This is a genomic window from Stutzerimonas stutzeri, from assembly GCF_024448715.1.
Classification (GTDB): domain Bacteria; phylum Pseudomonadota; class Gammaproteobacteria; order Pseudomonadales; family Pseudomonadaceae; genus Stutzerimonas; species Stutzerimonas stutzeri_AR.
The window spans coordinates 230,687-287,170 of the sequence record NZ_JAMOHZ010000007.1; the positions used below are offsets into that span (position 1 = coordinate 230,687).

The 56,484-nt window shown below is 59.5% G+C and carries 50 protein-coding genes, 1 tRNA gene and 2 pseudogenes (1 of these 53 running past the window's edge); 24 read left to right on the forward strand and 29 right to left on the reverse strand.

Going from position 1 to position 56,484, the window contains the following annotated elements:
• The 12 genes and pseudogenes from NAV33_RS16620 to NAV33_RS16675 form a co-directional block, all read left to right on the forward strand.
• Positions 1 to 455 carry the final stretch of a LysR family transcriptional regulator gene (locus tag NAV33_RS16620; RefSeq protein ID WP_255982038.1) on the forward strand. It extends 484 nt beyond the left edge of the window, so the window shows 455 of its 939 coding nt (coding positions 485–939); its start codon lies off the left edge, out of view; it ends in the stop codon at positions 453 to 455.
• Between the two features lie 410 nt (positions 456 to 865).
• Positions 866 to 1,846: an isopenicillin N synthase family dioxygenase gene (locus NAV33_RS16625; RefSeq protein ID WP_255982041.1), complete on the forward strand. Its 981-nt coding sequence runs from the start codon at positions 866 to 868 to the stop codon at positions 1,844 to 1,846.
• Positions 1,839 to 2,615: an alpha/beta fold hydrolase gene (locus NAV33_RS16630; protein ID WP_255982044.1), complete on the forward strand. Its 777-nt coding sequence runs from the start codon at positions 1,839 to 1,841 to the stop codon at positions 2,613 to 2,615. Before NAV33_RS16625 ends, NAV33_RS16630 begins: the two co-directional genes overlap by 8 nt.
• A gap of 23 nt (positions 2,616 to 2,638) precedes the next feature.
• Complete coding sequence (locus tag NAV33_RS16635) at positions 2,639 to 3,619, forward strand: ABC transporter substrate-binding protein (RefSeq protein WP_255982046.1); 981 nt, start codon at positions 2,639 to 2,641, stop codon at positions 3,617 to 3,619.
• A 4-nt stretch (positions 3,620 to 3,623) separates the two neighbouring features.
• Positions 3,624 to 4,424 (forward strand): ABC transporter ATP-binding protein, encoded by an 801-nt coding sequence (locus tag NAV33_RS16640; RefSeq protein ID WP_255982048.1) that lies wholly within the window; start codon positions 3,624 to 3,626, stop codon positions 4,422 to 4,424.
• Positions 4,414 to 5,187 carry an ABC transporter permease gene (locus tag NAV33_RS16645; protein ID WP_255982050.1) on the forward strand — a complete coding sequence of 258 codons (774 nt, stop codon included), beginning with the start codon at positions 4,414 to 4,416 and terminating at the stop codon, positions 5,185 to 5,187. The genes NAV33_RS16640 and NAV33_RS16645 overlap by 11 nt, the downstream gene beginning before the upstream one ends.
• Positions 5,188 to 5,254: 67 nt before the next feature.
• Positions 5,255 to 5,725, forward strand: coding sequence for a nucleoside deaminase (locus NAV33_RS16650; RefSeq protein WP_255982052.1), 471 nt, complete (start codon positions 5,255 to 5,257; stop codon positions 5,723 to 5,725).
• Between the two features lie 230 nt (positions 5,726 to 5,955).
• Positions 5,956 to 7,500, forward strand: coding sequence for an ABC transporter ATP-binding protein (locus NAV33_RS16655; RefSeq protein ID WP_272887392.1), 1,545 nt, complete (start codon positions 5,956 to 5,958; stop codon positions 7,498 to 7,500).
• Between the two features lie 10 nt (positions 7,501 to 7,510).
• On the forward strand, positions 7,511 to 8,617 hold the full coding sequence (locus tag NAV33_RS16660; protein WP_255982056.1) for an ABC transporter permease: 1,107 nt from the start codon (positions 7,511 to 7,513) through the stop codon (positions 8,615 to 8,617).
• Between the two features lie 53 nt (positions 8,618 to 8,670).
• Entirely contained in the window at positions 8,671 to 9,597 is a 927-nt protein-coding gene (locus NAV33_RS16665) for an ABC transporter permease (RefSeq protein WP_255982058.1), read from the forward strand.
• A 469-nt stretch (positions 9,598 to 10,066) separates the two neighbouring features.
• The gene (locus NAV33_RS16670) at positions 10,067 to 11,152 is read left to right on the forward strand and encodes a BMP family ABC transporter substrate-binding protein (protein ID WP_255982060.1); all 1,086 of its coding nucleotides are present in this window, start codon (positions 10,067 to 10,069) and stop codon (positions 11,150 to 11,152) included.
• A 107-nt stretch (positions 11,153 to 11,259) separates the two neighbouring features.
• A pseudogene (locus NAV33_RS16675) lies at positions 11,260 to 12,224 on the forward strand (2-oxoglutarate and iron-dependent oxygenase domain-containing protein).
• Between the two features lie 110 nt (positions 12,225 to 12,334).
• On the opposite strand, the pseudogene NAV33_RS16680 reads toward NAV33_RS16675, so the two are convergent.
• Positions 12,335 to 12,497: pseudogene (locus NAV33_RS16680) on the reverse strand (hypothetical protein); the annotation flags it as partial.
• 141 nt (positions 12,498 to 12,638) lie between these two features.
• Between NAV33_RS16680 and tsaA the strand changes: the two are divergent.
• The gene (tsaA, locus tag NAV33_RS16685) at positions 12,639 to 13,337 is read left to right on the forward strand and encodes a tRNA (N6-threonylcarbamoyladenosine(37)-N6)-methyltransferase TrmO (RefSeq protein ID WP_255982062.1); all 699 of its coding nucleotides are present in this window, start codon (positions 12,639 to 12,641) and stop codon (positions 13,335 to 13,337) included.
• A gap of 387 nt (positions 13,338 to 13,724) precedes the next feature.
• Here the strand turns inward: tsaA and NAV33_RS16690 are convergent, their stop codons facing one another.
• From NAV33_RS16690 to NAV33_RS16725, 8 genes are all read right to left on the reverse strand, one after another.
• Positions 13,725 to 16,262 carry a penicillin acylase family protein gene (locus NAV33_RS16690; RefSeq protein ID WP_255982064.1) on the reverse strand — a complete coding sequence of 846 codons (2,538 nt, stop codon included), beginning with the start codon at positions 16,260 to 16,262 and terminating at the stop codon, positions 13,725 to 13,727.
• Positions 16,263 to 16,334: 72 nt separating this feature from the next.
• Positions 16,335 to 16,799 (reverse strand): DUF2489 domain-containing protein, encoded by a 465-nt coding sequence (locus NAV33_RS16695; RefSeq protein ID WP_255982066.1) that lies wholly within the window; start codon positions 16,797 to 16,799, stop codon positions 16,335 to 16,337.
• Positions 16,800 to 16,806: 7 nt separating this feature from the next.
• Positions 16,807 to 16,992: an SEC-C metal-binding domain-containing protein gene (locus tag NAV33_RS16700; protein ID WP_255982068.1), complete on the reverse strand. Its 186-nt coding sequence runs from the start codon at positions 16,990 to 16,992 to the stop codon at positions 16,807 to 16,809.
• Positions 16,993 to 17,000: 8 nt separating this feature from the next.
• Entirely contained in the window at positions 17,001 to 17,498 is a 498-nt protein-coding gene (locus NAV33_RS16705; protein WP_255982070.1) for an LEA type 2 family protein, read from the reverse strand.
• 175 nt (positions 17,499 to 17,673) lie between these two features.
• Positions 17,674 to 18,411 (reverse strand): S-methyl-5'-thioinosine phosphorylase, encoded by a 738-nt coding sequence (locus tag NAV33_RS16710; RefSeq protein ID WP_255982072.1) that lies wholly within the window; start codon positions 18,409 to 18,411, stop codon positions 17,674 to 17,676.
• 13 nt (positions 18,412 to 18,424) lie between these two features.
• Positions 18,425 to 19,423 (reverse strand): beta-N-acetylhexosaminidase, encoded by a 999-nt coding sequence (gene nagZ, locus NAV33_RS16715; protein WP_255982074.1) that lies wholly within the window; start codon positions 19,421 to 19,423, stop codon positions 18,425 to 18,427.
• Positions 19,424 to 19,436: 13 nt separating this feature from the next.
• Positions 19,437 to 19,961 (reverse strand): L,D-transpeptidase, encoded by a 525-nt coding sequence (locus tag NAV33_RS16720; RefSeq protein WP_255982076.1) that lies wholly within the window; start codon positions 19,959 to 19,961, stop codon positions 19,437 to 19,439.
• 39 nt (positions 19,962 to 20,000) lie between these two features.
• Entirely contained in the window at positions 20,001 to 20,708 is a 708-nt protein-coding gene (locus NAV33_RS16725) for a TetR/AcrR family transcriptional regulator (RefSeq protein ID WP_255982078.1), read from the reverse strand.
• Positions 20,709 to 20,906: 198 nt separating this feature from the next.
• On the opposite strand from NAV33_RS16725, the gene lexA reads away from it, so the two are divergent.
• Together lexA and sulA are read left to right on the forward strand one after the other, a co-directional pair.
• Positions 20,907 to 21,515 (forward strand): transcriptional repressor LexA, encoded by a 609-nt coding sequence (lexA, locus tag NAV33_RS16730; protein WP_255982080.1) that lies wholly within the window; start codon positions 20,907 to 20,909, stop codon positions 21,513 to 21,515.
• Positions 21,516 to 21,525: 10 nt separating this feature from the next.
• Positions 21,526 to 22,008 (forward strand): SOS-induced cell division inhibitor SulA, encoded by a 483-nt coding sequence (gene sulA, locus NAV33_RS16735; protein WP_255982082.1) that lies wholly within the window; start codon positions 21,526 to 21,528, stop codon positions 22,006 to 22,008.
• Positions 22,009 to 22,082: 74 nt separating this feature from the next.
• Here the strand turns inward: sulA and NAV33_RS16740 are convergent, their stop codons facing one another.
• On the reverse strand, positions 22,083 to 22,316 hold the full coding sequence (locus NAV33_RS16740; protein ID WP_255982084.1) for a hypothetical protein: 234 nt from the start codon (positions 22,314 to 22,316) through the stop codon (positions 22,083 to 22,085).
• Between the two features lie 179 nt (positions 22,317 to 22,495).
• On the opposite strand from NAV33_RS16740, the gene NAV33_RS16745 reads away from it, so the two are divergent.
• Entirely contained in the window at positions 22,496 to 23,350 is an 855-nt protein-coding gene (locus NAV33_RS16745) for a DMT family transporter (RefSeq protein WP_255982086.1), read from the forward strand.
• A 24-nt stretch (positions 23,351 to 23,374) separates the two neighbouring features.
• Here NAV33_RS16745 and NAV33_RS16750 read toward each other — a convergent pair whose 3' ends face one another.
• The 5 genes from NAV33_RS16750 to fadB form a co-directional block, all read right to left on the reverse strand.
• A complete protein-coding gene (locus NAV33_RS16750) occupies positions 23,375 to 23,890 on the reverse strand; it encodes a DUF6586 family protein (protein ID WP_255982088.1) in 516 nt (171 codons plus the stop codon).
• Positions 23,891 to 24,028: 138 nt separating this feature from the next.
• A complete protein-coding gene (gene topA / locus NAV33_RS16755; protein WP_255982090.1) occupies positions 24,029 to 26,638 on the reverse strand; it encodes a type I DNA topoisomerase in 2,610 nt (869 codons plus the stop codon).
• Between the two features lie 311 nt (positions 26,639 to 26,949).
• A complete protein-coding gene (locus tag NAV33_RS16760; RefSeq protein ID WP_045162552.1) occupies positions 26,950 to 27,177 on the reverse strand; it encodes a DUF1653 domain-containing protein in 228 nt (75 codons plus the stop codon).
• Between the two features lie 80 nt (positions 27,178 to 27,257).
• Positions 27,258 to 28,433 (reverse strand): acetyl-CoA C-acyltransferase FadA, encoded by a 1,176-nt coding sequence (fadA, locus tag NAV33_RS16765; RefSeq protein WP_255982092.1) that lies wholly within the window; start codon positions 28,431 to 28,433, stop codon positions 27,258 to 27,260.
• Between the two features lie 17 nt (positions 28,434 to 28,450).
• Positions 28,451 to 30,598 (reverse strand): fatty acid oxidation complex subunit alpha FadB, encoded by a 2,148-nt coding sequence (gene fadB / locus NAV33_RS16770; RefSeq protein ID WP_255982095.1) that lies wholly within the window; start codon positions 30,596 to 30,598, stop codon positions 28,451 to 28,453.
• Positions 30,599 to 31,054: 456 nt separating this feature from the next.
• Here fadB and NAV33_RS16775 point away from each other — a divergent pair, with 456 nt between their 5' ends.
• Both NAV33_RS16775 and NAV33_RS16780 read left to right on the forward strand, forming a co-directional pair.
• Positions 31,055 to 33,088 (forward strand): S9 family peptidase, encoded by a 2,034-nt coding sequence (locus tag NAV33_RS16775; RefSeq protein WP_255982097.1) that lies wholly within the window; start codon positions 31,055 to 31,057, stop codon positions 33,086 to 33,088.
• A gap of 128 nt (positions 33,089 to 33,216) precedes the next feature.
• On the forward strand, positions 33,217 to 33,579 hold the full coding sequence (locus tag NAV33_RS16780; RefSeq protein WP_255982099.1) for a YgaP-like transmembrane domain: 363 nt from the start codon (positions 33,217 to 33,219) through the stop codon (positions 33,577 to 33,579).
• A 155-nt stretch (positions 33,580 to 33,734) separates the two neighbouring features.
• On the opposite strand, the gene NAV33_RS16785 is transcribed toward NAV33_RS16780, so the two are convergent.
• The 5 genes from NAV33_RS16785 to NAV33_RS16805 form a co-directional block, all read right to left on the reverse strand.
• Entirely contained in the window at positions 33,735 to 34,721 is a 987-nt protein-coding gene (locus tag NAV33_RS16785) for a succinylglutamate desuccinylase (RefSeq protein WP_255982153.1), read from the reverse strand.
• Between the two features lie 10 nt (positions 34,722 to 34,731).
• Positions 34,732 to 35,019 carry a topoisomerase II gene (locus tag NAV33_RS16790; RefSeq protein ID WP_019340650.1) on the reverse strand — a complete coding sequence of 96 codons (288 nt, stop codon included), beginning with the start codon at positions 35,017 to 35,019 and terminating at the stop codon, positions 34,732 to 34,734.
• A gap of 70 nt (positions 35,020 to 35,089) precedes the next feature.
• On the reverse strand, positions 35,090 to 36,310 hold the full coding sequence (locus tag NAV33_RS16795) for an aspartate aminotransferase family protein (protein ID WP_255982101.1): 1,221 nt from the start codon (positions 36,308 to 36,310) through the stop codon (positions 35,090 to 35,092).
• A gap of 117 nt (positions 36,311 to 36,427) precedes the next feature.
• Positions 36,428 to 37,123 carry a crotonase/enoyl-CoA hydratase family protein gene (locus tag NAV33_RS16800; protein WP_255982103.1) on the reverse strand — a complete coding sequence of 232 codons (696 nt, stop codon included), beginning with the start codon at positions 37,121 to 37,123 and terminating at the stop codon, positions 36,428 to 36,430.
• Between the two features lie 129 nt (positions 37,124 to 37,252).
• Positions 37,253 to 38,557, reverse strand: a complete 1,305-nt coding sequence (locus tag NAV33_RS16805; RefSeq protein ID WP_255982105.1) for an HD-GYP domain-containing protein — start codon at positions 38,555 to 38,557, stop codon at positions 37,253 to 37,255.
• A 238-nt stretch (positions 38,558 to 38,795) separates the two neighbouring features.
• Here NAV33_RS16805 and NAV33_RS16810 point away from each other — a divergent pair.
• Positions 38,796 to 38,885: transfer RNA gene (locus tag NAV33_RS16810), tRNA-Ser, on the forward strand.
• A 171-nt stretch (positions 38,886 to 39,056) separates the two neighbouring features.
• Here NAV33_RS16810 and NAV33_RS16815 read toward each other — a convergent pair.
• Complete coding sequence (locus NAV33_RS16815; RefSeq protein WP_255982107.1) at positions 39,057 to 39,605, reverse strand: hypothetical protein; 549 nt, start codon at positions 39,603 to 39,605, stop codon at positions 39,057 to 39,059.
• Between the two features lie 474 nt (positions 39,606 to 40,079).
• Between NAV33_RS16815 and NAV33_RS16820 the strand changes: the two genes are divergently transcribed.
• A complete protein-coding gene (locus NAV33_RS16820; RefSeq protein WP_255982109.1) occupies positions 40,080 to 40,433 on the forward strand; it encodes a rhodanese-like domain-containing protein in 354 nt (117 codons plus the stop codon).
• A 142-nt stretch (positions 40,434 to 40,575) separates the two neighbouring features.
• Complete coding sequence (locus NAV33_RS16825; protein WP_255982111.1) at positions 40,576 to 41,697, forward strand: mechanosensitive ion channel family protein; 1,122 nt, start codon at positions 40,576 to 40,578, stop codon at positions 41,695 to 41,697.
• A gap of 49 nt (positions 41,698 to 41,746) precedes the next feature.
• Here NAV33_RS16825 and acs read toward each other — a convergent pair whose 3' ends face one another.
• Positions 41,747 to 43,702, reverse strand: coding sequence for an acetate--CoA ligase (acs, locus tag NAV33_RS16830; RefSeq protein WP_255982113.1), 1,956 nt, complete (start codon positions 43,700 to 43,702; stop codon positions 41,747 to 41,749).
• A gap of 250 nt (positions 43,703 to 43,952) precedes the next feature.
• Here acs and NAV33_RS16835 point away from each other — a divergent pair, with 250 nt between their 5' ends.
• Complete coding sequence (locus tag NAV33_RS16835) at positions 43,953 to 45,296, forward strand: DUF2254 domain-containing protein (protein ID WP_255982115.1); 1,344 nt, start codon at positions 43,953 to 43,955, stop codon at positions 45,294 to 45,296.
• A gap of 198 nt (positions 45,297 to 45,494) precedes the next feature.
• Here NAV33_RS16835 and NAV33_RS16840 read toward each other — a convergent pair whose 3' ends face one another.
• Together NAV33_RS16840 and NAV33_RS16845 are read right to left on the reverse strand one after the other, a co-directional pair.
• Complete coding sequence (locus NAV33_RS16840) at positions 45,495 to 46,508, reverse strand: DctP family TRAP transporter solute-binding subunit (RefSeq protein WP_255982117.1); 1,014 nt, start codon at positions 46,506 to 46,508, stop codon at positions 45,495 to 45,497.
• A gap of 146 nt (positions 46,509 to 46,654) precedes the next feature.
• The gene (locus NAV33_RS16845) at positions 46,655 to 47,554 is read right to left on the reverse strand and encodes a LysR family transcriptional regulator (RefSeq protein WP_255982119.1); all 900 of its coding nucleotides are present in this window, start codon (positions 47,552 to 47,554) and stop codon (positions 46,655 to 46,657) included.
• 174 nt (positions 47,555 to 47,728) lie between these two features.
• Between NAV33_RS16845 and NAV33_RS16850 the strand changes: the two genes are divergently transcribed.
• Complete coding sequence (locus NAV33_RS16850; RefSeq protein WP_255982121.1) at positions 47,729 to 48,931, forward strand: CaiB/BaiF CoA transferase family protein; 1,203 nt, start codon at positions 47,729 to 47,731, stop codon at positions 48,929 to 48,931.
• A gap of 321 nt (positions 48,932 to 49,252) precedes the next feature.
• Positions 49,253 to 50,188, forward strand: a complete 936-nt coding sequence (locus tag NAV33_RS16855) for a hydroxymethylglutaryl-CoA lyase (RefSeq protein ID WP_255982123.1) — start codon at positions 49,253 to 49,255, stop codon at positions 50,186 to 50,188.
• A gap of 173 nt (positions 50,189 to 50,361) precedes the next feature.
• Here NAV33_RS16855 and NAV33_RS16860 read toward each other — a convergent pair whose 3' ends face one another.
• From NAV33_RS16860 to NAV33_RS16880, 5 genes are all read right to left on the reverse strand, one after another.
• Positions 50,362 to 52,383, reverse strand: coding sequence for a polysaccharide biosynthesis protein (locus tag NAV33_RS16860; protein ID WP_423836671.1), 2,022 nt, complete (start codon positions 52,381 to 52,383; stop codon positions 50,362 to 50,364).
• A 108-nt stretch (positions 52,384 to 52,491) separates the two neighbouring features.
• Positions 52,492 to 53,049, reverse strand: coding sequence for a sugar transferase (locus NAV33_RS16865; protein WP_255982125.1), 558 nt, complete (start codon positions 53,047 to 53,049; stop codon positions 52,492 to 52,494).
• 19 nt (positions 53,050 to 53,068) lie between these two features.
• Positions 53,069 to 54,004 (reverse strand): UDP-glucose 4-epimerase family protein, encoded by a 936-nt coding sequence (locus tag NAV33_RS16870; protein WP_255982127.1) that lies wholly within the window; start codon positions 54,002 to 54,004, stop codon positions 53,069 to 53,071.
• The gene (locus tag NAV33_RS16875) at positions 54,001 to 54,753 is read right to left on the reverse strand and encodes a glycosyltransferase family 2 protein (RefSeq protein ID WP_255982129.1); all 753 of its coding nucleotides are present in this window, start codon (positions 54,751 to 54,753) and stop codon (positions 54,001 to 54,003) included. Before NAV33_RS16875 ends, NAV33_RS16870 begins: the two co-directional genes overlap by 4 nt.
• Before the next feature lie 8 nt (positions 54,754 to 54,761).
• The gene (locus tag NAV33_RS16880; RefSeq protein ID WP_255982131.1) at positions 54,762 to 56,171 is read right to left on the reverse strand and encodes a mannose-1-phosphate guanylyltransferase/mannose-6-phosphate isomerase; all 1,410 of its coding nucleotides are present in this window, start codon (positions 56,169 to 56,171) and stop codon (positions 54,762 to 54,764) included.
• Positions 56,172 to 56,484: the final 313 nt, after the last annotated feature.

Sequence of the window (56,484 nt, forward strand, 5' to 3'; positions counted from 1 at the left end):
AGCAACTCGGCGTCGGGCATTTCCGTCTCGGTGCCATCGTCGCTGCCGATCATCCGCTGGCCGAACGCCGTGAAGTGAGCTTTTCGACCTGCGCCGAACACCGCTTGATCCTGGCCAAGAGCGACCTGTCGATTCACCATCTGTTGGCGCCGGTGGTGGCGCGGACTCGTTCGCCGCACAAGGCGACACTGGAGACCAGCTCGGTGGAGCTCGCGGCGCAAATGGCCAAACGTGGCGCCGGTATCGCCTTTCAGACACGCATCGGCATCGAGGCGGAACTGCAAGCCGGCACCCTGATTCACCTGCCGCTGAACGACAACGGCCAGGTGCTTAGCGACCTCGGCGTGTATGTGCGCAGCTCACGCTACCTGCCGGTGGCCGTGGATGCGTTCGTCCGAGCGCTCTGCGAAGAAATCGCCAGCCGTGAAAGCCGGGAGCGCGCCGAGCTCGGTTGACGTGTCACCCGCCTGCCTCCGCCAGTCGACATCGTCTTTACCACTGCCAATTCGAACGTTCACCGCCGTAACAGGCCGCAGTGACGGCCTGCGAGGGTGCGAACCTCGGCCAGGGCAGGCGTCCCGCCGCTGATCTCGCATTTTTTTCGTCACGACCAAATCCGCATTTCGTGCGCCATAGCGGTGCGCCGAAGCCGTTGCCCAAGTCGTCCAACCCGCTTGCCAGGCCACCGGCCGGGCCCTTTGAAAGCGCCATTCCAGAGCACTCGACGCCCCACATGAGCGCATCGCTCGCTGATGCCGAAAAGGCATCGTGGTGCTCGATATTCTCTGCTTTTGCGTACACCAGGTGCGACCCGATACTGCGCCGTAACGGGCCATGCGCCCTCGGCAATGCACAGGTTTTCGCCATGTCTCATGCTTCTCACGTCAGCCCGATTCACGAGGCCAACCTGCCGCTGATCGACCTCGCCGGACTGCTCGGTGACGACCCGCAGGCACGCAGCATGGTCGCCCAAGCGATCGGTCGGGCCTGCCGCGACACCGGATTCTTCTACATCCATAACCATGGCATCGACGTCTCGCTGCAAGCCGCGGTATTCGAACAGGCGCGGCAACTGTTCGATCTACCTGACGAGGCCAAACAGGCGCTCGACAAAGCCACCTCGCCGGCCAACCGCGGCTATGAAGCGCTACGCGGCCAGCGCCTGGAGCCCGGCGCGCCGGCCGACCTGAAGGAAGGTTTCTACCTCGGGCGCGACATTTCGCCTGATGATCCGCGGGTACAGGCTGGGCGCTTCAACCACGGCCCGAATCAATGGCCGACGACGCTGCCGGCGTTTCGCCCGGCGATGGAGCACTACCATGCCGCCCTGACCGGGCTTGCCGAACGTCTGATGGCTGGCCTGGCGCTGTCATTGGAATTACCCGGAGACTATTTCGCGGCCTTCTGTCACGAAGCCATGGCGACGCTGCGCCTGTTGCACTATCCACCACAGCCAGCGAACGCCGAGCCGGGGGAAAAGGGTTGCGGTGCGCACACCGATTTCGGCGGCCTGACGCTGTTGCTGCAGGACGACAACCCTGGCCTGCAGGTCTGGAATCACCGCGCTGAGAGCTGGATCGATGCCCCGCCTCTGCCGGGAACCTATGTGGTCAATCTCGGCGACATGATCGCCCGCTGGACCAACGACCGCTACCGCTCGACCCTGCACCGGGTCGTCAACCTGTCCGGTCGTGAGCGTTACAGCGTGCCGTTCTTCTACGGCGGCAACCCCGACCATCAAGTGAGCTGCATCCCTACCTGCCTGGAGCCCGGCGAAGCGCCGCGCTACCCGAGCGTGACTGTCGAAGAGCACTACCGAGAGATGTACCGGAGGACCTATGCCTGACCGTCATGTAGTGCTGATTCATGGCGCCTGGGCCGGCAGCTGGGTCTGGGACGGGTTGCTCGATGGATTGCGGGACGCCGGTTTCAAGCCTCACGCCATCGACTTGCCCGGCAATGGCAGCGACGACACGCCGGCCTCGGCAGTGAGTCTCGACCTGTACGCGGCCCACGTCGCGGCGCTGATCGACAGGCTCGAAGGCCCCGTGCATCTGGTCGCCCATTCCGGCGGCGGGCTGACCGCCACGGCCGTGGGTGAACGCTGTGCCGAGCGCATCGCCGGAGTTACCTATGTCGCCGGCATGATGTTGCCGAGCAGTGTGTCCTTCGCCGATGCCTGCGCAGAGTTGGTGTCCACCGCGCCCGAGGTTTCCGGAGTCGGCCCGTTTCTGCAACGCAGCGTCGACGGCCTCGGCACCCGCGTGCCGGCGGAGATCGCCTGTGCACTGTTCTTCCATGACGTGCCGCTGCCGCAGGCGCTCGCCGCGGCGCAGCGTTTGTGCGTGCAGCCCGATGGCGGGCGCGCCGTGGTGACGCGCTGGACTAACGAGCGCTTTGGCCGCCTGCCGCGCCTGTATATCGAATGCAGCACCGACCGCTCGGTCGTCCCAGCGGTACAGCGCTGGATGCAGGAGCAAGTACCCGGCGCCGAACGGGTCGTGCTCGATTGTGGTCATGCGCCGCAACTGGCCACCCCCGAAGCCCTACTCGCCGCCCTGCTGCCGTTCTTTTCGCGCCACCCCGACTCTTCTTCCAGCCGACAACATTCGTAATGCCCACCAAGGAGCAACTCCCCATGTTCAAGAAAACCCTGCTCGCCAGCTCGCTGCTGGCCCTGCTTTTCCAAAACGCACTGGCGGCCGACACGGTGCGCTGGCTGAATGACTGGCTGCCTGCCGGCGACAAGGCGGTGATCTATCTGGGCGTCGACAAGGGCCTGTTCGCCGAACAGGACATCGAGGTGGAGATCGCCAGTGCACGCGGCGGCAGCGACGTGGTGACCAAGCTGGCCACCGCCAGCGCCGACTTCGGCAGCGCCGGTCTGGCGTCGGTCCTTCAGGCCAGGGCTCAGGGACCGGTGCCGGTGGTGGCCGTGGCGCCCATCTACAACAAGCAACCGGACGCCTTCTTCACGGCTGAAGGCTCAGGTATCGAGCAATTCAGGGACATCGTCGGCAAGACCGTTGCCACCCCGACCTTCTCCGCCTCCAACGTGGTTTTCCCGCTGGTGCTCGAAGCCAACGGCATCGACCGTGACGGCGTGCAGCTGCTCAAGCTCGATCCCGGCGCGCTGGCACCGATGCTGGCGACCGGCAAGGTTGACGCGACCATCAACTGGGTCACCGTGGCTCCCGGCTTTGCCCGTTCGATGCAGGAAGCCGGCAAGCAGCTCAAGGTCATTCCCTGGTCGGACTACGGCTTCGATGGTTATGGCCTCTCGCTGATCGCCTCCGAGCGCTTCCTGAAGGACAACCCCGACGTGGCGAAGAAATTCATCAAGGCATACCGCCAGGCCCAGGAAATGGCCATTGCCGATCCCGCCGCTGCGGCCGCTGCATTGAAGAAAATCGTTCCTGAGGTTGACGAGCAGCAGGCGATCGAGCAGTTCACCGCGTCGGTACCGCTGATGCAGAACGAAATCAGTGAAGCCGAGGGCACTGCCCGTTTCGATCAAAAGCGCCTGGAAACCACGTGGCAATGGGTCGCCCGCGCCCAGAATCTACCGGCCGACAGTCTCGACCCAGCCCAGGTCGTCGCCAACGACTTCGTCGAGTGAATGCATGAATCAGACTGAAACCCGCTCGGCCGTACGGCCGAGCATCGTCTTCGAGCAGGTCCGGCAGGTCTTCACCTCGTCGGACGGCAGCGAGGTGGTGGCGCTCGACGACACCAGCTTCGACATTGCGCGCCATGAGTTCATCGCGGTAATCGGCCCGTCGGGCTGTGGCAAGTCGACCTTGCTGCGCATCCTGGCGGGCTTGATCCATCCCACCAGTGGTCAGGTAAGCATCTATGGCAAGCCGCTGGACGGCCCGCGGGATGAGATTGGCATTGTGTTTCAGAAGCCGACGCTGCTGCCCTGGCTGACGATTCGCGACAACCTGACCTTTCCCATGAAGCACAAGTATGGCCGGGTCACCCAGCAGGAACGCGAGCGTGGCGAAGAGCTGCTCGACCTGGTCGGCCTCAAGGAATTCGGCAACAAGCGGCCGGATGAGCTCTCCGGCGGCATGCAGCAACGCGCTGGGATCGCACGGGCGCTGCTGCACGATCCGGAAATTCTGCTGATGGACGAGCCCTTCTCGGCGCTCGACGCGTTGACCCGCGACGAGCTCAGCCTGGAGTTGCTGAACATCTGGACCCAGCGCCCGAAAACCGTGTTGTTCATCACCCACTCGATCCCCGAAGCCCTGCTGCTGGCCGACCGAATTCTGGTGATGTCGGCGCGCCCGGGGCGGGTGACCGAGATCATCGATGTCGACCTACCTCGCCCACGGTCGCTGGATACCCTGACGGAGCCCCGTTTCAATGAGCTCGCCAACCACATCCGCAGAAAGGTTTTCAGCCGCCATGGCCTTTAATCGCGCACTGGGCGAGCGCTTCGCCCCCGGGCTGGCGTTGCTCGGCCTGTTATTGCTGTGGGAGGCCGCCTGCCGGCTATTCAGCCTCCCGGCCTTCGTCCTGCCCTCGCCCAGCGCCATTCTCACCGCCGCATGGAAGCTCGACCCGGCGATCTGGCTCGAGCACACCTTCGCGACATTACGGGTAACCCTGCTCGGTTACGGGCTGTCGATCCTCATCGGCATCCCGCTGGCCATCGCGCTGGCCTCGTCCAGGCTGTTGTCGCGCACGCTCTATCCGCTGCTGGTGATCGTGCAATCGACGCCGATCGTTGCGGTGGCGCCGATCATCGTCGTGGTAATGGGCGCCGGCGACCTGCCGCGAGTGTTCATTACCTTTCTGATCGCCTTTTTCCCGATCGTGGTGTCGACCGTGACCGGGCTGCTGGCGACGCCGCCGGAGCTGATCGAGCTGTCGCGTTCGCTCGGCGCCTCGCGGGCACGGGAATTTCGCAACATCCGCCTGCCCTATGCCATCCCTCACCTGTTTTCGGCATTGCGCATCTCCATCACCCTGGCGGTGATCGGGGCAGTGGTCGCCGAATTCGTCGCAGCGGACAAGGGCCTGGGGTACTTCATCAACTTCTCGACCTCCATGTTCCAGGTTCCCCAGGCGTTCGCCGCGCTGATGATGCTGGTGATCATCAGCCTGGCGCTGTTTCAGCTGGTCGGGCTGATGCAGCGGCTGTTGTTCAGCTGGAGTTTGCCGAAGGGCGAACACTGATTTCCGCCCATTTCCATCGATGCGGCGAGACGCCTCGCCGCAATTTCATCTCACTCGGACCCTTACCATGCCTCTAGACGATTCAGCCCTGCTGCGCAAAAGCTTCGACGTCGCCCGCCGCGCGCTGGCCGACGGCACTCACCCATTCGGTGCCATTCTGGTCGGACCCGATGGCGAGACCCTTCTGGAGCAGGGCAACGCCTACATGCCCGATCACGACATGACCGGCCATGCCGAGCGTGTATTGATGACCCGGGCATCGACCCGCTACACCCCGGAATTCCTGTCTCGCTGCACCATGTACACCTCTGCCGAGCCCTGCGCCATGTGCGCGGGCGCCGCGTATTGGGCAGGCCTCGGGCGGGTCGTTTATGGTCTGTCCGAACGCAGCCTGAAAGAAATTACCGGCAACCATCCGGAGAATCCGACGCTCGATTTACCCTGCCGTGTCGTCTTCGAAGCGGGCCAGCGCAAGGTCGAAGTAATCGGCCCGCTGCTCGAAGCAGAAGCGGCCGCGCTGCATGAGGGGATCTGGTAAATCGTGCCGCTAAAATCAGGCAAACCGATGGGCCAGCAGCCGTCGCGCTCAGAACGGTGCACACGCAGCCCCCGCCTTACCTTACAAGCACCAAAGCGAAGCACTGGTTAGCCTCGTCCCAACGACCTCCGATAGCGCATCCTGAGGTACGCATGCGCTCCGGCTTTTCCTGACTACTTGGCCAGCTTTTTGCTAATGCCATTAGCATGAACAACCCAGCGAACGCCGATATGCCCGACTCACAGACCGCACGCCTGCAACTGACCGGTATTACCAAACAGTACCCCGGCTGCTTGGCCAACGACCACATCGACTTGTCGATCCGCGCCGGCGAGATTCACGCCTTGCTCGGCGAAAACGGTGCCGGCAAGAGCACGTTGATGAAGATCATCTACGGCGTGACCCAACCGGACGCCGGCCAGATCCTCTGGGAAGGCCAACCGATGGTGATGCGCGACCCGGCGCAGGCACGTGACCATGGTATCGGTATGGTGTTTCAGCACTTCTCGCTGTTCGAGACCCTGAGCGTCGCCGAGAACATCGCCCTGGCCCTCGGCGCTGTCGCCGGCACGCCAAAGCAGTTGGAGCCGAAGATCCGCGACGTGTCGCAACGTTATGGCATGCCGCTGGAGCCGCAGCGGCTGGTACACAGCCTGTCGATCGGCGAGCGCCAACGGGTGGAGATCGTTCGTTGCCTGATGCAGGACATCAAGCTCCTGATCCTCGACGAGCCGACATCGGTGCTCACCCCCCAGGAAGCGGATGATCTGTTTGTCGTCCTGCGCCGGCTCGCCAGCGAGGGATGCAGCATCCTGTTTATCAGCCACAAGCTCAACGAGGTGCGTGCCCTCTGCGAGAGCGCCACGGTGTTGCGCGGCGGCCGTGTATCAGGAAAGTGCGTCCCGGCCGAGTGTACCGATATGGATCTGGCGCGCCTGATGGTCGGCGACGCCGAAGGCCTCGAAGCCGAGTACCCGAAAGCACAGGGCGGTGCGCCCTTCCTGCGTGTCGAGGGACTGTCCTGGCACAACGTCGATCCGTTCGGTGTATCGCTGGAGGCGCTGATGCTGGAGGTACGTGCGGGCGAGATCGTCGGCATCGCCGGGGTGGCCGGCAATGGCCAGGACGAGTTGCTCGCGCTGCTCAGCGGCGAAGAGCGCCTATCACGAGAACACGGATCGCGCATTCGCTTTCTAGACGCCCCGGTAGCCCATCTGCGTCCCGATGCGCGCCGCCGCCACGGCATGACCTTCATTCCCGCCGAGCGGCTGGGTCACGGCGCCGTTCCGGACATGAGCCTCGCTGACAACGGCCTGCTCACCGGTTTCCAGCAGGACGGGCTGGTCGGTAACGGCCTGATCCGTCATGTCCGGGTCGAGGCCTTCGCCCAACGCATCATCGAGCGCTTCGCAGTGAAAACGCCAGGCAGCCACACGCCAGCGCGGAGCCTGTCCGGCGGCAATCTGCAGAAATTCATCCTTGGGCGGGAGATTCTTCAGCAACCGAAGCTGTTGATTGCGGCGCACCCGACCTGGGGCGTGGACGTCGGCGCAGCGGCGGCAATCCACCGCGAGCTGATCGGACTACGCGACGCCGGCGCTGCGATCCTGGTGATTTCCGAGGACCTGGAAGAGTTGTTCCAGATCAGCGACCGCATCGCTGCCCTGAGCCATGGGCGTCTGTCACCACTGCGTGCCACCGCCGAGACCACTCCCATCGACGTTGGCCGCTGGATGGTCGGCCAGTTCGATCGACCCACGCCCACCGCCGCCTGAGAGCCTTCGTATGCTGTTATCCCTCGAACCACGCGGCCAGCAGTCGCGCCCGATGCTCTGGCTTTCGCCGCTGCTCGCCGCGCTGCTGACATTGATCAGCGGCGCCTTGCTGTTCGCCGCGCTTGGCCATCCGCCGCTGGAAACCCTTCGTGTGCTGCTGATCGATCCGGTCAGCGACCTCTACGGCGTCTCCGAATTGCTGGTCAAAGCCTTGCCGATCCTGCTTTGCGCCTTAGGGCTGGCGGTGGTCTACAACGCGCGTATTTGGAACATCGGCGCCGAGGGCCAGCTGCTTATCGGCGCCCTGGCCGGTAGCACGCTGGCTGTGAACATCATTGACTGGGACTCGCGCTGGGCATTGGTGCTCACGCTGGCTGTCGGCACCCTGGGCGGTGCCGCCTGGGCCGGCCTCTGCGCCTGGTTGCGCACGCAGTTCAACGCCAACGAGATCCTTACCAGCATCATGCTCAACTACATCGCGCTGAACCTGTTGCTGTTCGGCGTGCACGGCCCGCTAAAGGATCCGGAGGGCTTCAACTTTCCGGAATCGGCGATGTTTGGCGACGCCACGCGCCTGCCGCAGTTGTTCGAAGACCTGCGCGTGCACGCCGGCTTCTACTTCGCGCTGCTGGCGCTGGTGGTGGTCTGGGTGCTGCTGCAAAAGAGCTTTCTGGGCTTTCAGATCAAGGTACTCGGGCTCGACAAGCGTGCCGCCGGCTTTGTCGGCTTTCGCGAGAAACGCCTGGTCTGGGTCGCCCTGCTGATCAGTGGTGCGCTCGCCGGACTGGCCGGCGTCGCCGAGGTCACCGGGCCGATCGGCCAGCTGGTGCCGCAGGTTTCGCCCGGCTACGGCTACGCGGCCATCACCGTGGCCTTCCTCGGCCGGCTCAACCCGCTCGGTATCGTCTTTGCCAGTTTGCTGATGGCGCTGCTTTATCTTGGCGGTGAGAACGCACAAATGGCGGCCAACCTCCCACAATCGATCACCCAGCTGTTTCAGGGCATGGTGCTGTTCTTCCTGCTTGCGTGCGATGTGCTGATTCTTTATCGACCGCGCCTGAAGGTGTGGAGCCGCAAGCCGCGAGCCGCTGCGCTCAAGCCGGAGCCCGCCGCATGACTCCTTTGCTTTTTCTCTCACGGTTTGCCGCTTGCAGTTCGAGGCTTGATTAGATGGATATCGATCTACTGACCAATATTTTCTACGCCATGATCCGCACCGGCACGCCGCTGCTGCTGGTGGCGCTTGGCGAACTGGTCTGCGAGAAGACCGGCGTACTCAATCTCGGCCAGGAAGGCATGATGCTGTTTGGCGCGGTGGCTGGTTTCATCGCGGCGTTCACCACCGGCAACCTCTGGTTGGGCGTGGTGTTTGCCTGCCTCGGCGGCATGCTGTTGTCGCAGCTGTTCGCGCTGGTAGCGCTGGGCTTCAATGCCAATCAGGTGGCGACCGGTCTGGCGCTGACCATCTTCGGCGTTGGCCTGTCGTCTTTCATTGGTGCCGGCTGGGTCGGCAAGCCACTGGCGGGCTTCGAGCCGATCGCGATTCCGCTGCTGAGCGAGATACCGCTTGTCGGCCGCATGCTGTTCGCTCAGGACTTACTTGTCTACCTGTCCTTCGCCCTCTTTGCCCTGGTCGCCTGGATACTGCTAAAAAGCCGCGTCGGGCTGATCATCCAGGCGGTCGGCGAGAATCCCAACGCCGCAAGCGCCATGGGACTGCCGGTACTGCGCGTGCGAGCCTTGGCGGTGCTGTTCGGCGGCGCCATGGCCGGGCTGGCCGGTGGTTACCTGTCGCTCGCCTATACGCCGATGTGGGCGGAAAACATGACCGCCGGCCGTGGCTGGATCGCCCTGGCACTGGTGGTATTCGCCAGCTGGCGAGTGGGTCGCGTACTGCTAGGCGCCTACTTGTTCGGCCTGGCCAGCATTCTTCACTTGGTGGCCCAGGGTATCGGCCTGTCGATTCCTGGCAACCTGCTGGCGATGCTGCCCTATGTCGCAACCATCATCGTACTGGTGCTGCTGTCACGCGACGCTATCCGCACGCGGTTGTATGCACCGGTGTCGCTGGGGCAGCCTTGGAAGGCTGGCCATTGATCGGAGGCAGCCTGTCGCCATCATTGGTGGGCTGAAGCCCACCCTACCTAACTTCACCGCTGGCTTGCCGCGAGCATCCGCGTAGCCAGCTTCGAGACTGGTGCCCACTGTCTGGCTTACCCCAGCTGCCCGTTCGAGCAGTCGAGATTAGCGCGATTGATCCACGCGGCCTGTTCGCGGGCCTCTGGCCGCTAACCGCCACACAGCGCAGTATCCCAATCGCTCCGGCAGTGCATTCGCGCCTTGTTCACGTCGATGATCGATCACGCGACGGGTCAGCGTCGGCGTGAATGCACCGTGCTGAGGCAGATATCCCCGAGCATCGCACCTTACCGGATCAGCCGGAACTCACGCCTATGGGTACGGCAGCACGCTAGCCGGTATCTGTCCAGTTGGTCAGTTTTTTGCAAACAAAGCTGCAGCCTCATGGCGGATACGCAAAAAAGATTTGCTACCAGGAGCATCACCCATGCAGAAGAAGAACACTCGGACCACCCTCCTTCGCGGTCTCGCCGCGGCGATTGGTTTCAGCACCGCGCTTACCGCCGCGGCAGCCGATCCCCTGAAGGTCGGCTTCGTTTATGTAGGTCCGATTGGCGACCACGGCTGGACCTACCAGCACGAGATGGGCCGTCAGTTCGTAGTGAAGGAACTCGGCGATCAGGTCGAAACCACCTTTGTCGAGAACGTTGCCGAGGGGGCCGACGCCGAGCGGGTGATCCGCAACATGGCCAAGGGCGGCTACGACCTGATCTTCACAACGTCATTCGGTTACATGAACCCGACGCTCAAGGTGGCGAAGCAATTCCCCAAGGTCACCTTCGAACACGCAACGGGCTACAAGCAGGACACAAACCTCGGCACCTACCTGTCTCGCTCCTATGAGGGCCGCTACGTGGGTGGCTTCCTCGCGGCGAAGATGACCAAGAGCAAGAAGGTCGGCTACATCGCCTCCTTCCCGATTCCCGAGGTGATCCGCGACATCAACTCCATCCAGCTGGCACTGGATAAATACAACCCCGGCACCGAGATCAAGGTGGTTTGGGTGAACTCCTGGTTTGATCCAGGCAAGGAAGCCGATGCCGCCAATGCGCTGATCGACCAGGGTGTCGACGTGGTGTTCCAGCACACCGATAGCCCGGCGCCAATCCAGGCGGCCGAACGTCGTGGCGTCTATTCCGTCGGCTACGCATCGGACATGGCTCACTTCGGACCGAAAGCCGTGCTGACCTCCATCGTCAACGATTGGGGCCCGCACTATGCGAAGTCGGCAAAAGCCGTAATCGACGGTAGCTGGAAGCCGCAAGACTTCTGGGGTGGCTTGGCCGAGGACACAATCAGCCTACCGATTAGCGACCTGGTGCCCGCGGACGTGAAGAGCGAGGCAGAAGAGATCATCGCCAGCATCCGCAGCGGTGAATTCCATCCCTTCACCGGCCCGATCAAGGATCAGGCCGGTACCGTGCGGATCGCCGAAGGCACAACCGCCAGCAACGGTGAACTGGCATCGATGAATTACTACGTGCAAGGCATTACCGCCGAGCTGCCGAAGTAATAGACAAGCAAGCTTGAAGCCGAAAGCTCGAAGCGAAAGCCGGAGTCGTACCGGCTTCAAGCTTCAAGCTTCAAGCTTCAAGCTTCAGCTACGACCGAGACAATCAGATGACACAATTACCCATCATCGACATCGCCCCTCTCTATGCTTCAGGGGAAGACGGCTGGCACGCCGTCGCCCAAGAGATCGACGCGGCCTGCCGCGACTGGGGCTTCTTCTATATCCGCAACCATCCGATCAGCGCGGTGCGCATCGCCCAGTTGAAGGATCGCGCGGAAACGTTCTTTGGTTTGCCGACCGAGGAAAAACTCGCCATCGACATTACCCGTAGCCAGCACCACCGCGGCTACGGGGCGATCGCCACCGAGCAGCTCGACCCGAGCAAGCCGAGCGATCTGAAGGAAACTTTCGACATGGGTTTCCACATGCCTGCCGATCACCCGGACGTGCTGGCCGGCAAACCGCTGCGCGGCCCGAACCGGCATCCGGCCATCGAGGGCTGGGAAGTCTTGTTCGAACAGCATTACCAGGATATGCATGCCCTTTCCTGCACGCTGCTACGGGCCATCACCGTGGCGCTCGGGATCGAGCGGGACTTTTTCGACACGCGCTTCATCGAACCCATCAGCGTGTTCCGCATGATCCATTACCCGCCACGGCAGACCGCCACCGCGGCGAGCAGCAGGGCGCGGGCGCGCATACCGACTATGGCTGCATCACGCTGCTGTACCAGGATCAGGCCGGCGGGCTGCAAGTGCAGGACGTGCGCGGCGAATGGATAGACGCACCGCCGATCGAGGGGACCTATGTGGTCAACATCGGCGACATGATGGCCCGCTGGAGTAACGACCGGTACAAGTCCACGCCACACCGGGTTATCAGCCCGCTGGAGGTAGACCGCTATTCAATGCCTTTCTTCGCCGAGCCGAACCCCGACACCGTCATCAGTTGTCTGCCCGGCTGTCAGGGACCAGACAATCCGGTGCGATATCCAGAAACCACCTGTAGCGCCTACATGCTTTCGCGTTTCGCCGAAACCTATGCTTATCGGCGGGAATCCGATCCTGCCTGATCTGGCACGGCGTCAATGGTGGACGGACACAGTCGCTGTGGCTTGTTCGTCGCAGTGGATGGGCTGACTGGCGGGCGAAACCCTCCATCCGCCAGAATTTCTCCACGGCAACCTGGGCTCAGCTCCTTGCCTCGGTACGGACCGAGCGCCAGGTGAGCAATATCTCCCGCGTCCGGTGAATGCCGTCTCGAAACTCCTGCCAGTCCTGTTCGTGAGCCATTAATTGAAGTGAATGCTTGAATCGACCTTGGGATCCGGCGACTTTGCAGGAACGCTTTAGCGGCGGGATAGAATCTCTGTCTCCGGCCTGACCGGCCCGCTTATATTTCAGTTAAGTGCCGCCTGGCTAGAAGCGTACCTCGACGCAGCAGCAGGTAAGATGGCGACTCACCCTACAGACAAAAACGGCAAAGCATGTCTTATTCCGTTTCGCCCATTGGCTTTGTCCACTCCTGTTTCAAGGAAAAATTCGCGATTCCGCGACAACCCCAACTAGCGCCCGCAGCACGTGGTGTGCTCGAACTGGTTTCCCCGTTCGATCAGCCCCATGCGTTGGAGGGCCTTGAGCAGGTCAGCCATGTCTGGCTGCTGTTTCTCTTTCATCAGGCGCTGGAAGCCGAGCCACGTTTGCGGGTACGCCCGCCGCGCCTGGGTGGCAACCGCATGGTTGGCGTGTTCGCAACGCGCGCGACCCACCGACCCAACGGCATCGGGCAGTCAGTGGTCAGACTTGAGCGGATCGAGCCCGGCCGGCTGCATCTGTCGGGGATCGATCTGCTGGACGGCACGCCTGTGCTGGATATCAAGCCTTACGTTCCCTATGCCGACGCCATTGCAGGAGCGCGTAATGATCTGGCCGACGCCGCACCGGCACCGATAGATGTGCACTGGACCAAGGCAAGCCTGGAGCAGGCCTCTAGCGAAGCACTGCGACTTGGCGAGCCACTGGTTGAGCTGATCGAACAGTGTCTGGCGCAGGATCCACGTCCGGCCTATCAATTACCGGCCCCGGAACGCCGTTACGGCACGCGACTATGGGATGTCGAAGTTCGCTGGCATTACCCCGACCCACAGTCCATCACTGTACTGGAAGTGCTGCGAGCGGCAAGCTAGCCTACCTGGGCTGGTTATCGAGCGATCTCCCAGCCCAGCGGCGCGAGCCCGCTGGCTCGCTAAACATGCCGGCCCCTACGAGATATCTACCACCGCTACGCGGGTTGCGCCGCGTGAGATATGCCGCTGCCCTTTTCCGCATAAAGCCACCCTCGCTGGGAAGACATCGTCGAGCTGAAGTCGATGTTTCCGCTGCTGAAGGTGGTCGAGAATTACCGCTGGGCAGAACAGGCCGCTACGTGACCTCTGCAAGCATCGACCTGAGCCCGCATCTGGTCGAACGAATCGGCCGCGAACTGGCCGAGGCCACTGCCCGACAACTGGATTTCGATTGGCGCGAGAATGATTGATAGCAAGCCTGGCGTTGGCCGGCTTGCTGTACAGAACCTACTGGCGCGACGGAGTAAGCAGTAACCGCTGGGTGCCGTAGACCTTGTCCAAGTTTTCTGACTTGAACGGGAAGCTTATGTACTGCCCGTTCAGCCAGGCGTCGATGCCATCGGCGTAGTGTGGGCTTGCCGGGTTGCCCGACTGGCCGGAGCTGTTGAGCCCCATCATCGGCTCGTCGCGACCGAAGTCGACAATGATCCGCATCGCCGGTATCAGCCACGTATCGAAATTGTCACCCCAACGGTAGGCAGAGACGTTCAGCGTGCTGTGATCACCACCCGCCGCATATGGACCGCGGTCGAGATAGCCGCTGATGGCATTGATTCCGCTACGCTGGCTGGCAGGCATGTACGGAGCCAATTGGGTGGTAGCCGTCCGCCAGGTATAGGTGTGCAGATTGCCCCAGCGCCAGGCGTTGCGATCCGCGCCCTGCGACGTCTCCAAGCGGCTGACCGCCGCCGCGAGGGAGCGCGCCAGGATGACTGGTTTGTCTTCCTGCTGGGGCGTAGACAAGTCATCCCAATAAGGACTGTCCTCGCGCCCGAGCAAGTGATCCGCCTGCGCCGAGTAGGACGCGTTCGCTGCTTCTACCAGCGCTCTCCACGCGGAGCTGGTTTCCGGTCCCAACTCGTCGAGGAAGGTTTGCCGTGCCGATTCCATCAGGAAGGCTTCGTACAATGCGGCATCGGCGGAGTCTGCGGCGAGCCTGCCATCGAAGCGGAGCAGACGAGACAACGCCTCGCGCGCCTTGCCTCGCGCAGGCTCGGCGAGCGCATCGATGGCGGTCTTGAGCGGCGCCGCCATTCCAGGTGCCTGGAACATGTGTTGCAGCTTGGCCGCGAAGGTGGTCGTCTGATCGTATTGCATAGCGATCACGCTGCGGCTGTCCTGTTTGCCCTGCCCGAGCAGCTCGGCAATACGCTCGGCGCGCTCAGGGTAATACCAGGAGTTGGACAGTTGCATGCCGTAGCCTTTGGGCACGGTGCGATGATTGGCAGTGGCGAGCCAGCCTTGCTGCGGATCCTGGTCATAGGGATGCAGCATGGGATCGGCGAAACCATCCCAGTCGTAACGACCATCCCAGCCAGGCGATGGCATCAGGCCGAGCCCTTCGCGACGATTGGGATAGCGCCCGGTCACCTGCCAGCCGGTACCCTGGGCGTCGGCGAAAACAATGTTGAGTGCTGCAGCGCGGATCTCTCGAGCCGCCTCGAAGGCCTGATCCAGCGACTGCGCGCGGGTCAGGTCGAAAAACGCGTCCAACGACCGGTCGCCCTCGAACTGTGTCGTCTTCAGCGCGAGCCCATAACCGCTGCTCATCTGCAGCGGCTGCAAAGGATGCTTGCGCTCGCCCAGCACGCTGTTCAGCAGCGGGCCGTTGCGGGTCTCGTAGACCGTCTCGCGAATTGGGCGCTCGCCCTTGATGAAGAACGTCTCGTGACGCTCACGCGCCGGCACCCACTTGCCATCGGCGAGGTACATCAAGCGTCCGCCTTCACGCCGCACCTGTTCCAGAAACAGGTCTTGGGTATCACCCATGACCATTGTCATACCCCAGCCCAGTTTGCCGTTGAAGCCAGCGACCACAGCGGGTACCCCTGCGATCGTCACGCCGGCGGCCTGAAATTTCGGCGAGCGGATCTGCACGAAGTTCCAATACGAGGGCATCGACAGCGGCAGGTGCGTGTCGTTGGCCATCAGCGGTTTGCCGCTACGGGTGTTGCTGCCCGATATAGCCCAGTTGTTCGAAGCCGCGACGCCCAGCATGTTCAGCGAAGCGATCTCGGACGCGGCGCGGTCGAGCGCGGCAAGTCCTGATATCTCGCCGCTCAGCTTCAGGCCCTTGAGCTTGTCGGCTTCATCGAAGGGCAGCGGCTCGTCGGGATAGGTAGGCAGCAGCCAGGCGAGGTTATCGCTGCCGACCTTTTGCGTCAGGACCAGCGATGCGATCTCCTCCTGCAGATTGACCGCCAGACCGAAGTTCAACAGGCAGAACACCAGCACCGAATCTTCTGCTTTCCAGTATTCGGGGATGTAACCCGCGGCGGCCAGATCCATCGGCAGCTTGTCACGATGCCTGAACAGATAGGCGTTGACACCCCGTGCGTAGACTTCGAAGAACTTCTTCATCCGCGGCGAGCTGTCCTGGTACAGCACCGCCGCGCTCTGCCGAAGATTTACAGCGCGCATGAAGCGATCAATCTCTAGTACACCCGGTCCGACCATCTCCGCCAGACGGCCTTCGGCCATGAGACGCAAGCCGACCATCTGGCTCAGACGGTCGGTAGCATGCACGTAACCCAAGCCGAACAACGCGTCGTGAAAAGTGGCCGTCTCGATCAATGGCATTCCCAACGGATTGCGCCGGATGCTCACGCTCTTGTCCAAACCGGTGATCGCCTGGACACCTTGCGCAGGTGGCAGGCTGTCGCTATAGCGACTGTCCAGATAGGCCTGACAGCCGCTGAGTCCCCCGGCCGCCAATGTAGCGCCCAAGGTCAGACGAACCAGAACAAACGGCAGACGCAGAAACATCAACGGCTCCTTCGCGGGCGGGCAATGCGGAAATAGACAGGATAGATGGTGTGCTGCAGTACGGCGCCGCGCTCAGGCGGCTTCGCGGTTTTTTGGCAAGGCCTCGTCGAGCAGCCAGCGAGCAGACCGCCGCGCCTCCGCTTTGTGTTGCAACTCGAGCGCACTGAAGTTGGCTTCGTGGCGGCGACGCTCGGTCTTGTCCAAAGCCTTCCAGGCGGCATGCGTCGGCACTTGCTCGGTCGCCTCGAAAAGCACTTGGAACACTTGGCAGCGAGGATCTTGCCCAAGGTTGGCGTCGTAGTTGTCCAGCAGCACCTTGATCCGGATCGCACCTTCGATCAGCGGCACCTGCTCGTCGAGCAGGCTACCGGCGAGCACCCGCAAGTCCGCCGCAAGCGCCACGTGCTGCTGCGCTTGCATTTCTGCAAGTTGTTGCTCCCTGCGCCAAACCTTGCGCCATAGGTGCACGGCGTATGCGGCCAACGCTGCAATCAGCAGCAAGCCAATGATAAGCAGCGCCATGGCAAGCGGCGTCATGGACGGGTCAGGCTCCGTGGCACTTCTTGTATTTTTTTTGACTGCCGCACGGACAAGGGTCGTTGCGGCCGACATCTTTCAGCGGATTGCGAACCGGATCATGGCTATGGTTGCAATGCGGGCCATGGACGTGATGGTCATGGTCATGGTCGTGATTGCAATCGGGACCGTGTACATGGGTTTCATGGTTCATCGAGGTTACTACTCTGGGATAAAGTTGCCGGGGATTATCTCGCCATTGGTGGAGATGTGCACGCCCCGACCGAGCAACAAGCCTGTTTTCAGCTCGCCATCCAGACGATAGGCAATAGGCCGGTCAGGCTTCTCCAGTAATCGCACAATGTATTTCATGTGCCGCCAGAGGTTGGTATGTACCGGCACTTCATAGTATTCGAAGCCATGACCGGGAATAGTCGCCCAGCCGCTGGATTCGCCGCTGGCCAGTTCGATGTCGTTGAGGTGGACGGTGTAAATAAGCCCGCGAACCGGCAGGCTTTGCTCATTGGGATTGTCGATGCGAAAGCGCAGCATAAATTGCTGCTCGAGCAACCTGGCCTTGATGATTTCGACCTTGGTGAGCTGGACGCTAGGATCTTGGAAATCGCTGCTGAACCAGGTCGAGCAACCGACAAGACTGGATAGCAGACCCAGCAAAACCACTGCTCTCGATATTCTTCTTATAGGTGCGTGGCAAAGCATTCCGGTACTCCATAGGACGGCCAAGTGTAGCAAGCGGCGGATTGGCTGCAATGGGTTGTTTTGGCGAAGCTAGCACGCCGCCGCTACGTCTTTGCTACCACCGTTGCGACGTACGGAGCCATTACGGCACTACCGTCGCAGCTGCCCTCCCCTAGGCCAGCTGCGGACCACCCGGCTAACCAGCGAGGGCGCGAGCCAACACTGCCCGCGTCTTGAAAATCCCCTCCGCCAGTGCCGCCTCGATTTCAGCCATGGTAATGATACCGGTGGTTTTTCCGGCGGCGGGATTGACGACTAGGGCCAGGCAGGCATAAGGCAGCTCCAGCTCCCGAGCGAGGACCGCTTCGGGCATACCCGTCATACCCACGATATCGCAGCCATCGCGCTCCATCCTGGCGATTTCGGCAACCGATTCCAACCTCGGCCCTTGAGTACAGCCATAGACGCCATGGCTGCTGAACAGATAGCCCTCGGCAGACAAACCAGCGATAAGGCGCTGGCGCAGCGTTTCGTCGTAGGGGTAGCTGAAATCGACATGGGTGACATGCTCGATGTCGCCCTCGAAGAAGGTGTGCTCTCGCCCATAGGTATAGTCGATGAGCTGATGCGGTACGCACAGGTGGCCAGAGCCCATCGCCGAATGAATGCCGCCGACCGCGTTCACCGCGATCACCGCCTGCGCCCCAGCTTTTTTTAGCGCCCATAGATTAGCGCGGTAGTTCACTTGATGCGGAGGGATGCGGTGCGGATGTCCGTGACGGGCCAAAAACAACACATCTTTGCCGGCATACTCGCCGCGCAGAATATCGGCCGACGGCGGACCGTAGGGGGTTTCCATATATATAGCTTCACGTAGGGTGAAGCCGGGCAACTCGGTCAGGCCGGTGCCGCCAATAATGGCGTGGACAGTCATCATGTTTCCTTGGTCAAGCGATCAGTTCGGCTGCTTTGAGGGTGGAGATCGATGCGCGCCAACGAGGATCCTGTTTGTACTCCAGCGAACCCGCCGCACGGCTGCGCATCTTCGCCAGTGCGAGCGATGGCTGCACACCGAGACGCTGCAGCGCCGACAGGGCCAGCTCGGCAGCGCCACGGTCGTTGCACACTAAGCCCATGTCGCAGCCAGCCGTTAGTGCCGCTTCGATGCGGCTCGCGGCATCACCTACCACATGCGCACCAGCCATCGACAGGTCGTCACTGAAGATCACCCCACGGAAGCCCAGCTCCTTGCGCAAGATGTCCTGCAGCCAATGCCGTGAAAAGCCGGCCGGCTTGTCGTCGACCTGCGGATAGATCACATGTGCAGGCATCACCGCATCGAGCTCGCCAGCCAACTGCTGAAACGGAATCAGGTCATGCACACGAAGCGCGTCCAGACTACGCTCGTCGACCGGAATCGCCACGTGGGAATCAGCCTCGGCCCAGCCGTGACCAGGGAAGTGCTTGCCGGTGGCTGCCATCCCGGCGCTACGCATGCCTTTGATGAACGCTCCGGCAAGTTCGGTGGCACGCTGCGGGTCAGCCTCGAACGCACGGGTCCCGACCACTGCACTGCGTTGGTGATCCAGGTCGAGCACCGGCGCGAAGCTGAAATCCAGCCCAACCGCCAGCACTTCGGTCGCCATCACCCAGGCGCAGGTTTCTGCCAACTCCAACGCATCGGCGCGCGAGGCGAAGTCGCGCATCGCCGGCAAGCGAACAAAATCGCGACGCAGCCGTTGGACGCGCCCGCCTTCCTGATCGACAGCCAACAGAACATCGGGCCGCACGGCGCGAATAGCGCAACACAGTTCCTGTACCTGGCGAGGATTTTCGATATTGCGAGCGAACAGAATCAGCCCGCCAACCTCCGGTTGGCGCAGCAACTGGCGATCCTCGGCGGTCAGCCAAGTACCGGCGATGTCCAGCATCAATGAGCCTTGCATGATGAGCAGATCCTTAATTCAGCGCTGCGCTCGACCAATCCGGACACGCCGTTTCGCCTATATGGACGGCACAACCAGCCGGCACCAGAGGAAAAAGATCGAGCAGATCGGCATTGCGCAGCCTGATGCAGCCGTGAGAAAGCGGTACGCCCATGGGTTCTGAGTCAGGCGTGCCATGCAAATAGATATAACGACGAAAGGTATCGACCTTACCCATCCGGTTGTGTCCGGGCTCGCATCCGCTGAGCCAGAGGATTCGGGTGAGAATCCAGTCACGCCCGGGAAACCGCTCGCCCAGGTCCGAATTCCAAACTTCACCGGTCCAGCGCCGGCCACGCAAAACGGCCCCGGACGGTAGCCCTTCACCGATACGCGCACGTACCTGGTGGCGACCACGTGGCGTGCAACCGGAACCATTGAGTTCGCCGACACCGTTACGAGCGGTAGACACGGGCAGCCGGACGCGCAGCCTGCCATCGGAAAACCCGTAGAGCATCTGGTCGGCAATCGAGATATGAAGGAAATCGAGATCAGACATGGGCGGCTAGCTTAGCTGATCGATCCCTGACCGTGTACCTCAACCCTTGGCGGGCATCGCCAGGGCGTTGCGTCGACCGATGGGATGGGCTTGAGCCAAGCTCGAGTCCACCACGCCGGAATCGGCACGCATGCCGGCAGCTAGAAACGGAACCATCATGCGCATGACCTGCTCGATGGATGTCCTGGCGCCAAAATCGTTCTCAGCGATTGCTCGCAACGCCTTGATGCCCGACATGCTGAACGCCGCGGCACCGAGCATGAAATGCACGCGCCAGAACAGCTCGATGGGCGGAATCGAAGGCGCCGCCTCGTGCACTCGGTGCATGTAGCGACGAAACACCTTGCCGTACATGTCCTCAAGATAGCGGCGCAGGTGACCTTGACTCTGACTGAATGACAGGCCCAGCAGGCGCATGAAAATCGACAGATCGTCGCCACTGCGCGGCTTCACTGCAAGCGCCTGCTCGACCAGAATCTCCAGCAACTCTTCGAGACTGTCTTTCCTGTCGGGTTTAGCTTCACGTTTGTCCAGTTCTCGTTCAAGGCTCACGCAGAATGGCCCAAGGAAACGAGAGAAAACTGCTTGGATAAGCGCCTTTTTCGAACCGAAGTGGTAATTCACTGCCGCCAGATTGACCCCAGCCTTGCTGGTGATCAGGCGAAGCGATGTCTCGGCGAAGCCTTTTTCAGCAAACAGCTGTTCCGCTGCATCAAGAATACGCTCCACTGTTTCCGACTGCGCCATGCCCCCTCCCACTGACAAACACTTGTTTGAAACTTACGTTTCACTCACCACCAAGTCAACCACGAAAGTGTCCGAGCGCCTATCGCAGGCAAACCAGAGCTTGCACCAAGCCAGCGCAGCTCTCAACCAAACAAAGATTGCCAAGCACCAGGCACTGTATATAATCCCAGTCACTGTATAAAAGAACAGAGACCGCTCATGATCAAGCTGACCCCTCGCCAGTCGGAAATCCTCGCCCTCATCAAGCGTTGCCTTGAAGAAAACGGCTATCCACCTACGCGTGCGGAGATCGCTCAGGAGCTGGGTTTCAAATCGCCCAATGCAGCTGAGGAGCACCTTAGGGCATTGGCCAACAAAGGCGCTATCGAGATGACGCCCGGCGCCTCGCGCGGGATACGTATTCCAGGCTTCGAACCTGCCGCCGAAGAGAGCGGTTTACCCGTCATTGGACGAGTAGCAGCCGGCGCGCCAATTCTTGCCCAGCAAAACGTCGAAGACTCCTGCCAGATCAACCCGGCATTCTTCCACCCCAAAGCCGACTATCTGTTACGTGTGCGTGGTATGAGCATGAAGGATATCGGCATCTTCGATGGTGATTTGCTCGCCGTTCATACCACGCGTGAAGCACGCAATGGCCAAGTCGTCGTGGCTCGGATCGATGATGAGGTGACGGTGAAGCGCTTCAAGCGCGAAGGCGACAAGGTCTGGCTGCTGGCTGAGAACCCCGAGTTTGCCCCCATCGAAGTGGATCTCAAACAACAAGAACTGGTTATCGAAGGCTTGAGTGTCGGCGTGATTCGCCGCTAAGGAGAGGTTCATGCAGTATCAACCCCAACCCACCGCAGGCAAACCACCGCAGCTTTCTTTATTCGAAGGGCTGATCGCCCATCGATTGACACCGTTCGGAGAAATGGCCTGCGCCACCCCGCAGCCCGCCGACGATTGGCTGAGCGAAATGACCTTGAGCGGCAGCGGTGGTCATTGCCGTCTGTTGCTCGCCCCGATCCTGCGCGAGCTCAGTGAGGCGGCTGACACACGCTGGCTGACTCTGATCGCGCCGCCTGCATCGTTGTCGCAAAGCTGGCTACGGGAAACCGGGCTCAACCGCGACCGTATCCTGTTATTGCAGGCCCGCGAGACCCAAGGTGCACTGGAATTGGCGTGCAAGGCACTGATGTCAGGCTGCAGCCATACGGTGATTACCTGGTTGGGACGTCTCGACAGGACCAGCCGGCTGAAACTGCGCGCTGCGGCCGATCAGGGCAACGCGCAAAGCCTGAATGTACGTATGGGTAACTGAACCGTCTGATCTATCCGGCACATGGAAGTGCCGAAAAAACCCGCCCAGCCGCAATGGCAACCAGGCGATTCGCATCAGTGCAGCACGTGCGGCTCCTCTTCCCGCTCGAATTCCCCTTCCGATACTCGCCCTGCCATCTGCACACCGACGCTGAACATTGCTTTGGCAATTTCGACATGCTGCCCCTGCAGGAACTCCTTGGCATCGTCAGAGAAATCCAATGTGGCCAGCACACCTTCGTCCTCAGCGCGACGCAGCACAATGCTGCCATCGGGTAGCTCGACGATTTCCAGAAAAGACGTTGGCATGAGTCTGCTCCCCGTGAAAGGCGCGCATTGTACCAGCCGGTCAGAATGCAGACAGCCCTTGGCTTGATACGAGCGGCGGTATGCAAATGCACCACAGCGCCACTACACAGTAGGATGGCGTCTCATCGCGGTCTGGACAGCAATCGGGGCCGCGCCATTCGCTTCAAGGAAGCTGCCGAATGACCGCCAGAACGTTGCTGCTGACAGCATTGGCCATGCTTGCTTTCGCAGGCAACTCACTGCTTTGCCGTGCTGCATTGCGTGACAGCCAGATCGACCCTGCCAGCTTTACCGCGTTGCGCCTGCTGGCAGGAGCCCTGATGCTGTGGCTGCTGTTGTTCCTGCGTAAAGGATCTTCAGCGAAGTCCGGCAGCTGGTACGGCGCCGTGGCGCTCTTCGTCTATGCGGCAGCCTTCTCGTACGCCTACCTGCATCTCGATGCCGGTGCCGGCGCGCTACTGCTGTTCGGTGCAGTGCAGTTGAGCATGATTGCCTGGGGGCTAATCAGAGGGGAGCGGCTGCATCGCCTGCAAGTGGTTGGGCTGCTTTTGGCAGGAGGGGGGCTGGTCGCGCTTCTTCTGCCCGGTACGAGCACACCGCCTGTATCGGCTTCGTTGCTGATGGTGCTGTCGGGCATCGCCTGGGGCGCGTACTCGCTTTTGGGAAGAGGAACACCAGATCCGTTGGCCGCGACAGCTGGAAACTTCATCCGCACGCTACCGATTGCGGCTGTGCTTTGCCTGCTGGCGTTGGCCTGGCTGGAGTGGGATACGGCCGGTGTGATCTATGCGCTCCTATCCGGTGGGCTGATGTCCGGTATCGGCTATGCCATTTGGTACGCCGCGTTGCCCGGCCTCGCAGCCATACAGGCTGCGAGCGTGCAACTGAGCGTGCCCCTTATCACTGCGCTGGCTGGTAGTTTGCTCTTGGGGGAAACCCTGACCGGCCGCCTGTTGCTCGTCGGCCTCGCGATCCTGGGCGGTATCGCCTTGGTCCTGCGGGTCAAGCACAAGGTTCCAGCCAGAACCGAATAGCCAAACGCTTTCTCGCTTAGGCGCTTACCATTCGGTAAGCGATTCCCGAAAACGCAGCGCCAGGGCCTTCATGTTCTGCCGCCAAGATTCCACTTCGGCATGTGTCGGTACGGGCGCTTCCTCGCCCACGCTGACCGCCTCGATCAACGGCATGGCTGGGTCGGTCTTCGCCTTGACGGGCGCCCGAGGAGGCTCGAAGAGTGCCATATGGGCCTGCAGCAATCGCGCAAGCCAGGTCTCGGAATGTTCGGCCAACTCGATCAACTCAGCCAGCTCCGGACTCGGCGATGAGTTCTGCGAACGCGAAAGCAGTAATTCTGCGCGCGGCGCGTTCGCACCCGGTAGGCGATAGTAGCCGGCAATCTCGTGGCATAGCCCCAGCAGCGCGCCGTACAGATGGAACAGACTGGCTTCGCGCTCCGCCTGGATCAATCCTGGGGCATTCAGCGCGCCTTTTTCCTCGGCCCGTCGCCAGTTCTCAAGCGCCAGTCCGGCAAAATAGATTTTCTGATTGGTTCGGGTGTACAGCTCGTGAGCCATGGCGGTCGTTCTCATAGATCAGCGGGTAGCCGGAAAGCAAAAGTATGGCGGCAGGTGCAGGAATCGCCAGCTGAACATCGAGACTGCGGCTGCTTTCCTTCCAGCCCACAGCCTCAAGCGCCCTTATCGGCTTTTAACCTACTTGGTGCTTTTGTCTTCCACCTTCCACTTGCCGCCATCGAAGAACGCCTTCCAGCCCGTCGGTTTACCGTTGACCTCCGTCTGCACGTACTGCTCCTTGGTCTTGCGGCTGAAGCGGATAACGGCTGGGCGGCCTTCCGGATCTTTCTTTGGCGCATCGAGCAGGAAGTAGTACTTCGGATCGATCTCATCCTTGTGCGGAATGAGCTCCTGCACCAGCGGCGCACGTGTCTCGCGGTTTTTTGGGAACTGACTGGCTGCCAGGAACAGGCCCGATGCACCGTCGCGCAGCACGTAAGTATCGTCGACCTTCTCGCACTTGAGTTCCGGCATCTTCACCGCATCCATTTTCGGCGGTGCCGCCTCGCCGCTTCTGAGCAACTTACGTGTGTTCTTGCACTCGGCGTTGGTGCAACCAAAAAACTTGCCGAAGCGGCCCGTCTTGAGCTGCATCTCGCTGCCGCACTTGTCGCACTCGAGACTCGGGCCTTCGTAGCCCTTGATGCGGTACTGGCCTTGCTCGATCTCGTAACCGGTGCAGTCGGGGTTGTTGCCGCAAATGTGCAGTTTGCGGGTTTCGTCCAGCAGATAGGCATCCATCGCCGTGCTGCAGATCGGGCAGCGATGCTTGCCAAGCAACACACGCGACTCGGACTCGCCCTCATCGTCGGCAGCAATCTCGTCGCCCGGTATCAGGTTGACCGTCGACTTGCAGCGTTCTTTCGGCGGTAGGCTGTAACCGGAGCAGCCAAGGAACACGCCGGTGGAAGCGGTACGGATCATCATCGGCCGGCCACACACCTTGCATGGAATATCGGTCAGGGTTGGCTGGTTGGCACGCATGCCGGTATCGCTGGATTCGGCGACTTCCAGTTTCTTGCGGAAATCACCATAGAACTCGTCGAGCACGTGCTTCCACTCGCGCTCGCCCTGAGCGACATCGTCGAGATTCTCTTCCATCCCGGCGGTGAAGCCATAGTCCATCAGGTTGTTGAAGCTTTCCGAGAGGCGCTCGGTAACGATGTCGCCCATCTTTTCCGAATAGAACCGGCGGTTATGCAGGGAAACATAGCCGCGGTCCTGGATCGTCGAGATGATCGCTGCATAGGTCGACGGACGACCGATACCGCGCTTTTCCATCTCCTTGACCAGGCTTGCTTCGGAGTAACGTGCCGGCGGCTTGGTGAAATGCTGGCTTGGGTCGAGCTTGATCAGCTTCAGCCCGTCACCCTTGTTCATATCCGGCAATACGTCGTCTTCACCGCTCTTGCTCTGCTGCGGCATGACCTTGGTGTAACCGTCGAACTTGAGAATGCGACCCTTGGCACGCAGCTCGTAATTACCCGCCGTCACGGTCACGCTGGTGGACAGGTACTGCGCCGGCGGCATCTGGCAGGCCACGAACTGGCGCCAGATCAGATCGTAAAGGCGCTCTGCGTCGCGCTCCATGCCGGAAAGCTGCGTCGGGCGCAGGTTGACGTCCGAAGGGCGAATCGCCTCGTGCGCTTCCTGCGCGCCTTCCTTGCTGGAGTAGAAGTTAGGCTTCTCCGGCAGGTACTTATTGCCGAACTCATCTTCGATGAAGCCGCGAACCATGGCCAGCGCATCGGCCGATAGGTTGGTCGAGTCGGTACGCATGTAAGTGATGTAGCCCGCTTCGTAAAGCCGCTGCGCCATCATCATGGTCTTCTTCACGCCGAAACCGAGCCGGTTGCTCGCCGCCTGCTGCAGGGTCGAGGTGATGAACGGTGCAGAAGGCTTGCTGCTGGTTGGCTTGTCTTCACGCTTGGTGACGCTGTAGCTCGAATCCTTGAGCTGCTCGAGCGCAGCCATGGCATGGGCTTCGTTGAGTGGCTTGAAGGCTTCGCCGTTCTCGCGGGAAACCTCGAATCGCACCTTGGCATCGCCAGCCGTGGCGAGATCGGCGTGCACTTCCCAATACTCTTCCGGGACGAACGCACGAATTTCACGCTCGCGCTCAACCACCAGTTTCACGGCAACCGACTGTACCCGACCGGCCGAAAGCCCACGTGCGATCTTGGACCACAGCAATGGCGAGACCATATAGCCCACCACGCGATCGAGAAAGCGCCGCGCCTGTTGGGCGTTGACCCGATTGATATCGAGATCGCCCGGCTTGGAGAACGCTTCCTGAATCGCTTTCTTGGTGATCTCGTTGAACACAACGCGCTTGTAGCGGCTGTCTTCGCCGCCGATCGATTCGCGCAGGTGCCAGGCGATCGCCTCCCCCTCTCTATCCAAGTCGGTCGCGAGATAGATGGTGTCGGCTTCCTTGGCCAGTCGACGCAGCTCGTCGATCACTTTTTCCTTGCCCGGCAGGATTTCATACTTGGCTTTCCAGCCATGTTCCGGATCGACGCCCATACGGGTGAACAACTGGCGCTTGGCCTTTTCCTTGGGCGAGAGCGCAGGTGCCTCGGCAGCCGCAGCCTTGCCACGCTTGGCCGGCTCGCGAGTACCAGAACCGCTGGTAGGAAGGTCGCGGATGTGGCCGATACTCGACTTCACCACGTACTGGTTGCCCAAATACTTGTTGATTGTCTTGGCCTTGGCCGGTGATTCCACGATGACCAGCGATTTACCCATGGAGAGGAGAGTTCCTGAATCGAGAGGTGAACTGAGAAATTTGATCGGCAGTGCGTAACGTCGTATGCGATGCGCAGGCTGCCAGAAAGAAGCGAAGCAGCACGTTCCAGAGCTGCACAGAGCACTCGTATGCTCCGGAAAATCCTTCGTATCCACGGTCAAAATCCGTTGGCAGCATCACTGCCTAATGTTTTTGTACCGTCCGAAACAGAGTGGAGTCGCTTTCACTCTGTCCGAAAAGCACCGCTATATATAGTGGCGGTAGAGCTGAGGTCAAGCGCAAGGGTTAAGCCAGCTTGCCCAAACAGCGCTTAAAAACGGCTGGGTTCGGCTTCAATCAGAGCGAAACGGGGAAGCGTTTCGCCATCGACTTCTACCGTTTCGGTGAACATTGAAAGCGGGCGTACCCAAAGGCCGAAATCCCCGTATAGCGCCTGATAGAACACCACGGATTCTTCTGTCTCGGAATGTCTGGCGACCGCATATACCCGATACTCGGGTCCCTTATAGTGACGATAACGACCGGGCGTAACCTGCATGACTACTGCCTCTGGAAAAACAACTACCTATAAAAATGAAAACCGGGGCACGAGGCCCCGGCTTCCTTGTCCCGAACAGCTTAGACGCGTTCGAACACCGTGGTGATACCTTGACCCAGGCCAATGCACATCGTGGATACGCCAAAAGTACCGCCGTTCTGCTTCATCACGTTCAGCAGCGTGCCGGAGATACGTGCGCCTGAGCAACCGAACGGATGGCCCAGCGCGATGGCACCGCCGTGCAGATTGACCTTCTGCTCCATCTTGTCGAGCAATTTGAGATCCTTCAACACAGGCAGCGCCTGAGCCGCGAACGCCTCGTTGAGCTCGACGAAATCGATGTCGTCCATCGTCAGACCGGCACGCTTGAGCGCCTTCTGGGTGGCCGGCACCGGGCCGTAACCCATGATCGCCGGATCGACACCGGCCAGCGCCATGGAGCGGATCACGGCCATCGGCTGGATCCCCAGATCCTGTGCCCGCTGTGCCGACATCACGATCATGCAGGACGCACCATCGGTGATCTGCGAGGACGTACCCGCCGTTACAGTGCCGCCCTTGGGGTTGAAGGCAGGCTTCAGAGCCGCGAGGCTTTCCAGCGTAGTTTCCGGACGAATGGTCTCGTCATAGTCGAAAATCTTGAGGAAACCGTTCTCGTCATAGCCCTGCATCGGGATGATTTCATCCTTAAACAGGCCTTCGACGGTCGCCTTGTGCGCCAGGCGGTGCGAGCGCTCCCCGAACGCGTCCTGCTGCTCGCGGGTGATGCCGTGCATTTTGCCCAGCATTTCGGCGGTCAGGCCCATCATGCCAGACGCTTTGGCAGCGTACAGCGACAGCTGCGGGTTCGGGTCGACGCCGTGCATCATGCCGACGTGGCCCATGTGCTCAACACCACCGACGACGAACACATCACCGTTACCGGTCATGATCGCCTGAGCGGCGGTATGCAGCGCGCTCATCGACGAACCGCACAGACGGCTGACGGTCTGCGCGGCGCTGGTGTGCGGAATGCGGGTCATCAGCGACGCCATGCGTGCAATGTTCCAGCCCTGTTCCAGGGTCTGGTTGACGCAGCCCCAGATCACATCTTCCACCTCAGCCGGATCGATTTTCGGATTGCGCGCCAGCACACCATCGATCAGGTGCGCGGACATGCTCTCGGCGCGGGTGTTGCGGTGCATGCCGCCCTTGGAACGACCCATCGGGGTACGGCCGAAGTCGACAATGACGACGTCTCTCGGATTAAGGCTCATATCTCTCTATTCCTCGATTAACCGTAGAAGCGCTGGCCGTTGGCAGCCATCTCACGCAGCTTCGCAGTCGGTTGATACAGCGGGCCCAGGTCGGCGTATTTGTCGGCCAATGCTACGAACTCGGCAACACCGATCGAATCGATGTAGCGCAGTGCACCGCCGCGGAAGGGTGGGAAGCCGATGCCGTAGATCAAGCCCATGTCGGCTTCGGCAGCGGTTTCGACGATCTTGTCTTCCAGGCAGCGAACGGTTTCCAGGCACAGCGGGATCATCATGAAATTGATGATGTCCTCGTCGGTGACTTCACGCTGCTCGTAAACAATCGGTGCCAGCACTTCCTGGACGCTCGCGTCCACAACCTTCGCCGGCTTGCCGCGCTTGTCCATTTCGTAGCTGTAGAAGCCCTTGCCGTTCTTCTGGCCCAGGCGGTTGGCGTCGTACAGGGCATCAACCGCAGTGCGGCGATCGTCCTTCATGCGATCCGGGAAGCCTTCGGCCATGACGTCACGACCGTGGTGGCCGGTGTCCATGCCGACGACATCCATCAGGTAAGCCGGGCCCATCGGCCAGCCGAACTTTTCCATGACCTTGTCGATGCGGACGAAATCCACGCCTGCACTGACCAAACGGGCAAAACCACCGAAATAGGGGAACAACACGCGGTTGACCAGGAAGCCCGGGCAATCGTTAACCACAACAGGGCTCTTGCCCATCTTCTTGGCGTAAGCAACGGTGGTAGCGATAGCGGTTTCGCTGGTCTTCTCACCACGAATGACTTCCACCAGCGGCATCATGTGTACCGGGTTGAAGAAGTGCATGCCGCAGAAGTTTTCCGGACGCTTGAGCGCCTGAGCCAGCAGGCTGATGGAGATGGTCGAGGTGTTCGAGGCGATGATCGCGTCTTCACGCACCAGGCCTTCCACTTCAGCCAGCACCGACTGCTTGATCTTCGGGTTCTCGACCACGGCCTCGACGACGATGTCGACGTTGCCGAAATCACCATAGGAGGTGGTCGGGCGAATTGCATTGAGGGCTTCGGCCATCTTCGCCGGGGTCAGACGTCCTTTCTCGACGCGCTTGCCGAGCAGCTTGGAGGCCTCGTTCAAGCCCATCTGGATGCCTTCTTCGCGGATGTCCTTCATCAGGATCGGCGTGCCTTTGACAGCCGACTGATAGGCGATACCGCCACCCATGATGCCAGCACCAAGCACAGCAGCCAGCTTCACTTCGCGCGCCTGCTTGTCGTAGTTCTTGGCCTTCTTCTTCAGCTCCTGATCGCTGAGGAACAGGCCGACCAGGCTCTGTGCGACCGAGGTCTTGGCCAGTTTGACGAAGCCGGCGGCCTCGACTTCGATGGCCTTGTCACGGCCGAAGTTGGCGGCTTTCTGAATGGTCTTGATCGCTTCGACCGGGGCCGGATAGTTCGGGCCAGCCTGACCGGCGACGAAACCCTTGGAGGTCTCGAAGGCCATCATCTGCTCGATGGCATTGAGCTTGAGCTTGTCCAGCTTGGGCTGACGCTTGGCCTTGTAGTCCAGCTCACCGGAGATGGCGCGCTTGACCAGATCCAGAGCAGCGGCTTGCAGCTGATCAGGGGCAACGACCGCATCGACGGCGCGAACTTTCAACGCATCTTCAGCGCGATTTTCTTTACCGGAAGCAATCCACTCGACCGCGTTGTCGACACCGATCAGACGCGGCAGGCGCACGGTACCGCCGAAACCTGGGTAGATGCCCAGCTTGACTTCAGGCAAACCAACCTTGGCTGCGGTGGACATGACACGATAGTCAGCAGCCATGCACATTTCGAAACCGCCACCTAGGGCGATACCGTTAATGGCAGCGACAGTCGGAACGCCAAGGTCTTCGAAATCGCTGAAAATCTTGTTCGCTTCGAGGTTGCCGGCTACCAGTTCTTCGTCCGGCATCTTGAAGTTGTCAACGAATTCGGTGATGTCGGCGCCAACGATGAAAACATCCTTGCCGCTGGTAACGATCACGCCTTTTACCGAAGCGTCGGCCTTGATGGCATCAACGGCTTGGCGCAGGTCATTGAGAGTGAGGCGATTGAACTTGTTGACGGACTCACCCTTGAGGTCGAAATTCAATTCGACGATGCCACTCTCAAGAGCCTTAACCGTGATGGCTTTACCTTCGTAAATCATCAACTGATCTCCAGGTATGGAAGCTGAACGTTACGTGTCGCACGTCTTCGGTCCGAAGACCGTCACCGATACTGGTGTAGCGACACCCGGTGAAACGACACCCACCGACACGATAAGCCGGGCTGACGGCGTTTGCGTGGCAAACGCTCGATTCATACGCCCGTTTGATTTGGGTGAGCACACCTTCATGGAAAAGCGATCCGTTGTCAATCGGCCAACATACCGTTCGAGTGCGCCCGCCCAGGAATCAGACCAGTAAGACTAGCCAAGACCCCGGCTCGTGCGGCGCGTGATGTATCGTTTTGGCCCATCGATGCCCATTCACGCAGATGATCTGAGCGGTGACGCCAGTGAACCCGTGACGGTCAGCACCGTCACAAACTGACGATGCGCCTTGTACACTGGCCGCCCGCAATCCTCACGCAGCTGTAAGCCGCCGCGCTCCAGGAGTTCTGAATGTCCGCCCCCATTGCCCGAGTCGATAACGGCCAAGACCCATACAAGTGGCTGGAAAATCGCGACGCGCCCGACGTGCTCGATTACCTGAAGGCTGAAAACGCCTATCTGGAAAGTCAGCTCGTTGATCAGGCCGAGTTACGCGAGGCGCTGTTTCAGGAGATCAAAGGGCGCATCCGCGAGACCGACCTTTCACTGCCCTCGCCGTGGGGGCCTTGGCTCTATTACCAGCGCACTACCGCAGGTGATGAATATCCACGCCATTACCGCTGCCCACGACCGATGGACGGCTCGTTCAGCGTGGACGAGAACGCCGAACAATTGTTGCTCGACCCCAACGAACTGGCGGCAGGCGGCTTTCTCTCGCTCGGCGCATTCAGCGTCAGCCAGGACCACAGCAAGCTGGCTTACAGCCTCGACACCCAGGGCGACGAGATCTACCGGTTATTCGTAAAGGATCTCGCTACGGGTGAAGTCACCGCCCTGCCTTTCGATGATTGCGACGGCAGCATGACCTGGGCCAACGACCATCAAACCTTGTTTTTTGGCGAACTCGACGACACCCACCGCCCGCACAAAATCTACCGTCATCGCCTTGGCGAAACGGACTGCACAGAGGTGTATCACGATCCCGACGGCCGCTACTTCGTCCACTGCTATCGGGCCAGCTCCGAGCGTCAGCTAATAATTCTGTCCAACAGCAAAACCACCAGCGAAGCCTGGGTGCTTTCGGCCGATGAGCCCGACGGCCGCTGGGTTTGCCTGGCACCGCGCCAGGAAGATCACGAGTATTACCCCGATCACGGGCTGCTCGACGGCCAGTGGAGCTGGATCGTTCGCAGCAACCAGACCGGAATCAACTTCGCGCTATATCAAGCGCCTGAGAGCACACCGCAGCGCGAGCATTGGAAAGAACTGATCGCTCACCGGGAAATGGTGATGCTCGAAGACGTCAGCCTGAATGCCAGCGCCATCACGCTCAGCCTGCGCGAGTCCGGCCTGCCGATTGTCGAGGTCCGGCCGCAGGGCACCGCACCTTATCGTGTGCAGCTACCGGATGCGGCTTACAGCCTGCACGTGCACAACACCCTTGAGTTCGACAGCGCCGTCATCCGCCTGCGCTATGAGGCGCTCAATCGCCCCGCGCAGATTCGGCAGTTGAATCTGGCCGATGGCGAACAGAAGGTACTCAAGGAAACCCCTGTCGAAGGCCCCTTCGATGCCGACGCCTACGAAAGCCGTCGAATCTGGGTAACCGCAGCAGACGGAACCCAGGTGCCGATCAGCCTGGTCGGCCGTCGCGAAACCTTCGGCAAGCCCGCCCCGCTTTATCTCTATGGCTACGGCGCCTATGGCCACAGCCTGGATCCCTGGTTTTCCCACGCACGGCTATCGTTGCTCGACCGTGGCTTCGTCTTCGCCATCGCCCATGTACGCGGCGGCGGCGATCTAGGCGAGGCCTGGTATCGCGCCGGCAAGCTGGAGCACAAACCGAATACCTTCAGCGACTTCATTGCCTGCGCGGAAAAGCTGATCGCCGATGGCTACACATCACCGCAACAGCTGGCTATCAGCGGCGGCAGTGCTGGCGGCCTGCTGATCGGTGCCGTGCTCAATCTGCGCCCGGACCTGTTCGGCGCGGCAATCGCCGAAGTGCCTTTTGTTGACGTATTGAACACCATGCTCAACGCCGACCTACCATTGACTGTTACCGAGTACGACGAATGGGGTGATCCGAACCTCCCGGATGTGCGTGCGCGCATCAAGGCTTACGCGCCGTACGAAAATATCCGCACCCAGGATTATCCAGCGCTGCTCGCCGTCGCCGGTTACAACGATAGCCGGGTGCAGTACTGGGAAGCGGCGAAATGGGTGGCCAAGCTGCGCGCTAGCAAGACTGACGACAACCTTCTTCTGCTCAAGACGGAATTCGGCGCCGGTCACGGGGGCATGAGTGGGCGCTATCAGGCACTCAAGGATGTCGCGCTGGAATATGCGTTCGTGCTTAAGGTGTTCGGAATGGCGGCGCGCTAAGGGTGACGGGGTGGGCCTGCGTGGCGCACCCCGCAGTTATATGGCAGCGCAGATTGCCGACTTGCGGTGGGAACGGGCTCTAGGCGCCGGGGTCATTTATTCACACCACTGTTTCGGAGTGATTACCCATGAACAGGACATCGTCAAATCAGGCTTCGCAAAACGTGCACGGTTGGGAACGCGCAGCATCGATCGCTGGCGGGCTGTATTTCCTTGGCAAAGGGCTCGGACGTGGCGGCCTGGGCGGTCTGCTTCAACTCGCCATGGGCGGCATGGCGCTCGCGCGAGGAGTATCTGGCCACTGCGAAGCCAAACGGGTCCTCTGCGAGGTGAACGAGCAGGCAAAAATGGCCGAAGGCAATTCCCGCAGTATGCCGCTGGAGCGCAGCGAAACAGACGAGGCACGCCTGAAGGCAAATGCTCAGGCAGCCACCGGAACCGCGACAGTGACTGGTAACGATTCGCTCACCAACCCACCGACCGGCATCTGACCGCTAGCCGGCGCGCTTCAGTGGGAGCGCGCCCCGCGGTGATAACTTCTTGCCGCCCGCTTAAAGGTAAAATCTCCGCCCCAGAGTCGGGCCTCTCAAGAATCAAAACGGCCAAATTCGAAACCGAGCCGCTTTTCGTAAAGCGGCAGCATAGTTCAGTTGAGGGGCACCACGATCAAGCCGGCACGCTCGCCGATAGCGACACTGGCCATCGGAAACAGAATTCGCGCGCCCAGCTCTTCGACCACCCAGCGCACTTCATCGCCATCCTCGGCCAGCAAGGTACCGGGCGATACGGGCGTGAAGTTGTCGATACCAGCCGGCAGACGCAGCACAAACTGTTCGCTGCGCTTGATAATTTCCCTGGCCAACCGGAACTTCATCAACGGTCGTACCGGTCTTTTCTGTGACGGCTCAGTCGCCTCGATCCAGCATTGTGCAGCTTGTAGAAACTCACCGAGGCAATCAGGCCAGACGCCGCCTGGCGCTTCTGCCACTTCCAGGGTAAAGGCCTCAGCGCCGTGGCGTATCGCCGTATGAGCACTGAAGGTCGAGGACGGCTTTTCCTGTAGCAGCACTGCATCAACCGCTGCACGCTGAAGGCGTTGTAGGCTTTCCTCAGAAACTTCGCGCCCAGCCACCCATGGGCACACGGCGAACTGCGGCAACTTCGATGCGCGCATGGCCGAATGTAGATCGTAGTGCCAGCGCCTGCGACCCGGATCATGAAAGAAACCCGTCACCAGCGCTTCCAACTGCGACGCGCGCCGCGCCTCTTCGCTCGAATCATCCTCGTGTGCACCGCAGAAGAGCCGATTCAGATCCCGGCCGATCAAACGCACGCCCTGACGCATCGCTGGCGCATTGCAGAACAACAGAAGCAAGCGCACACGAGGACAGATCTCGCCGCTCCCGATCGCCTGCACCAGGCGGTCAAGCAGTTCAATCGGGATAATTTCACAACCGTGGACACCAGCGGACAGCACCAGGTCCAAACCTGCGTCCAGGCCAGTAGCCGGCGTCACCTCAAGCGCGCCTTCGCCCAGCCATCGCAGCTTGGCTCCGTCAGTCGTCCATTGGACCTTCTCACGAGGCTCGCGCCCGGCCAGGGTCAGCTCCAGCAAACCACCGAGCGAGAGCATGTCGGCGCGATCAGTGATCGTGGTTGCAGTCCGGTCCATGAACGTGATCATCGTCGGCGGACTCGACCGGTTCCATCTCGAGCTCGAGGCTGACCAGGTTAGTCGCGAGCGGACGCAGCAGCAGATTGGCGTATTCGGTGTCGCCATCTTCGACGTCGACGCCAATCATTAGCTGATTATTGCCGACCTGCTGAATCCAGACTTCACGGCCCTGCCACATAACGGCGAAGCGGGTGCAGGAGGTCTCCAGCTGAGTGCCGTCTACGTCTTCCAAGATCAGTTGCAGGCTATCGCTCATGGTCAATGTTCTCGATGAAGTGAAGAAGACAGGACGGAAAAAACCGCCCTGCCGGAATCATAGGCCTAGGTTAGGCTTGGGTAAGTTTGGCTGCGGCGCGCTCAAAACGAGCAAGACCTTCTGCGATGTCGGCCTCTTCGATGATCAGGCTGGGGGCCAGGCGGATCACATCGGGGCCGGCTTGCAAGATCATCAAGGCCTCCTTCTCGGCGGCATCGAAGATGTCCCTTGCGCGGCCTTTCCATGCATCGTTGAGTACACACCCGATCAGCATTCCCATGCCACGCACCTGACTGAACAGCCCGTAACGCTGGCCGATTTCAAGCAGCCCGCTCTTGAAGCGCTCGTGCCGGTCCTTAACGCCGTTCAGCACCTCGGGAGTGTTGACAATATCGACCACCGCCTCTGCCACCGCACACGCCAGCGGATTACCGCCGTAAGTGGTGCCGTGGGTACCGACGCTGAAATGCGCGGCGATCTCATTGGTGGTCAGCATCAGGCCGATCGGGAAACCGCCGCCAAGGCTCTTTGCGTTGGTCAGAATATCCGGCGTGACACCGTAATTCATGTAGGCGAATAGCTCACCGGTACGACCCATACCAGTTTGTACCTCATCAAGGATCAGCAGCGCGTTGTGCTTGTCGCAGAGTTTGCGAGCTCCTTCCAGATAAGCCTGATCAGCAGGCAGAACGCCGCTTTCGCCCTGAATCGGTTCCAGCACCACGGCGCAGGTTTTATCCGAGATCGCGGTGGCGAGCGCGTCCAGGTCGTTGTACGGCACATGCCTGATGCCCTGAATCTTCGGCCCGAAGCCGTCAGAGTATTTCGGCTGGCCACCGACGGTCACGGTAAATAGGGTGCGGCCGTGGAAGCTGTTCACCGCCGAGATGATTTCGAATTTTTCCGGCCCATGTTTATCGTGGGCATAGCGACGAGCCAGCTTGAACGCCGCCTCGTTGGCTTCGGCGCCGGAGTTGCAGAAAAATGCCCGGTCGGCAAAGGTCGCCGCCACCAACTTCTTCGCCAGGCGCAGCGCCGGCTCGTTGGTGAAGATATTGGAGATATGCCAGAGGTTGCCCGCCTGCTCTGTCAGTGCAGCTACCAGCGCTGGGTGTGCATGGCCGAGCACATTCACGGCGATGCCGCCGGTAAAGTCGATCAGCTCTCGCCCGCTCTGATCCCATACTCGCGAACCCTGGCCGCGCACCGGAATGAAAGCGGCTGGAGCGAAAGTGGGAACAATGACCTGGTCGAAATCAGCGCGTTCTACCGGGGTGTGCGGGGCGGACATCAGGACTCTCCTGCGATGCGGCGAATAAGAATGAAAAACGCCCCGCCATGGCGGGGCGTTGCAAGCGCAGTTTAAACGCTGGTCCGCCAGGAATGGGCGGTCCGTCGAAAATTCTCTTCAGGATACGATCGAGTGCTGCTGATCCAGCAGGATGGCCTGGTCGAGGGTTTCCAGCAGGGCCTTGCGGGCCTTGAGCTTGGTGTTCTTATGGGCCGTCATGTTGATCTTCTTTAATTGGGCCGCGGTCGCTTTGGCGACGCCCATCAGCTCACCAGCCGGGACGATCCTGTCGAGGAAGCCGGCGTCCAGTGCGGCCTGCGGAGCGAAGATCTCGCCATTGATCACCGAACGCTGAAACGCCGGCTTGGTCAGCCGATCCCGCGCTACCTCGATGCCCGAATGGTGCATCGTCATGCCAATCTGGACTTCGTTGAGGCCGATATTGAAAGCGCCTTCGACGCCGATACGGTAGTCGGCCGAAAGCAGTAGAAACGCACCCTTGGCGATGGCGTGACCGGGGCAGGCGACAATGATCGGGAAGGGATGAGCGAGCATCCGTCGCGTGAAGGTCGAGCCGGTCGTCACCAGCGCAATGGCGTTTTCTGGGCCAGAGGTCATCACTTTTAGATCGTAGCCTCCGGACAGTATCCCCGGCTGCCCAGTAAGAATCACTACAGCGCGGTCCTGCTCGGCGCGATCGAACGCTGCATTGAGTGCGTCGAATACCGCTGGGGACAGCGCATTGACCTTGCCGTTGTTCAGGGCCAGGGTGGCGATGCCGTCTTCGAGTTCGTAGGAAACCAGATCACTCATGACGAAATATTCCTTGTTAGAAGTCGACAGACGTTACTCAGCACAACCTTCAAGGTAAAGCGTCGTGACTGACTGACAAGTCATGATTTGAGGTCATATCCCTTGAAAACCGCACACATAGGCGACGGCTCAGCTTTCAGCCGTTTCCGGCTCAAGCTCAAGTATTGCCAGTAGTTCGGGATGCAAGATGGTCTGTAACTGCGGATCGGCGATGAATAGGCCGTAGGATCCATCGGAGATACCGCTGCGAATCCGGTAAGGCGTTCCGTCAGCGTCGACGGTTAGCTGTGAAAGATCCAGATAACGCGGCTCGCAAGGCTTCTTCTCGGCGTCCCGCATGACAACCACCTTGGGGCGTAAATGCAGCTGCTGATGCTTCTCCAGCACCAGCGCCACCTCACCAGTGTGCAGCTCGACGAGCGTGCCGACCGGGAACACGCCTAGCCAGCGAATGAATTCCTGAACCAGCGTTTCGTCGAACTGCTTGCCAGCACCGCTACGCAGGACGTCATACGCCGCCTGGATCGGTCGCGCGTCGTCGTAAGTGCGATGACTGGTGATCGCGTCGAACGCATCGACAATGGTGATGATCCGCGTAGTGAAAGGGATCTGATACTGATCCAGGCCTAGCGGATAACCTTTGCCATCCAGTCGCTCATGGTGTCCATACGCCGCCTGGGCAGCAGCAGCGGGAATGTCTTCCTGGCTGCGTAGCGCCTGATATCCAAAAGTCGGGTGCAGCTTGATATGTTCGAATTCTTCCTGGGTGAGCTTGCCCGGCTTGTTGAGGATGGTGGGATCGATCTTCATCTTGCCCACGTCATGCAGCAACCCGGCGATTCCCAACAGCTCGATTTTTTCATCAGGCAGCCCGAGGTGGGTACCAAAGCCCATCGCCAGAATAGAGACGGACAGGCAGTGCAGACTCGTATAGACATCCTGCGACTTCAGCCGAGTCAACCAGAGCATGGCGCTCTCATTGCGCAACATGCTTTCCAGGTTGCGTGTAACCAGCGTCTGACAGGCCTTTGTATCGATCGCTCGACCTTGCTGGACATCCAGCAGCACCTGATCCAGCACTAGCGCGCTACTGCGATAGGCTTCGCGGGCTTCATGGACTTCAAGCGATAGCGGAATACGGTTCATCGTGCGATTGACGCGTATTGGCGTTGCCGAAGGCACGATCATCTGCCCCTGATCGAGCAGAACCCGGCGGGTGTCGTCGACGAAAACGTAATCACAACGCTCACGCACCGCCTGGATATGTTCGATTTTAAGCAGGGGAAACCCCTGGAACAGAAAATCCGTCTGACGCCAAGGCCGATCCAACTCGCAGATATACATGCCAAGTTCGAGATGACTGACGTGAAGGCGGCGCTTCGTAGCGACCTCTACTACATCCGGCCGCTTGCGCTTGTTCTTGAATAACTTCATCAAAGCCTGTCCTGGCTCTTCATATTCACTTTCACTACGCTCGATCCCAGTGACGTGCGATCCGTTTGCCAATGCAGCTGAGAACCCTAGAGAAACGATAGGTTCATTACGATCACCACTTTGCCAGTATTCCAACGGTGCGTTAAGCACATGAAAAAACTAAAAAAACTTTTTGCCATCCAAGAGCTCTTCGGCTACATTAGCGCGCCTCGACGGACATCAAACTCCGTTGAGATCCGGTGAGGTGTCCGAGCGGTTGAAGGAGCACGCCTGGAAAGTGTGTATACGAGAAATCGTATCGTGGGTTCGAATCCCACCCTCACCGCCAAATCAAACGTAAAGCCCCGATTATCGGGGCTTTTTCGTTGCTGCTGCCCAGAGCCCCGTCCGGAAGCGCCGAGCACTACGAGCCCCCACTCAGCCCTTTGACCGGGCAATCATACAATCAAGCATAGCCCCTTATCGGGCTCGTGCGGCAAAGAGCCTGTCAGCCGGCCAGTCAGTTGCCGGCCGCGCCGCTAGCAGCCGATCCTCCTGAACCCGCTGCGCCGGTACCAGCGCCCCCGACTCCGTTACCGCCGGATGTTCCGATTTCACCCGTAGCTGCGCCGCCGTCGGGCCTGGCGTTTCCATTGGCACCACCATTACGGCTGGGATCAATCGGCGTGCCGGTGGTGGTTGGCCTGCCAGGCTCGACTGTAGAACTTCCCGGACCAGTGGTCGTGATCGGACCGCCGTCATCGCCCGGTTGCGTGATACCCGGATTACTGGCGCTGCCAGCCGGGGCCTGTCCAGGCTGCGTTGCGCGGGTGCCAACCGAATTATTCGGACGGGCCGAGCCTGCTGCGCCCGGCTCAATGGCCGACCCAGAGGATACGCCAGGCTCGCGGACGGCATTGATCTCACGTCCAATCTGCTGGCGATTCTGTTCCATCTCTGCGCCTATCTGGTCACGCTCCTGTTGCAGGGTCATGTTTTCTTCTTCGGCATCCGCCACGCCTGAAACAGTCAAAGCAAGCAGCAATGCCGGAAAGCCAAGCCTGTTCATATGTACCTCCAGTAATGAACGTTCATATCAATAGACAACAGAAACCGCGTAGCTGCACGCGTTTGAACAAGCATGCCACTCAGCCATTGTCGGATGCGTATACCAGCGCGCGTGCCTGCACTGGTCTGTAAATTGCTTGAGATTTGCTTAAAAGGAAGACTCCAAATTCGGGGAAAAAGCGATCATGAGGCCAGTACGTCTGGAAGGCGGACCAGACCAGTGCCGCGTTGATCAATCTCGTGCAGCGCATCCCAAATCATCGGGTACGCAATTCTTTCGGCAAGGCGTGACGGATAATCCGGCCAACCGGGACTTTCGCGCCAGAACACAGTGAAGGCCGCTAATCATGTTCAAACACAAGAAATTCAGGCAGGCGACACTGATCCTGTTCGCCACGGCGGTCATTCTGATTCTGCCGAATCTGACCCGTCTGATCAGCTGACCGCCCGAAACAAGGCGGCCAAGAGGGAACGTATGTACCGATTGCTTCTGCTCTTGATGATATCGACCACCACGGCAATCGCTGGCGATATCGACAAGTCAGCCGCGTTGGCGGCACTGCAGCGTCCCGACAGCATATTGATCGATGTTAGAACAGCGAAGGAGCACTCCGAGGGTTCCCTGCCCGGCTCAACGCGTATCGAGGCCCAAGACCTCGCCGAGCGCATCGCCGATGTCGCACCCGACAAACACGCTCCGGTCATTCTCTACTGTCGCACCGGCCGCCGTTCCTCCGCTGCGCAGGATTTACTTCAGCAGCTGGGATACAGCCAAGTCATCAATGCCGGCGGTTATGACGATCTGAAGCAGGCCTTTCCGCCGCGCTGACTGCGCGGTAATACTCGTTCTAGCCTCATAGTTTCGCCTCTCCTCCTCGGTCAACGCGGGAACTAATGCGTGGCAGCGGCTACTGAAAAAGTAGTCATTGCTTCAGCGCCTGGTCGCGCCAACCCTCGGAGGACTCGAATTGATGAATTGGGACGTGATGTTGAACGAAACGCTGTGGATCAACATCGCCATAATCGTTGGCGTTACTCTTGTCAGCTATCTGGTGCTGCAGACCATTTTGCGGGTCATCACCAATCGCTTGCGAAAGATGGCTAAAGGCTCGCCGAGTGGCTTCCCGGCTATTGCCGCGGAGATGCTCAGCCGCACTAGCCATCTGCTGCTGATTGCCCTCTCGCTGCTGATCAGCCTGAAAATCGTCCAGTTGCCCGATCGCTGGGAATCAGCAATGTCGCACGGCTGGTTCATAGCGCTGGCGTTCCAAATCGCGCTTTGGATGGATACAGCCGTTCGCCTATGGATGGAAAGCCTGACCCGTGACGGCAAGGCGCGAAACCCTGTCACCACCACCATCATCGGCATCATGATCCGCATCGTTATCTGGACCATGATGCTCCTTTCGATCCTGGCCAATCTGGGCGTCGACATCACCGCTATGGTCGCGAGCCTCGGCGTTGGCGGTATCGCCATCGCACTGGCGGTGCAGACGCTGCTCAGCGACATCTTCGCCTCCCTGTCCATCGGTGTGGACAAGCCCTTCGAGATCGGCGATTTCGTCGTATTCGGCGATGTAGCCGGAAATATCGAGCACATCGGCCTGAAGACCACGCGCATTCGCGCGCTCAGCGGCGAGCAAATTGTCTGCGCCAACGCCGACCTGCTCAAGCAGGTCCTGCACAACTACAAGCGCATGAATACCCGTCGTATCGTGTTCAAGTTCGGCATCACTTACAACACGCCATCAGACAAGGTGCGCGAAGTCTCGGCACTGGTGAAGCGAATCATCGAAGGCCAGGAGAAAGTGAAGTTCGACCGCGCTCATTTTCTTAGCTTCGATGACAGCCAGCTCACGTTCGAAGTCGTCTACATCATGCAGGTGTCGGACTACAACGAGTACATGGATACCCAACAAGAGATCAATCTGCAGCTTATGGACGGCCTTCGTGAGATGGAGGTGAAGTTCGCCTTTCCGACTCGCAAAGTCGAGTTCATCGGCGGCAACTTTCCGGAACTCACCGTGGCCGGTGTGCCAAAGGATAAGCCGGCTGCTAACGAGGAAGCGCGCAACGCGCAGCCGAACGGCTGACCGAAGTCGCGGTGCTCGGGCATGTTTCCCGGCACCGCGACAGAACGGATCAGCGCGGGCGCATCTGCTTGTGGGTTTCGATGAGCTGCGGCACCACGCCCGGGTCAGCCAAGGTGGAGATGTCACCCAAAGCGTCATATTCGTCGGTCGCTATCTTGCGCAGGATACGACGCATGATCTTGCCCGAGCGAGTCTTGGGCAGGCCCGGCGCCCACTGAATCGCATCCGGCACGGCGATCGGCCCGATCTCTTTGCGCACCCACTGCTGCAATTCCTGACGCAACTGATCGGACGGTTCCTCGCCCGCCAGTAGCGTTACGTACACATAGATGCCCTGCCCTTTGAGCGGATGCGGTACTCCGACGACTGCCGCTTCGGCAACCTTGGGGTGCGCCACCATGGCACTTTCGATTTCCGCCGTCCCCATCCGATGACCGGAAACGTTGAGTACGTCGTCCACCCGACCGGTGATCCAGTAGTACCCATCCTCGTCACGGCGTGCACCGTCACCGGTGAAATACATGCCGCGGAACGTCTTGAAATAGGTATCGACGAAGCGGTCGTGGTCCCGATAGATGCTGCGCATTTGTCCCGGCCAGGAGTCGAGAATCACCAAGTTGCCCTCGGTGGCGCCTTCGAGCAGGTTGCCAAGATTATCCACCAGCCCTGGCACTACGCCGAAGAACGGCCGCGTCGCAGAGCCCGGCTTCAATGCCGTGGCACCCGGCAAGGGGCTGATGAGAACACCGCCGGTTTCGGTCTGCCACCAAGTATCGACGATTGGGCAGCGCGACTTACCTACCGTCTCGTAATACCAATGCCAGGCCTCCGGATTGATCGGCTCGCCCACCGAGCCAAGCAGCCGTAGGCTGGAACCATCGGCGCCGTCCATCGCTGCATTGCCTTCGGCCATCATCGAGCGGATCGCCGTGGGTGCGGTATAGAGAATATTGACCTTGTGCTTATCGATTATCTTGCCGACCCGCGTCACGTCCGGGTAGTTAGGCACGCCCTCGAACATCACCGTGGTCGCACCGTTTGCCAGCGGCCCGTAAATAATATAGCTGTGGCCGGTGATCCAGCCGACGTCAGCGGTACACCAATAAACCTCGCCGGGCCGGTAATCGAAGACTCGCTCATGGGTCAGTGCGGCGTAGAGAAGATAGCCTCCAGACGTGTGCATCACGCCCTTGGGCTTGCCGGTGGAACCGGAGGTGTAAAGGATGAACAGCGGCTCTTCTGCACCCATCTCCTTCGGCGCGCACACGTCGCCTGCCACGCGCATGAGATCGTCGTACCAAATGTCGCGATGCTGGTTCCACTTGATGTCGCCCCCGGTGCGGCGCACGACGATGATTTTCTGTACGCAACGAGTCTGGGGGTTGGTCAACGCTTCGTCGACGTTGGACTTCAACGGTATTTTCCTGCCGCCGCGCAACCCTTCATCAGCCGTAATAACGACCTTGGAGCTGCCATCGATGATCCGCCCGGCCAAGGCTTCCGGCGAGAAACCACCGAACACCACCGAATGAATCGCGCCGATGCGCGCGCACGCCAGCATCGCAACCGCCACCTCGGGAATCATCGGCATGTAGATGGTCACCACATCGCCCCGGTGCACATCCTGCCCGCGTAATGCATTGGCGAACTTGCTGACCTCGCGATGCAGCTCGCGATAGGTAATTGATCGACTCTCGGACGGATCATCCCCTTCCCAGATGATCGCGATTTCGTCACCACGCGTTTCGAGATGGCGATCCAGGCAATTCGCCGAAACGTTCAGGGTGCCATCGGCGAACCACTTGATATCCACGTGATGGTCGTCGAAGGACGTCTGCTTGACGCGCGAGAAAGGCTTGATCCAGTCCAAGCGCTGCGCCTGCTCGCGCCAGAAGCCGTCAGGATTGACCACCGACTGTTGATACATCGATTTGTAGGCGGCCTCGTCGGTCAGCGACCGAGCCGCAACTTCCGGTTTCACGGGGTACAGGGACGTAGCGCTCATGGGCAATACCTCACTCGTCGGTCTTGTTATCGTTTCGAATCCTGTCTCACAGGCGAACCATACGAATCAAACCAGGCGCCTGCAAACCTCACGTTCGAGCTACGTGGGGTCTAAGCGTTCCGTTGGCTTGCGAGCCACCGGCAAAACACTTTTCTCGGTAGAGCATAGACGCTTCGGCCTGGAAGCACTTCGCAGCCCAACGTGGTCATACGAGCGTCAGGGCCAACGTCCTCCGCGCCAGGGATCCGAGATGCCAAATCCAGCGAACGTGTTTTTCCGTATCGTCAAGCGCGTCAGCGAAAGCATCGCCCTGTATCCGGTCGTTATCGCCAGCGCTTATGTTCTAGTGGCGGCTATGGTGCTTGCATTCGAGTCGACCCCGATTGCCAAAACACTACGCGACGACTTGCCGCCTGGCCTGATCGATCTCGACAACGGCCGCGAAATCCTTGGGACGCTGATCACCGGCATCATCTCGCTCACCGTGTTTAGCTTTTCGATGGTAATGGTCGTGCTCAACGGCGCCGCCGCGCGCCTGTCTCCGCGCGTACTGCCGGGGCTGATCAGCGACAGACGCAATCAAGCGATTCTTGGCATCTATCTGGGCAGCACGCTCTATCTCCTGCTGATGATCGGCACCCTGAACACGAGCGATCCGGCCAGTATTCCCACGCTCGGACTGTCACTTGCATTGCTGTTCGGCATGGTCTGCATGGCGCTGTTCGTTGTGTTCATCCGCTCGGTTTCGCAATCGATTCAGGTCGACTGGATCGTCAGCCAGCTCTACTGCGACGCCTTGGCCAATCTAGAAAAGCGTAAACAACGCCTCGCCAATGTCGCCGAGATACCCGACGCCACGGATTGGTGGTGCCTTCCCGCTGGCCAGCCAGGCTACTTACGCGAAGTGAACGAACGGCGCCTGGGCAAAATACTGAGCAAACGCGACTTGGTCGCCATGATCCAGGTGGAGCCGGGTTTCTTTCTTGTCGGAGGCCATCCGCTGATCAAGTTCAATGAGCCGCTCAGTGACGAGGACGCAGCCGAAGCGCTGGATTGCTTCAACTTCCACAACAATGAGTTTGCCGGCGCCAACGTCTCTTACGGCATGCGGCAGATCTCTGAGGTCGCGGTCAAGGCGATAAGCCCGGCCATCAACGACCCCGGCACGGCGATGCGTGCGGTCAATCTGATCGGCGTACTGCTGAAGCAGCTAGGCGGTGTGCTGCCTTACGACATTGGCTGTTTCGACAACGGCCGGCCGCGCCTCTTTTACCCGCAGCTGGGCATGCAGCGCATGCTCCAAGCCGTAATAGCCCCGATCCGCGTCTACGGTAGCCATGATCCGCAGGTGCTGATCACGCTATTGCAGTGCTTGAAGAACGCTCTACATGGCCACCCGAACGAGGAGCAGCTGGCAGCGCTTTATGAAGAAATCCAAGCCGTGCGCGATGAGGCCGATGCGAACGTGGAGAATCCGCGCGATCGGCGCGCAGTGAATGATTTGCTTGAGCGGCTGGGTAGCCTCCACGGCAAAACACCCTCGGTAGCGCTTCTGCCGATCGTCAGGGAGCACCAACCACAAGCCCTGGCCTGAAAAAAACGCGGCCTGGCCCGTGCCAAGCGCCAGCGTAGAGCGGTACTGCTCCGTAGGATGGGTGCAACCCATCAATCCGTAATGACCCGGCCTGGGCCGAGACCGGTGCGGCGCGGTCAGAGGCAGCGATGGGTTTCACCTGCGCGGCCCGACCCATCCTTTATCTGCTCCAACCGCTCGTAACAATCCCACAGTCAATCACTGCGCCTGATTGGCCGCTTCGGCGGCTTGGATCAGATCGACGCCGATTTCATCTTCGAACTTCTTCCAGGCCGGGCGAACCGCGTCGCGCCAGGCGTTGCGCTGCTCTTCGGTCAATACCAGGATTTCACTTTTGCCGGTATCGACGATGTTCTGCTTGGCTTTTTCATTCAGCGCCTCGGCCTGGCGATTCACCTCGGCGGTAACCTCCTCGATGATGTCTTCGAGTTCCGTACGCACCGGAGCCGGCAAGCCGTTCCAGAACTGGGCGTTAGTGATTAACAGATAGTTGCCGATGCCGTGGTTGGACTCGGTCATGTACGGCTGCACTTCGTAGTACTTCTGGCTGTAGATGTTCGACCAGGGATTGTCCTGAGCGTTGACCACACCGGTCTGCAAACCCTGGTAGATCTCGGCGAAAGCCATCTTGCGCGGCACGGCGCGCAGCGCGGTGTACTGAGCGGCCTGTAGATCCGACGGCTGCACACGGAACTTGAGCCCACGAGCGTCGGCCGGCTCGCGCAATGGCTTGTTGGCGGTGAACTGACGCATGCCGTTGAGCCAGTAGGCCAGCCCGGTGATGCCTTTGTCTTCCATCGACTTGAGCATGGCCTTGCCTTTGTCCGATTGCTGGAAGCGCTGCGCGGCGGCCACGTCATCGAAGAGGAACATCAGATCGAACAGCTGCAACTGCTTGGTGTATTGCTCGAGTTTCGATGGCGCCGGGGCGAGCATCTGTACCTGATTCAGCAGCAGAGCCTCCATTTCCTTGCCGTCGCCATACAGCGATGAGTTGGCGTAAACCTCGACCTTGACCTGATCCGGCAAGCGTTCCTCGACGAGCTTTTGAAACATCAACGCGCCCTGCCCCTTGGGCGTGCTGTCCGCAGTGATGTGAGAGAACTTGATCAGGATAGGTGCGCTTGCCTCCGATTCGGCCTGAGCACTGAATACGGTGACTAGTGCCGAAACGGCGAGCAGACGGGTGATACCACGGGTGAGTCGTGTCATGAGGAAGCTCCGTTTTGTAGTTGTGTGAGCCATGCAGCTGACTGGACTCTAGCCGGCGACGCTTCCCACTAACATTCATATTTGAGCAAGCAAGGCTTCGCTGCTCGCGAAGGCTGTAACGCAGCCACGCCGCATACAGCTCTTTTTCAGCGATTGCCTTCGCGAGTCGTGAGGTGCTCCAGCAACTGCCGCGCCGTGATTGAAAGGCTTTCAACGCTACGCACACCAATCTTCAATTCGCGCCGAGCCCAAGAATCGGTCAGCGGAATGATCGCCACATCCAGCGCCGGCAAATAATTGCGCACCACCTGTTCGGGCAGCACACCGATGCCCATACCGGTGTGAATCATCCGGCAGATCGCCTCGAAGCTGCGCACCTGAATACGCAGCCGCAACGGCGTGCCCATCTGCTGGGCCGACTGCTGCAGCAGCGCGTACAGCGAAGCATCCTGCTGCAGGCCGATGAAATCGAAACCGGCGGCATCGCGCAGAGCGATGCCTTCCAGCGTCGCCAAGGGATGCTTGCGCGGTGTAACCAGTACCAGCCGGTCCTCGCGGTAGCTGAACACCTGAAGCTCTTCGGTTGGCATGTGGCCAGCGAAAATGCCGATATCTGTTAGCCCTTCGCGTAGAGCACGCAGGGTGTCGCTGCTGACGCGCTCTTCCAGATCGATTTTTACTTCCGGATGCAAGCGAGCGAAGGCACTTAGATCCTCGGGCAGAAACTCGATCACCGCTGAGGTGTTGGCATGGATCCGAACGTGCCCTTTCACGCCCTGGCTGAATTCGCTGAGGTCCGCATCCATCTGCTGTAGGCCATCGAGCAAGTTGCGCGCGTGGTGCAGCAACGCGTGGCCGGCGGGTGTCAGTTCCACGCCCTTGGGTTGGCGATACAAAAGACTCACGCCGAGCTGGCCCTCCATGTCGCTGATGCGCTTGCTGACAGCCGCGAGCGCCAGGTGCTCGCGCTCAGCGGCACGGGTAAGGCTGCGCTCGTCGGCAATGGCGACAAAGAGGCGCAGGGTAACGAAATCGACACGCCGCATGGTTGGTTCTCGTATTCGCAAGTGACGAAGCGAAACGATAAACCGGCCCGTTCAGAAAGGCATCCGTTAAACAGCCTTCGCATTTCACGAAACCATCCTTGGCTATTCGGCAATTGTCCGCCGACCGGCTCTCAGTCATTCTTCGTCCATGAATCGACCCGGCACAGGTGTGTGATGAACGAGACGAATGTAAACAGCTTGCCGCTGCAAGGCCTCAAAGTGATCGAGATGGGTCAGCTGATCGCCGGCCCCTTCGCCAGCAAGATGCTCGGCGAGTTCGGCGCCGAGGTGATCAAGATCGAGCCGCCAGGTGTCGGCGATCCACTGCGCAAGTGGCGCAAGCTCAAGGACGGCACTTCGCTCTGGTGGCACGTTCAGTCGCGCAATAAGCGGTCCGTGACACTCGACCTGAAAGCCGCAGAGGGTCAGCAAATCGTCCGCCAATTGGTGGCTGAGGCCGATGTGCTGGTGGAAAACTTTCGCCCCGGCACCCTTGAAGGCTGGGGCCTTGGCTGGGATGAACTGGCCAAGCTCAACCCGCGCCTGATCATGCTGCGCATCTCCGGCTACGGTCAGACCGGCCCCTACCGTGACCTGCCCGGCTTCGGCGTGATCGGCGAGGCCATGGGCGGATTGCGGCACTTGTCCGGCTATCCGGGCCAGCCGCCGGTACGGGTAGGCGTGAGCATTGGTGATTCGCTGTCTTCGCTCTACGGTGTGATCGGTGTGCTGCTCGCCCTGCAGGAACGCAACCGCAGCGGTAAGGGCCAGGAAATCGACGTAGCACTGTACGAATCGGTATTCGCCATGATGGAAAGCCTGGTGCCCGAATACGACGCCTTCGGCTATATCCGCGAGCCAGCCGGTAGCGCCCTGCCCGGCATCACGCCGTCCAACTCATACCTGTGCAGCGACGGCGCCTACGTATTGATCGCAGGCAACGGCGACAGCATCTACAAGCGCCTGATGACGCTGATGGATCGCCAGGATTTAGCTGACGATCCGCGCTTCGCCCATAACGACGGCCGCTCCCGGCATGCCGAACTGATCGATGCCGCCATCGGTGAATGGACCGCGCAGCACAGCCGCGACGAGGTGATCGAGGCGCTTAAAGAAGCGCGCGTCCCAGCCGGCTACCCCTACACCGCCGCCGATATCGTCAAGGACCCGCATTACCTGGCGCGACAGATGATCGAGCGGGTACAAACGTTCGCCGGGCCGCTCAAGGTTCCAGGCGTGCTGCCCAAACTCAGCCGCACACCGGGCCGCATCGGAACCGGCGGTCCGCAACTGGGCGAGCACACCGAAGATGTACTGGCCGGGCTCGGCCTGACCGACGAGCAGGTCCAGGGGCTGCGTGAGCGCGGGATAGTTTGATGTAGCTGTTCGCGAGCAAGCTCGCTCCTACGGGAGCAACGCACCCGCCCTGCTGTAGGAGCGAGCTTGCTCCGAACCCGTCCCCACTAATTGTAGGGTGGGCTTTAGCCCACCATCCGTGCGTTGCCCAGCGGGCACTTTATTGTCCCCACGCGACGAATCGGAACGATCAAAGCCATGAACGACCTGTAGGAGCCAGCTTGCTGGCGAAAGGGACCGCCAAAGATCCGCTAACAAACTCGCTACTCCGCGCTTATCGATGTTTCCGACGCTTTGCGTGGGGGACCATCAAAGAAAACGCTCGCTACCAACGGAGACATCATGACAAAACGCCTCTACATCCAGGACGTCGCCACTCGCGATGGCTTTCAGATCGAACCGAACTTCATCCTCACCGAAGACAAAATCGCCCTGATCGATCGCCTGTCCAAAACCGGGCTGGCGAAGATCGAAGTGACCTCGTTCACCTCACCCAAGGCGATCCCCAATCTGCGCGACGCCGAAGAGGTCATGCGCGGTATCCGCCGAGTGCCGGGTGTCGAATACACCGTACTGGTGCCCAACGTGAAGGGCTGTGAACGCGCCCTGGCCTGCGAAGTGGACGAAATCAACCTGGTGATGTCCGCCAGCGACACCCACGGCATGGCCAACCTGCGGATGACACCGGAGCAATCGCTAGTACAGTTTCAAGAAATCATTGAAGTCACCCGCGGCAGCGGCGTGTTCATCAATGCATCGCTGTCCACCACCTTCGGTTGCCCGTTCGAAGGCGAGATCCCCGAGCCCCGCATCTATGAGCTGATGCAACGCCTGCTGGATATCGGTGTGCAAGGCATCACGCTCTGCGACACCACCGGCATGGCCGACCCGGCGCAGGTCGAGCGCATCTGCCGCGAAGCGATGACCAACTGGCCCGAAGCGGTATTCACCGCTCATTTTCACAACACTCGAGGAATGGGCCTGGCTAACGCGCTGGCCGCATTGAATGCAGGCATAGACCGCTTCGACGCCTCGCTCGGCGGTCTCGGCGGCTGCCCCTACGCACCCGGCGCCAGCGGCAACATCTGCACCGAAGATCTAGTGCACATGTTCCAGCGCATGGGCATGAATACCGGTGTCGACTTGGACAAACTGCTGCAGTGCGCCGCAAGCCTGCCAGAACTGGTCGGCCATGAGGTGCCAGGCGCCGTCCTTAAGGCGGGGAAATCGGACCGTCGCTATCCGAAGCCGAAATGGATGCAAGATTCAGAAAACTAGCCCAACCGACCCTTCATGCTGCGCTTTTGTAGGAGCCAGCTTGTTGGCGAAGCTTTGAGAGTTCGCGAGCAAGGACTGAGGCGTCCCCTCGCGCCTACGATTGGGCGTACCGGAGCCTAAGTGACGGAGCTACGCTCCAACGTCGGGCTTCCAAACAAAGCCCGCCACTGAACTTACTCAGCCGGCCCAACCCGCCGCTGCTGGTAAATCAAATCAACAATCTCACCCTCCGGCACATAACCGCTCACCACCTCACGCAGCAACACCCGCACCTGAGGATAGTCATCCTGCTCTACCGCCTTAAGCAGCTTTGCCAGCACACCGCGCAACACGTCCCAGGTGAAATGCTCTTCATCGGCCCGCATGATCATTGGGTGTTCGGTGGGATTGACGTTGTCGCCGATCAGCAGCTCTTCATAGAGCTTCTCACCAGGACGTAATCCGGTGAACTCAATGGGGATATCGCCATGCGGGCACCTCTCCGAGCGCACGCTCAGGCCAGACAGATGAATCAGCTTCTCGGCCAGCTCGGCTATACGCACCGGTTGTCCCATATCCAGCACGAACACATCGCCGCCCTGCCCCATGGAGCCCGCCTGAATTACCAGCTGCGCCGCCTCGGGAATGGTCATGAAATATCGAGTGATCTTCGGGTGCGTAACAGTAACCGGCCCGCCGCTGCGTATCTGCTGGTAAAAACGCGGAATGACCGAGCCCGAGGAGCCCAGCACGTTGCCGAAGCGGACCATGGTAAAACGAGTCTTGTTGACGTGATGCACCGCGCCGTCCGCATTGAACAGTACGGGCGCGGTTTCACGACTCAACGCTTGCAGGATCATCTCGGCAACACGTTTGGTACTGCCCATTACGTTGGTTGGCCGCACCGCCTTGTCGGTAGAGATCAGCACAAAGTTGGCCACTCCCGCCTGCACCGCAGCCTGGGCAGTATTCATCGTCCCTAGAATATTGTTCAGCACGCCTTCAGCAACGTTGTGCTCCACCATGGGCACATGCTTATAGGCCGCCGCGTGATAGATCGTCTCCACCTGCCAGGTGCGCATCACATCCAGCAGACGCTCAGGGTTGCGGATGGAGCCAAGGATCGGCACCAACTTGACCGGCAACGAAGCCCGCTCGATTGCCCGCTCCAGCTCGATGTGAATGCTGTAGAGATTGAACTCGCTATGCTCGAACAGCAGCAGCGCCCGAGGTTTGTTCGAAAGGATCTGCCGGCACAGCTCTGAGCCAATCGAGCCGCCCGCGCCAGTTACCATTACCACCTTGCCGCGAATGCACTTCTCGAACAGCGCCTGCTGTGGCGGCACGGCATCGCGGCCCAGCAGATCCGCGATGTCGACTTCCTGAATGTCCTCGACCTTTACGCGCCCGCTGGCCAAATCCATAAAGCCGGGCACGCTGCGAACGTGGAGTGGATAAGGCTCGAGCGTCTCCAATACCTCTCGGCGACGCCCTCGGGACGCAGACGGGATTGCCATCAGAATCTCGTCGCTGCCCGTCTCATCGATCATTTGCTGAATATGCTTGGGCGAATACACCCGCAGGCCGGCAATGGTTCGGTTGTAGAGATTAGGATCGTCGTCAATGAAGGCCACAGGGCGCATCGCCCGCCCCAAACGCAACGCCGCCACCAGCTGATTGCCGGCGGCACCGGCGCCATACACCGCCACCCTCGGCAACCCCGCGTCGCGCCCCTTGAACTTGGTGAGAGAACCCGGAGAAAACCAGTCACCCATGAAGTATTGCCGCATCACCAAGCGCAAGCCGCCAATCAGCACCAGGCTCAACCACCAGTAGTTGAACACCATTGAGCGCGGAATCAGCTTGGGTGCATCACTGCGCCAATACACAGCCAGGGAAAGCAGCAAAGCCGAGAGCGTAACCGCCTTAACGATCGCCATCAACGCATCGTTACCGAAGTAGCGCATGACCGCGCGGTACATGCCGAAGCGGATGAAGATCGGTATCGATAACACAGGCGTAAGCGCGAACAACCAGGCGTGTCCGCCTAGCGGCTCGACAAAATTCGCCTCACCAAGGCGAACGAAAAAAGCCAGCCACAGCGCCAGCCAAACCAGAAGCATATCCATACCAACTTGGACAAGCCGCTTCTGCCGTCTGGGCAAACGCACCAGATGCGTGCGCAGTTTCTCAGCCAACCTCAACACAACACTCATCCTTCCTTTAGTTCTGCTGGTGTCCCATCGCAACAATGCACCGAAAGCCAAACAGAATTGTTACGATCGACCCATTGCATCAAAGCGTATGCGCCAGTATCCGAATAGTCAGGTTTTCCGGACGATCCGATCCCCAGCGCCCTTGCCCGCCACCGTCATGAAGATGTACTTGAAGTAATGCGCCAAGGTGAGGGTTCGGATCATCTTCTGATCCGTTTCCGCCAGTAGAGCCGGCGTAGACATATCGATTTCGCTCACCTGCGCCAGCCCGGTTATTCCTGGGCGAGCATTGAACACGCCCCGTTTGGCGCGTTCCTCGGTCAACTCCTCTTGATTGAACAGCCCCGGCCGCGGCCCTACCAGGCTCATATCGCCCTTCAGCACGTTCCATAACTGGGGCAGCTCGTCTAGCTTGGTTTTGCGCAGGAAATTGCCAAAGCGGGTAATGGACGCAGTGCTAGCCAGATGGGTGGCAACCGATGCGGTATCCACCTTCATGGTGCGGAACTTGATCAGCGTAAAGGGCTTCTGATGGCGCCCTACACGCACCTGCCGGAAAATCGGCGAGCCGGTATCGAATAGACCGATAACCGTCAGCATAAGCAGTACCGGAAAGCCCACCACCAAGCCCAACAGCGAAAAAGCAAAATCGAAAACTCGAATCACGGAATTACCTGACACTGGGTCAATTGGAACGCTCAAAGCAACGCCTGAGCCCTTCTTCCACTGTATAAGGCGGTTTCCAGTCCAAGAGTTCGCACGTCTTGCTGATATCTACCTGCAACGACCCCAGCAGCCGCTGGGACATCGCCTTCTTGCCTAACAAGATAGCACCAAGCTGAAGCATGCCAGCGGGTATGGGAATCAGCCGTGCGGGCTTGCCCATAGCCTCACCTACACCACGCAACAACTCGGTAGTAGAGAGATCGTAGCCATCGCCCGCGAGAAATACCTGGTTCGCAGCAGCGGGGTGATCAATACAACGAATGATCAGATCAACCAGATTATCGATCCCTACCAGAGAGCGCTTGTTGTGTATGGTGCCAAGCGGAAGAGGAACACCCTTTTCAATCCAGCGAACCAGGCTCCCAAAGTTACCGGGTGCGTCAGAACCGTAGACCAGCGGCGGACGAATAGTCACCACTTCCATTCCAGTTTCCTGCCGGATTCGACAAAGCCCCTGCTCTGCCTCCCATTTAGACTGAGCATAAGGCTCAGCTGGGTTAGGCTGATCGTCTGGAGTAAATGGATAAGTATTAGCATTACCGTTGACGCCGATTGAACTGATAAAAATAAAGCGATTAACTCCAGCTTGAGCAGCATGCTTTGCCAAATTTAACGTCGCATCTACATTCACACGACGGAACCCTGCTAACGGATCGCCCATTTCATCTTTAAAAATATGAGCTCGGGCAGCAGCATGAATAACCACATCCTGCCGAGCCACAGCCAGATTCCAATCAGTATTTGCTGAAATATCCCCCACAACGTATGAAGATAAATCAGGAACAGCCCCAGACGAACGCACCGCAATCGAAAGAGATATATTCTTCGACTGACCGATCTGCTTAATAATTCTGCGCCCCAAAAACCCCGTAGCACCGGTTAGCAAGACTCTCATACGAAGACCTGTCTGATGAACTTTATCGGCAATCTCAGCAAAAGCATTAAGCTTGATGAGAATACTCCATTCTCACTTAAAGATTGGCGCATCTCTCTAGTCGACACAAGATTGCTTCTCCAACCAGCGGTACTCGCGCCACCGGTACGCATTCTCACCCAGTGTTTTTTTATGACTTTATAATTGGCGCCATCAATCAAAAGCAATCGAACCAAAAAATCAAAGTCAGCAGCGATCTTATATCCAGTCTTATAATACCCAACGCGGTCATACGCCGATCTTCGTACAAATACAGCGGGATGTGGAGGCATCAGCCCGAGCCTGAACATCCAAGGCTTAAAAGCACCCGCGCGGTAAGATCTAACAGACCTTTTTAAATCACTATCGGCTACAAAATCGACGTCACCAAGAACCACTTCCAAGGAAAAATCTGATGCGAAAGCAGCCGCAACTTCATTTAGCACATTACTGTGGACATAAAAATCATCTGAGTTTAAAATACCAATAACTTCACCCGTTGCACACCGCACCCCTTTATTCATTGCATCGTAAATCCCGTGATCAGGCTCTGACACAAGCTTCTTTACTAAACCTGGGTATTGGGCGACCTGCTCTAACGTAGCATCTTTGGATGCTCCATCAATTACTATATATTCAAGATCGGGATAACACTGGGCCGCAACGGACTCAAGCGTTGTATTGATCGTAGATTCGCTATTATACGCGACGGTTATCAACGAAATTCTCACAACACCCCTTAGACTCGACCGTATTGATCTTCAAAACGAACAATATCGTCTTCTCCCAGATATGATCCCGACTGTACTTCAATCAGGTCCAGCGGTATCATTCCAGGATTCTCCAGCGCATGTATTTGCCCGATCGGAATATAAGTAGACTGATTTTCAGTGACGAAGTAGGTTTTATCGCCATTGGTAACCTTGGCTGTGCCACTCACCACAATCCAGTGTTCAGCTCTATGGTGATGCATCTGGACAGATAACTTGGCGCCAGGCTGGACGGTGATCCGTTTTACCTGATACCGCTGGCCATTATCGATGGAGTCATACATCCCCCATGGGCGATATACTTCGCGATGGTTCATATGCTCATGACGCCCATCTGCATTGATCTGCTCAACAATCTTTTTTACATCCTGAACTTTTTCCCTATGCGCAACGAGCACGGCATCCTTGGTTTCGACAATCACCAGATCTTCGACACCTACCGTGGCCACCAAACGGTTCTCCGCATGTACTAGAGTATTGTAGGTAGTGTGTACGATCACATCGCCCTTGAAGGAGTTGCCTGCTTCGTTCTTGTCGCTTACCTCCCAAAGGGCTGACCAAGAGCCTATGTCGCTCCAGCCCGCATCCAACGGAACGACAACCGCATCGGTCGTTTTTTCCATTACCGCATAGTCGATGGAGTTTGCCGGGCAGCCAGTAAAGGCTTCGGCATCGACGCGGGTAAAATCCATGTCCTGCTTACCCTGTTCCAGAGCTTCACGGCATGCCTTGAAAATCTCAGGCTGAAAGCACTCCAGTTCCTGCAAATAACGGCTTGCACGAAACATGAACATCCCGCTGTTCCAGAGGAAGTTTCCGCTAGAGAGATAATCGCGAGCCGTGGCGATGTCAGGTTTCTCGGCAAAGCGGTTTACAATGAAGCCTTCATCACCCACTTGGCTCCCCTTCTCTATATAGCCATAGCCCGTTTCCGGGTGCGTCGGGACAATGCCGAAGGTCACCAATTTTCCATTAGCAGCAAGCGGGAAAGCGGCGCGGATGCTAGCGTGGAAGGCCTGCACGTCTTGGATCAGATGATCGGCAGCCAGGACCAGAAGCATTGGGTCATTAGTGTCTTGCAGTGCTTGCAGCGCGGCCAAGGCAATGGCTGGCGCGGTGTTACGGCCAACTGGCTCGAGCAGGATTCTGGCGTGCTCGATATTTAATTGGCGCAGTTGCTCGGCAATAAGAAAACGATGCTGCTCATTGCAAATCAGCCGAGGCAAAGCACCATCCAAACCATCCAAACGCTTGATAGTCGCCTGAAGTAGGGAGTGCTCGGCATCGACCAAGGTCAAGAATTGCTTGGGATTGAGCTGCCGAGAAAGAGGCCAAAGGCGAGAGCCAGAGCCCCCTGCCATAATCACCGGGATAAACATGTCATATCCTATGAATGATCGTTAGGGCAAAGCTTAAAAAGGCGCGGGTATCATCCTGTACGTGCATAGCCTCTTCTATTACAGCAACGGACCACACCAAACGGTAGCTGTCGTGCTTCTGGAGGCGGAGTCAGACGGCGGCGGGCTCCTCTAAGACACCAGTTGTCCCGGCCTACTGGTGCTAGGCCGAGTCTCCTCCCCGCCCCAGTACGCACCAGCAGATGAATCAATACCAGCGGAGTGATCGCGGGAACAGTTTGAAGACCTCGCTATTGAAAAAATATCCTAGCCCCTCGCCTCATGCTGATTCTCT

Coding starts and splice junctions, on each gene's coding strand:
- NAV33_RS16725 (WP_255982078.1), bottom strand. CDS start 20,708: ATGGCGCAGTCGGAAACAGTGGAGCGTATTCTTGATGCAGCGGAACAG.
- NAV33_RS16665 (WP_255982058.1), top strand. CDS start 8,671: ATGGATATCGATCTACTGACCAATATTTTCTACGCCATGATCCGCACC.
- NAV33_RS16635 (WP_255982046.1), top strand. CDS start 2,639: ATGTTCAAGAAAACCCTGCTCGCCAGCTCGCTGCTGGCCCTGCTTTTC.
- NAV33_RS16645 (WP_255982050.1), top strand. CDS start 4,414: ATGGCCTTTAATCGCGCACTGGGCGAGCGCTTCGCCCCCGGGCTGGCG.
- NAV33_RS16710 (WP_255982072.1), bottom strand. CDS start 18,411: ATGACTGTCCACGCCATTATTGGCGGCACCGGCCTGACCGAGTTGCCC.
- tsaA (WP_255982062.1), top strand. CDS start 12,639: ATGTCTTATTCCGTTTCGCCCATTGGCTTTGTCCACTCCTGTTTCAAG.
- NAV33_RS16790 (WP_019340650.1), bottom strand. CDS start 35,019: ATGAGCGATAGCCTGCAACTGATCTTGGAAGACGTAGACGGCACTCAG.
- NAV33_RS16815 (WP_255982107.1), bottom strand. CDS start 39,605: ATGAACAGGCTTGGCTTTCCGGCATTGCTGCTTGCTTTGACTGTTTCA.
- NAV33_RS16745 (WP_255982086.1), top strand. CDS start 22,496: ATGACCGCCAGAACGTTGCTGCTGACAGCATTGGCCATGCTTGCTTTC.
- NAV33_RS16640 (WP_255982048.1), top strand. CDS start 3,624: ATGAATCAGACTGAAACCCGCTCGGCCGTACGGCCGAGCATCGTCTTC.
- NAV33_RS16750 (WP_255982088.1), bottom strand. CDS start 23,890: ATGGCTCACGAGCTGTACACCCGAACCAATCAGAAAATCTATTTTGCC.
- NAV33_RS16695 (WP_255982066.1), bottom strand. CDS start 16,799: ATGACGCCGCTTGCCATGGCGCTGCTTATCATTGGCTTGCTGCTGATT.
- lexA (WP_255982080.1), top strand. CDS start 20,907: ATGATCAAGCTGACCCCTCGCCAGTCGGAAATCCTCGCCCTCATCAAG.
- NAV33_RS16860 (WP_423836671.1), bottom strand. CDS start 52,383: ATGAGTGTTGTGTTGAGGTTGGCTGAGAAACTGCGCACGCATCTGGTG.
- NAV33_RS16855 (WP_255982123.1), top strand. CDS start 49,253: ATGACAAAACGCCTCTACATCCAGGACGTCGCCACTCGCGATGGCTTT.
- NAV33_RS16835 (WP_255982115.1), top strand. CDS start 43,953: ATGCCAAATCCAGCGAACGTGTTTTTCCGTATCGTCAAGCGCGTCAGC.
- nagZ (WP_255982074.1), bottom strand. CDS start 19,423: ATGCAAGGCTCATTGATGCTGGACATCGCCGGTACTTGGCTGACCGCC.
- topA (WP_255982090.1), bottom strand. CDS start 26,638: ATGGGTAAATCGCTGGTCATCGTGGAATCACCGGCCAAGGCCAAGACA.
- NAV33_RS16705 (WP_255982070.1), bottom strand. CDS start 17,498: ATGCTTTGCCACGCACCTATAAGAAGAATATCGAGAGCAGTGGTTTTG.
- fadA (WP_255982092.1), bottom strand. CDS start 28,433: ATGAGCCTTAATCCGAGAGACGTCGTCATTGTCGACTTCGGCCGTACC.
- NAV33_RS16740 (WP_255982084.1), bottom strand. CDS start 22,316: ATGCCAACGTCTTTTCTGGAAATCGTCGAGCTACCCGATGGCAGCATT.
- fadB (WP_255982095.1), bottom strand. CDS start 30,598: ATGATTTACGAAGGTAAAGCCATCACGGTTAAGGCTCTTGAGAGTGGC.
- NAV33_RS16625 (WP_255982041.1), top strand. CDS start 866: ATGTCTCATGCTTCTCACGTCAGCCCGATTCACGAGGCCAACCTGCCG.
- NAV33_RS16850 (WP_255982121.1), top strand. CDS start 47,729: ATGAACGAGACGAATGTAAACAGCTTGCCGCTGCAAGGCCTCAAAGTG.
- NAV33_RS16795 (WP_255982101.1), bottom strand. CDS start 36,310: ATGTCCGCCCCGCACACCCCGGTAGAACGCGCTGATTTCGACCAGGTC.
- NAV33_RS16660 (WP_255982056.1), top strand. CDS start 7,511: ATGCTGTTATCCCTCGAACCACGCGGCCAGCAGTCGCGCCCGATGCTC.
- NAV33_RS16840 (WP_255982117.1), bottom strand. CDS start 46,508: ATGACACGACTCACCCGTGGTATCACCCGTCTGCTCGCCGTTTCGGCA.
- NAV33_RS16785 (WP_255982153.1), bottom strand. CDS start 34,721: ATGCTCTCGCTCGGTGGTTTGCTGGAGCTGACCCTGGCCGGGCGCGAG.
- NAV33_RS16805 (WP_255982105.1), bottom strand. CDS start 38,557: ATGAAGTTATTCAAGAACAAGCGCAAGCGGCCGGATGTAGTAGAGGTC.
- NAV33_RS16650 (WP_255982052.1), top strand. CDS start 5,255: ATGCCTCTAGACGATTCAGCCCTGCTGCGCAAAAGCTTCGACGTCGCC.
- NAV33_RS16630 (WP_255982044.1), top strand. CDS start 1,839: ATGCCTGACCGTCATGTAGTGCTGATTCATGGCGCCTGGGCCGGCAGC.
- acs (WP_255982113.1), bottom strand. CDS start 43,702: ATGAGCGCTACGTCCCTGTACCCCGTGAAACCGGAAGTTGCGGCTCGG.
- NAV33_RS16870 (WP_255982127.1), bottom strand. CDS start 54,004: ATGAGAGTCTTGCTAACCGGTGCTACGGGGTTTTTGGGGCGCAGAATT.
- NAV33_RS16775 (WP_255982097.1), top strand. CDS start 31,055: ATGTCCGCCCCCATTGCCCGAGTCGATAACGGCCAAGACCCATACAAG.
- NAV33_RS16655 (WP_272887392.1), top strand. CDS start 5,956: ATGCCCGACTCACAGACCGCACGCCTGCAACTGACCGGTATTACCAAA.
- sulA (WP_255982082.1), top strand. CDS start 21,526: ATGCAGTATCAACCCCAACCCACCGCAGGCAAACCACCGCAGCTTTCT.
- NAV33_RS16820 (WP_255982109.1), top strand. CDS start 40,080: ATGTACCGATTGCTTCTGCTCTTGATGATATCGACCACCACGGCAATC.
- NAV33_RS16720 (WP_255982076.1), bottom strand. CDS start 19,961: ATGTCTGATCTCGATTTCCTTCATATCTCGATTGCCGACCAGATGCTC.
- NAV33_RS16760 (WP_045162552.1), bottom strand. CDS start 27,177: ATGCAGGTTACGCCCGGTCGTTATCGTCACTATAAGGGACCCGAGTAT.
- NAV33_RS16780 (WP_255982099.1), top strand. CDS start 33,217: ATGAACAGGACATCGTCAAATCAGGCTTCGCAAAACGTGCACGGTTGG.
- NAV33_RS16825 (WP_255982111.1), top strand. CDS start 40,576: ATGAATTGGGACGTGATGTTGAACGAAACGCTGTGGATCAACATCGCC.
- NAV33_RS16690 (WP_255982064.1), bottom strand. CDS start 16,262: ATGTTTCTGCGTCTGCCGTTTGTTCTGGTTCGTCTGACCTTGGGCGCT.
- NAV33_RS16880 (WP_255982131.1), bottom strand. CDS start 56,171: ATGTTTATCCCGGTGATTATGGCAGGGGGCTCTGGCTCTCGCCTTTGG.
- NAV33_RS16670 (WP_255982060.1), top strand. CDS start 10,067: ATGCAGAAGAAGAACACTCGGACCACCCTCCTTCGCGGTCTCGCCGCG.
- NAV33_RS16700 (WP_255982068.1), bottom strand. CDS start 16,992: ATGAACCATGAAACCCATGTACACGGTCCCGATTGCAATCACGACCAT.
- NAV33_RS16800 (WP_255982103.1), bottom strand. CDS start 37,123: ATGAGTGATCTGGTTTCCTACGAACTCGAAGACGGCATCGCCACCCTG.
- NAV33_RS16845 (WP_255982119.1), bottom strand. CDS start 47,554: ATGCGGCGTGTCGATTTCGTTACCCTGCGCCTCTTTGTCGCCATTGCC.